The organism is Rothia sp. HMSC071F11 (genome assembly GCF_001809115.1).
In the GTDB taxonomy this organism is placed as follows: Bacteria; Actinomycetota; Actinomycetes; order Actinomycetales; family Micrococcaceae; genus Rothia; species Rothia dentocariosa.
In genome coordinates, this window is the sequence record NZ_KV795741.1 from 2,007 (window position 1) to 53,751 (window position 51,745).

39 protein-coding genes, 1 tRNA gene and 1 pseudogene are annotated in these 51,745 nt (G+C 55.7%); 28 read left to right on the top strand and 13 right to left on the bottom strand.

Annotation, left to right across the window (positions count from 1 at the left end):
• The 6 genes from HMPREF2554_RS03070 to HMPREF2554_RS03095 form a co-directional block, all read right to left on the bottom strand.
• Window positions 1–610, bottom strand: a 610-nt coding sequence (locus HMPREF2554_RS03070) for a hypothetical protein (protein ID WP_070554091.1), incomplete at its 3' end; no start/stop codon positions are given.
• A gap of 15 nt (window positions 611–625) precedes the next feature.
• Window positions 626–7,627, bottom strand: coding sequence for a DUF6531 domain-containing protein (locus HMPREF2554_RS03075; protein ID WP_070553985.1), 7,002 nt, complete (start codon window positions 7,625–7,627; stop codon window positions 626–628).
• A gap of 231 nt (window positions 7,628–7,858) precedes the next feature.
• Window positions 7,859–8,857 carry an NUDIX hydrolase gene (locus tag HMPREF2554_RS03080; protein ID WP_048754787.1) on the bottom strand — a complete coding sequence of 333 codons (999 nt, stop codon included), beginning with the start codon at window positions 8,855–8,857 and terminating at the stop codon, window positions 7,859–7,861.
• A gap of 247 nt (window positions 8,858–9,104) precedes the next feature.
• A complete protein-coding gene (locus HMPREF2554_RS03085; RefSeq protein WP_013397658.1) occupies window positions 9,105–11,357 on the bottom strand; it encodes an RNA degradosome polyphosphate kinase in 2,253 nt (750 codons plus the stop codon).
• Between the two features lie 127 nt (window positions 11,358–11,484).
• Window positions 11,485–12,624, bottom strand: coding sequence for a mycothiol synthase (gene mshD, locus HMPREF2554_RS03090; protein ID WP_070553988.1), 1,140 nt, complete (start codon window positions 12,622–12,624; stop codon window positions 11,485–11,487).
• 124 nt (window positions 12,625–12,748) lie between these two features.
• On the bottom strand, window positions 12,749–13,453 hold the full coding sequence (locus tag HMPREF2554_RS03095; protein WP_004005341.1) for a winged helix-turn-helix transcriptional regulator: 705 nt from the start codon (window positions 13,451–13,453) through the stop codon (window positions 12,749–12,751).
• Window positions 13,454–13,944: 491 nt separating this feature from the next.
• On the opposite strand from HMPREF2554_RS03095, the gene HMPREF2554_RS03100 reads away from it, so the two are divergent.
• Window positions 13,945–14,622: a heme-binding beta-barrel domain-containing protein gene (locus HMPREF2554_RS03100; protein ID WP_013397656.1), complete on the top strand. Its 678-nt coding sequence runs from the start codon at window positions 13,945–13,947 to the stop codon at window positions 14,620–14,622.
• A gap of 110 nt (window positions 14,623–14,732) precedes the next feature.
• The gene (locus tag HMPREF2554_RS03105) at window positions 14,733–15,941 is read left to right on the top strand and encodes a CAF17-like 4Fe-4S cluster assembly/insertion protein YgfZ (protein ID WP_013397655.1); all 1,209 of its coding nucleotides are present in this window, start codon (window positions 14,733–14,735) and stop codon (window positions 15,939–15,941) included.
• A gap of 99 nt (window positions 15,942–16,040) precedes the next feature.
• On the opposite strand, the gene HMPREF2554_RS03110 is transcribed toward HMPREF2554_RS03105, so the two are convergent.
• Together HMPREF2554_RS03110 and HMPREF2554_RS03115 are read right to left on the bottom strand one after the other, a co-directional pair.
• Entirely contained in the window at window positions 16,041–17,072 is a 1,032-nt protein-coding gene (locus HMPREF2554_RS03110; RefSeq protein WP_013397654.1) for a 6-phosphofructokinase, read from the bottom strand.
• A gap of 549 nt (window positions 17,073–17,621) precedes the next feature.
• A complete protein-coding gene (locus HMPREF2554_RS03115) occupies window positions 17,622–18,821 on the bottom strand; it encodes a pyridoxal phosphate-dependent aminotransferase (protein ID WP_070553991.1) in 1,200 nt (399 codons plus the stop codon).
• Between the two features lie 386 nt (window positions 18,822–19,207).
• Here HMPREF2554_RS03115 and HMPREF2554_RS03120 point away from each other — a divergent pair.
• From HMPREF2554_RS03120 to HMPREF2554_RS03180, 13 genes are all read left to right on the top strand, one after another.
• A tRNA-Trp gene (locus HMPREF2554_RS03120) sits at window positions 19,208–19,280 on the top strand.
• 69 nt (window positions 19,281–19,349) lie between these two features.
• Entirely contained in the window at window positions 19,350–19,631 is a 282-nt protein-coding gene (gene secE / locus HMPREF2554_RS03125) for a preprotein translocase subunit SecE (RefSeq protein WP_004005336.1), read from the top strand.
• Window positions 19,632–19,723: 92 nt separating this feature from the next.
• Complete coding sequence (gene nusG / locus HMPREF2554_RS03130; RefSeq protein ID WP_037231160.1) at window positions 19,724–20,452, top strand: transcription termination/antitermination protein NusG; 729 nt, start codon at window positions 19,724–19,726, stop codon at window positions 20,450–20,452.
• A gap of 234 nt (window positions 20,453–20,686) precedes the next feature.
• A complete protein-coding gene (locus HMPREF2554_RS03135; protein ID WP_004005334.1) occupies window positions 20,687–21,232 on the top strand; it encodes a peptidoglycan recognition protein family protein in 546 nt (181 codons plus the stop codon).
• A gap of 397 nt (window positions 21,233–21,629) precedes the next feature.
• The gene (rplK, locus tag HMPREF2554_RS03140; protein WP_004005333.1) at window positions 21,630–22,058 is read left to right on the top strand and encodes a 50S ribosomal protein L11; all 429 of its coding nucleotides are present in this window, start codon (window positions 21,630–21,632) and stop codon (window positions 22,056–22,058) included.
• Between the two features lie 122 nt (window positions 22,059–22,180).
• Window positions 22,181–22,885, top strand: coding sequence for a 50S ribosomal protein L1 (gene rplA, locus HMPREF2554_RS03145; RefSeq protein WP_070522381.1), 705 nt, complete (start codon window positions 22,181–22,183; stop codon window positions 22,883–22,885).
• A 358-nt stretch (window positions 22,886–23,243) separates the two neighbouring features.
• Window positions 23,244–24,227: a dicarboxylate transporter/tellurite-resistance protein TehA gene (gene tehA, locus HMPREF2554_RS03150; protein ID WP_070553994.1), complete on the top strand. Its 984-nt coding sequence runs from the start codon at window positions 23,244–23,246 to the stop codon at window positions 24,225–24,227.
• An 81-nt stretch (window positions 24,228–24,308) separates the two neighbouring features.
• Window positions 24,309–25,436, top strand: a complete 1,128-nt coding sequence (locus HMPREF2554_RS03155; RefSeq protein WP_070553997.1) for an ABC transporter ATP-binding protein — start codon at window positions 24,309–24,311, stop codon at window positions 25,434–25,436.
• A 438-nt stretch (window positions 25,437–25,874) separates the two neighbouring features.
• Window positions 25,875–26,405: a 50S ribosomal protein L10 gene (gene rplJ / locus HMPREF2554_RS03160; RefSeq protein ID WP_004005327.1), complete on the top strand. Its 531-nt coding sequence runs from the start codon at window positions 25,875–25,877 to the stop codon at window positions 26,403–26,405.
• A 116-nt stretch (window positions 26,406–26,521) separates the two neighbouring features.
• Window positions 26,522–26,899, top strand: a complete 378-nt coding sequence (gene rplL / locus HMPREF2554_RS03165) for a 50S ribosomal protein L7/L12 (protein ID WP_004005325.1) — start codon at window positions 26,522–26,524, stop codon at window positions 26,897–26,899.
• A gap of 320 nt (window positions 26,900–27,219) precedes the next feature.
• Window positions 27,220–28,755: a glycoside hydrolase family 32 protein gene (locus HMPREF2554_RS03170; protein ID WP_070553999.1), complete on the top strand. Its 1,536-nt coding sequence runs from the start codon at window positions 27,220–27,222 to the stop codon at window positions 28,753–28,755.
• 189 nt (window positions 28,756–28,944) lie between these two features.
• Entirely contained in the window at window positions 28,945–30,942 is a 1,998-nt protein-coding gene (locus tag HMPREF2554_RS03175) for a sucrose-specific PTS transporter subunit IIBC (RefSeq protein ID WP_070554001.1), read from the top strand.
• Window positions 30,943–31,246: 304 nt separating this feature from the next.
• Complete coding sequence (locus HMPREF2554_RS03180) at window positions 31,247–31,954, top strand: GNAT family N-acetyltransferase (protein ID WP_070449071.1); 708 nt, start codon at window positions 31,247–31,249, stop codon at window positions 31,952–31,954.
• Window positions 31,955–32,115: 161 nt separating this feature from the next.
• On the opposite strand, the gene HMPREF2554_RS03185 is transcribed toward HMPREF2554_RS03180, so the two are convergent.
• From HMPREF2554_RS03185 to moaA, 5 genes are all read right to left on the bottom strand, one after another.
• Entirely contained in the window at window positions 32,116–33,138 is a 1,023-nt protein-coding gene (locus HMPREF2554_RS03185; RefSeq protein WP_070554003.1) for a LacI family DNA-binding transcriptional regulator, read from the bottom strand.
• A gap of 176 nt (window positions 33,139–33,314) precedes the next feature.
• A complete protein-coding gene (locus HMPREF2554_RS03190) occupies window positions 33,315–34,583 on the bottom strand; it encodes a molybdopterin molybdotransferase MoeA (RefSeq protein ID WP_070554004.1) in 1,269 nt (422 codons plus the stop codon).
• A gap of 27 nt (window positions 34,584–34,610) precedes the next feature.
• Window positions 34,611–35,300, bottom strand: a complete 690-nt coding sequence (locus HMPREF2554_RS03195) for a molybdenum cofactor guanylyltransferase (protein ID WP_246825989.1) — start codon at window positions 35,298–35,300, stop codon at window positions 34,611–34,613.
• 105 nt (window positions 35,301–35,405) lie between these two features.
• Window positions 35,406–35,672, bottom strand: coding sequence for a MoaD/ThiS family protein (locus tag HMPREF2554_RS03200; RefSeq protein ID WP_070554006.1), 267 nt, complete (start codon window positions 35,670–35,672; stop codon window positions 35,406–35,408).
• Between the two features lie 3 nt (window positions 35,673–35,675).
• Window positions 35,676–36,899, bottom strand: a complete 1,224-nt coding sequence (moaA, locus tag HMPREF2554_RS03205) for a GTP 3',8-cyclase MoaA (protein WP_070554008.1) — start codon at window positions 36,897–36,899, stop codon at window positions 35,676–35,678.
• A gap of 181 nt (window positions 36,900–37,080) precedes the next feature.
• Here moaA and modA point away from each other — a divergent pair, with 181 nt between their 5' ends.
• The 13 genes and pseudogenes from modA to HMPREF2554_RS03270 all read left to right on the top strand — a co-directional run.
• Entirely contained in the window at window positions 37,081–37,902 is an 822-nt protein-coding gene (gene modA, locus HMPREF2554_RS03210) for a molybdate ABC transporter substrate-binding protein (RefSeq protein ID WP_070554010.1), read from the top strand.
• Window positions 37,903–37,980: 78 nt separating this feature from the next.
• Window positions 37,981–38,847, top strand: coding sequence for a molybdate ABC transporter permease subunit (locus HMPREF2554_RS03215; RefSeq protein ID WP_048754775.1), 867 nt, complete (start codon window positions 37,981–37,983; stop codon window positions 38,845–38,847).
• A gap of 30 nt (window positions 38,848–38,877) precedes the next feature.
• Window positions 38,878–40,257, top strand: coding sequence for a molybdopterin molybdotransferase MoeA (locus HMPREF2554_RS03220; RefSeq protein WP_070554012.1), 1,380 nt, complete (start codon window positions 38,878–38,880; stop codon window positions 40,255–40,257).
• Window positions 40,258–40,301: 44 nt separating this feature from the next.
• A complete protein-coding gene (moaC, locus tag HMPREF2554_RS03225; RefSeq protein WP_070554014.1) occupies window positions 40,302–40,808 on the top strand; it encodes a cyclic pyranopterin monophosphate synthase MoaC in 507 nt (168 codons plus the stop codon).
• Window positions 40,809–40,881: 73 nt separating this feature from the next.
• A complete protein-coding gene (locus HMPREF2554_RS03230) occupies window positions 40,882–41,400 on the top strand; it encodes a MogA/MoaB family molybdenum cofactor biosynthesis protein (protein ID WP_070554016.1) in 519 nt (172 codons plus the stop codon).
• Entirely contained in the window at window positions 41,390–41,878 is a 489-nt protein-coding gene (locus tag HMPREF2554_RS03235) for a molybdenum cofactor biosynthesis protein MoaE (protein ID WP_048751148.1), read from the top strand. The genes HMPREF2554_RS03230 and HMPREF2554_RS03235 overlap by 11 nt, the downstream gene beginning before the upstream one ends.
• 37 nt (window positions 41,879–41,915) lie before the next feature.
• Window positions 41,916–43,124, top strand: a complete 1,209-nt coding sequence (locus tag HMPREF2554_RS03240; protein ID WP_070554018.1) for a ThiF family adenylyltransferase — start codon at window positions 41,916–41,918, stop codon at window positions 43,122–43,124.
• Window positions 43,125–43,203: 79 nt separating this feature from the next.
• A complete protein-coding gene (locus HMPREF2554_RS03245; protein WP_070554020.1) occupies window positions 43,204–46,926 on the top strand; it encodes a nitrate reductase subunit alpha in 3,723 nt (1,240 codons plus the stop codon).
• Window positions 46,926–48,539, top strand: a complete 1,614-nt coding sequence (narH, locus tag HMPREF2554_RS03250; protein ID WP_070554022.1) for a nitrate reductase subunit beta — start codon at window positions 46,926–46,928, stop codon at window positions 48,537–48,539. Before HMPREF2554_RS03245 ends, narH begins: the two co-directional genes overlap by 1 nt.
• Before the next feature lie 3 nt (window positions 48,540–48,542).
• On the top strand, window positions 48,543–49,289 hold the full coding sequence (gene narJ / locus HMPREF2554_RS03255) for a nitrate reductase molybdenum cofactor assembly chaperone (protein WP_070554024.1): 747 nt from the start codon (window positions 48,543–48,545) through the stop codon (window positions 49,287–49,289).
• Between the two features lie 23 nt (window positions 49,290–49,312).
• Window positions 49,313–50,146 (top strand): respiratory nitrate reductase subunit gamma, encoded by an 834-nt coding sequence (gene narI / locus HMPREF2554_RS03260; RefSeq protein WP_070554026.1) that lies wholly within the window; start codon window positions 49,313–49,315, stop codon window positions 50,144–50,146.
• Between the two features lie 35 nt (window positions 50,147–50,181).
• A complete protein-coding gene (locus HMPREF2554_RS03265; protein ID WP_070554028.1) occupies window positions 50,182–51,426 on the top strand; it encodes an MFS transporter in 1,245 nt (414 codons plus the stop codon).
• A gap of 181 nt (window positions 51,427–51,607) precedes the next feature.
• A pseudogene (locus HMPREF2554_RS03270) lies at window positions 51,608–51,745 on the top strand (MFS transporter); the annotation flags it as partial.

Consider the following 51,745-nt stretch of genomic DNA (forward strand, 5'->3'; position numbering starts at 1 on the left):
AAAGCTCCCCATACTTATCGTATAGAGGATCCGGAGCACCGTTCGGAAAATTCCTGCGCTGTTCTTCTTCAAAATCAGACCACGGATACCGCACACCCTCACCGGCAATCATCACGTTCTCAGCACCCATCAGCTCCTCAAGCTGCGGAATATATGAGGTGGGAAGACCAATGCCATACCCTACCACCACAGGATACTGCTCGTAAATATACCCACGAAGATCAGAATAGTGATAGCTCATATTTTCAAGAAGCTTGATCGCATATATTGCTGAAGACTCTGGATCTGCATCATGATGCATAGATAAAAAGTCTCCAAAGTTTTTATAGTAGATAAAAAAACCTTGCCGCATAGATACTCCAGATATTTCCCCGACAAGATTTTCATACCATATCGGACTGATATATTCGTTATCACCAACGCTAAAATTAAGTGCCCGTAGAAGCCTCCTGCCAAAATCTACTATATCTTCCACACCAGCACAATCCACTTCAGCGATATACCACCCCTGCTGCTGCAAACGAGGCTTCATAATTTTCTCCCAGTACCCACTCTCCTGAGTGAACACCGGAACAACGAACTCATCCTTATATTCACATATGTACCTCATATACATACTCTCCTTTTAGACAAGCCTGACAAAAGTTTCATAATGGGTTGATGTGAAGTAGATACTTCCGTCAGAACCAACTACCAGCCGTTCTGTGCCAACATCGTTTACTTGGTTTTGGTTTCGGAATAACCTTCTGACTTTGTACTCCGTGTACTTTATTTCGTTTCCCATCTGGTCATGAGTAGGAAGAATACGAGCATTTGGATTGTCAAAAGGTAGAGGGTGAGGCTTATTCCCAAACCCAGCAGGCTTATGATCTTTATTTTTCCAGTACACTTCTCCCTCTTCAAGAAGAGATTTAGCTGTTGGAACCACATCATCAGGGATCGTCCCAGTATACTCATCCAGATTAGTCACCATAAATTTTCGGGAGCCAACCTGAGCTTCAACCGTATTACCATGTCGGGTAACATTCCTAAAACCAGTCATCGCTGTATCTAGATTAGGCTCACTAACTTCAGGACGCCACAAGGCAAACTCCGGTTTTCCTTTAGAGAGGTCAGCAGGAGAGTTTCCACCATTTAATTTAATGTAATACTCCCGCTCCAACTTTTTAGCTTCTCCAAACCCATACACGTTATATGTTCCAGGTTCTTCGACAGGTATATATCGAGAGTTATTCTTAGCATGGATCAACTCAGGAACATAGGTCTGTTTGAATTCGTCAGCAGAATAATACGTGATTATCTGATCACCATTCTGTACTGTGGAACCAGGAGAGTGCTCTACCTGGGACGGATTTTTATCAGCCGTAGCAGGTTTCTCTAATGATGGAGAATCACCCGCCGCACCTTTTGCCGGAGGCAGGTTCTCAACCTTCGGTTCCTCCACAGGTTTCAGCTGCACATTGGGTTCGTGTACTGTTCCTGATGTCCTGTGATCGAGAGATCCGGTATGGGCTGGTTTGGGTCCGTTGGGTATGTCTATCTGATGTGGGCTATTGTGCGGCGTGGGGTGCACTTTGGGCACTACGTGCTCGATGCCCAGCAGGCTGGTGCGCGTCCATGTGGCAATGCGGTCTTGGATTCCGTTGATGCGGGTTTTGACGGCGTTAACGGTATTTTGGGTTTTAATGACGACAGGGGACGTCTTAACCCGATTAACCGTTTTGGAGATAACGGGGACTTTCATCGCTTGGTTGCCGGTGGCGCGTGCTACGGGCGGCCCGGCTTTGAAGAGCATCCCTATGAGTGCGGCTGTGAGTGCTTCTTTCCCGCCTTCCTGAAGGGCGTAAGCCTGCACTTTATCCCAGTCGATATTGCCGTCGGGGGTGTGGAAATCCATGCCATCAGCGGCACCGTTGGCGGCACCAGAAATAAAACCAACACCGCCAGCCAAGAGGATACTTGTCGGCGCTATGAACAGGGAACCAATAACACCTACAAGAGCCAGAAGGCGCAGACTCTGCTGCATGAAACGTTCGCCTTCTTGGCTCTGATACTTACGGTAATCTGCAACCGTCATGGGGCGCTCACCCCGAGGGTCCACATACTCCAGCGGATTATTGCCTGCATATGCGTAAACGTCAGCAAACCAGGATGAACCAGCTATTGCGGCCTTCGGGTCTGTTGAGAGGAAACGACGTGAAGGGCTGTCATAGACGCGAGCGCCTAGCATATCTAGACCGGCTACGCGTAGCGACCCTGCACCCGTGAACTCGAAACCGGTGGGCAGCCCGGGAACCGGGGTAGCGCTTGTAGAGGGCACGCCCCAGTCTGTCGGCAGTCCGGGTGTGCTACCTAATGCCGAATCGAGGGTGCTGCAGGTCAATCCGGGGACGTTGAGGGTATGCCAAGGTGTCACTCCGCTGGGTATACCCGCCTGCGAAAAGCCGCCGTCAGAGCTGGGTGCGCTCGTCGCCCCAGCACCCAGAAGATGCGGAATATCCGACCTGGCATCCCACATGAGAGGCACTGTAATGCCCTCACCATCAGAAACAGCGGATACCTCACCCACCGCATCAGAAATCAGTGAAGTGTGTGACATACCTACACGTGAGGAAATAGAGTCTGTTACTGATGTCAGACCGCCATAGGTGCCCCAGCTATATTCGCGAGAGTATGAGGTGCCGGTAAGCTTATCGGTCGTGACTTCACCACTACGTTCGCCTGCCAGGTTGTAGGAGTAATCCGTGATGGTATGAGCGGCAAGCTCCCCAGCGTCGCCCCGTGCACCTGCGTATGCGCGAGCCTCAACGGCAACTAACTGGTTCGCTTCGTTATGGGTGAAGATACGCTCACCCTCCAGAACACGAGAGCCTGCAGCCGTGCGTTCAGACCCGTTAGAACTATCGAGAGCAAAGACGCGCTCGCGCATCATGACTCCGGCTGTGTACTCCCACTCCCACACGTGGGATGCTGAACGGGCGCCCACAAGCTGCCCGGCATCGTCATAGGAGTACAGCACAAGACCATCCGGTGAAGTATCAGATCCCGTTGAATCCAACCCAATCACACGGCCGTTATGGTCACGGATCACTTGCGTGCGTTCAAGAACCTTTGATTCTTCAAACCCTCGGACATCGGCGAGTATCTGTTCACGCACATAGTCTGAGATTAGCCTGGTAGTGCGCTCGTGCGTCCAGGAAGATACCATATCTCCCACCTGAATCCGCGTGAGACGTCCCAGAGGATCGTAGGAGAATACTGAAGAGATAACGTCGTGAGCGGGCTGTCCCGTGGCGTGTGTTGTTACAGCTACCGTTCGACCGGCACCATCTACAGTACGTGTAGATTTTGCGTAAGGGGTTACTGACGTGATCAGATAACCATCGGCGTCATACGAGTACGTTAGTGTATATGCGCCGGTTTTGATAAAGGTATTCAAAGCGTGAAGACGCTCGTACATATCGTCGTCTGCATGAGCGTTGCTTTGCTCGTTCAATCTTAGGAATCCTGAACGGCTGCGAGAGATCAGACGGTCGGAGGAATCATAAACAAAACGATGCTCAAGGTACGGCTTTTCGACACCCGCAAAGGCGGAAGAATCGCGGTCCCGGAGTGCAGAAGCAGAGGCGTAGTCACGCACCGTCACAGTTCGATGACCGATAGATGATGCTCCGGGGGAGTACGAATATTCCGCCGCGCACACACCATTGACGCTCAAAGACGCGAGCAAACCGCCACCCTGATAGTCGTAGGAGTATGCACGGGTTCGCTCACCATTATTTTCAGACAGCAGACGACCTGCGGCATCGTAGGTGTATGTAGATGTTATCTCTGCCGTAGAACCCGCGCCCTTAACGGTGCGGATAAGCTGACCTGCGGCGTCATAAATATACGTGGTGACCTGGCCTGTCGCATCTAGGGTGCGCACCATCTGCCCGGCAGCGTCATACTCGAAATGGGTACGATACCCTAAGGCATCTACAGCAGTCACTAGCTGGCCGGCTGCATCATAGATGAATCTGCGGGTACCAGCGCTGTTATCACTCATGCGGATCAGGCGTGAGCACCGGTCGTATGCATACGTTGCCGTGCGAGCCCCATGCTGCACCCGTATAATCCGGCCAAGGGCATCGTACGTCGTATGCTCAGTTGTGCCGTCAGGATAGGTTCGGGCAATAATTCGAGATGCGGCGTCGTAGGTTAGCGTTGTGTACGCCCAAGCGGTAGGCTCTTCCCACTCCACGTTCTCGCCCACCGTCGGCTTCTGCTCGGGCACGCTTAGCCCCACGCCCATGCGCCGCAGCCGCCCAGCTTGATCATAGTCGAATGTTTGGGTACGTCCCGCCGCAGATACCTCGCGTATCAGCCGGTTTGCCGCATCGTAGGTGCGGCGGGTGAGTCCGCCCTGAGCATCAAGAGTTTCAACAGGATTGCCTACGGCATCATAGGATGTAAACTCGGTAATAGTTTCGCTGCTTCTTGGGGATGCACTCGGTGACTTTGAGCTTTGAGATGCACGTCTAACCGGCTGCGAAGAGGCGAAATTTTGGGTATTATTCTCGCCCTCAACAATCACCCGTCCCAGATAATCGACGTGACGGAATGAAGATCCGAGTATTCCGCCGGAGGACGTAGTTTCTTTGCCCGTTCTACGATTTACAGTGCGATGCGTAACAACGCCAGTAGCATCCGTAATCTGGCTGATTTCGCCAGCCAAGTCGTAGTCAAACTCACTCCGGGCACCCAGAGGATCTGTCACCGCAATAAGTTGTGACAAGCCATCGTATTCATAGTTAGTTACGGCACCGAGGGCATTAATAGTCTTGACCATATTGCCCCAGGCATCAAATACTGCGCGGTTGGTACGACCCAGTGGATCCGTGACAGCGGTGGTCTGGTTGCCGTTATTGTACTCAAAGTGCGTGACATGACCGTAAGGATCTGTCAAAGAAACGGGCAGCTGACCTACAGGCCGCGATGTATCGCGTACACGGTGAGTGCCGCTTGACGTAAGGTTTTGGCGCACAAAAGCAGGAACATCCAGCTCTTCGGGAGCAAGCTCAGGGTACGTGAGAGACCAGCGTGAACCGGCAGCATCCGTGACTGAGGCGAGTTGCCCGGCGGAGTTCCAATGAGTAGAGGTTACGTGACCTAGAGCATCCTTAACCTGCACTATTCGACCGTGTTTGTCGTACTCTAGACGGACTGTATCGCCAACACCGTTTGTTATGCTGATCAGTTCTTGACGTGCGTTATAGGTGTATGTGGTACGTACACCGGTGGGGTCAGTAACGCTTAGAAGGTTGCCGTACTCATCCCAGCTATATTCTGTAGTATGCCCATTCCCATCAGTCATAGTGATGGGGTTTGGGTTTGCCCCTGTTGATTCGTAGGTATATGACACTACCACGGGATCACCGGGGTTGAGACGATCACGGAAATCACATACAGAGGTCGTGAGCAGGCGGTTATGTTCGTCCCAGGTGTACTTAGACAGTGCACCCTCGGGGGTAAGCTGTTTCGCTAAACGGCTGTAAGAGTCGTAGGAACGGCTTATCGTAGAGCCATCGCGTTCAGTAATGCTGATGCGGTTGCCGAACTTATCGTAGCGCATGACTTGGCGGCTGCCATCAGCAGCCGTCATAGAGCTAAGACGTCCGCGTTCATCCGAGCGCCAAATATTAGAGCTGTCGCCGGTTATCGCATCAGCAACAATCGTCATAATGCCCGGAGCATAGACGAAAGACACTTCACGGGAATGTTCTGTCAGCTGGTGGACCACACGTCCTTGGCCGTCATAGGTATTAGTGACTTCACGGTGGCCGTTCACATCCCAGACTTCTTCAATAAGGCGCTTAGCGTTATGGGTGTAACGACGAATACCGTCAGGACGGTTAACCGCTGCTAGCAGATCATCATCGTCGTAAATGTAGGTGACGGTATCAAGTATCTGCACATCATGATCTATGAGATAGGTGCTGGCAGATTCAGGGCGAATACGGTTATCACGGGGTGAGCAGCCATAGCGTATCTGAAGACCTCGACCTGAGGCCGGGTGAATGATGTCAGTTAGCTCTAACGCACCCGTTGCGGAATCCGAAGAGTAAAGAGGCAGCGTTAAGGTTGCATAATGCCCCTCCATGACGCCTGTCCAGGCACCAGAAGGATCGTAGAAGTGTCGAACATGCTTGGAATTGTAAACAACCCAATAATATGCGGGTGTAGTAGGTGCGCTGACCTTGCGCCCAGCGTTCTCTGCCGTCTTGATTGCCTTCGTCGTCGCTGTGGAAACATAGCTGTAAAGCTCGTCGCCGGGAACAGTTTTGCTAAGCCAATACGATTCGGAAGGAACACGACCAAAACCGTCACCCATGCGAGGGAACGTGAGAGCCCGACCATCAGGCGTGTGCCATACAGCGCCCGTGTTACTCAACGTAAGCTGAGTATCAAGCGTAGAAGACCAACCGAAACCAAAGATACCCGAAGGAGCTTCTTCAGGATAGGTAACGGCAACGCTATTGTACATACGCTCAAGCTTGATGAGCGATGCCGCAGGAGCATGCTCGAAGGAGAGATCACACTCATGCTCAATGAAATTCCCTGTGGCAACATTTACGGGATCAAGCGCATATCCCGCTGAGTATACAGCGCCGGTTATTGTCGCACGAGAAACATCAATACTCGGACGATCCGTAGAAATTTTCTGTTCCTTCAGATAATTCCGAATATACCCCGTATTAAGGTACTGCGGATAATCCAAAAAATCTGCTTCAGAATAAATAGGTCCTAACATTCCTTGAGAACCAGCTGTCGCGAAAGCTTCCGCAACAGTGAGAATCCAACGAACATCAGATTGGTTAGCATCAACCCATTTTGCTAGCGAGTTAAAAAGGCTTGTAGCATCAAAAAAACCCCATGATGTATGCTCAACAAAAGAGCTATAGCATTTGGTGATATTGGAGTAAAGCTCGGCAATTCTTTGATCTAATGTGGAGTTCTTCTGCGCAAATTTCACGATGTTGCCAGGAATAGCCGATGTAGTCTCGGTAGCATCCTGGGCGGCATCCCGAGCCCTCTTTTCGGCGCGATGCGTACGGTTGCGCCCGATAACCTCTGCATTTCTGCCTGTATTACGGGATTTAATAATCGGGGCGCGTTCGTCGAACTTGGGACCTTCGCTATCTAGATTAGGCTGTGGTCGGGGAGGGTAATAGGCAGCGGGATCTTTCTGAAAACTTATAAATGTATTGCGATTATCATTTTCAATGTTATCTCTAATCTTCTTCTTTTCTTCCTCCCAATGTGCCATAGCCTCACGGAATTTTTTACGATTCTCATTTTCTTGGTGTGCGGCATCAGTATATTTCTGTAGGTCGGCAGCGGCATCGCCTAAGGCTGTAATCAGGTTTTTACATTCAGAGATGGAATATTTACAGTTCTGATCAAAAACTCGTGCGAAATGTCCTTTAAACTCACGTTGGGCTATGCCAATATACCGCTGCCGTTCCGGAAGCTGTATTTCTAACTTTCTTTTTAAATACCTGAATATACTGAGCAGAATATCGGCATGATTAAAATCGAACTCAACATCACGTTCTAGAACGTGCATGTTGTCGTATTCGCCCATAGTTTATGTATCTTCCGTGATGCGTGGCTGGAAACTATGCTGAACCTAAGTGAAAGGTTGAAGCTCAACTTATGTTACCAGATGTGAACCCCCAATATGAGCACAGCCTGTAGGAGCCTGAGGCGTTGCATGAGCCTGTCTAGTCATCTGGAATACTTGAGCCCCTCGAAAGTTTTCGAGGGGCTCAAAACTCTCACACTTCCATGCGCATGAACCGCGAGAGTTCTGGTGCTAATCAATAACCGGGCGGATGGTCTCAACCGAGACGATACCACCGTGCTCGGCGGTTGAGACCTGCAGGACTACCGCATCCCCTGGCTCCATATAGGGATCTTCGGTGGGAAGAATTTTCGCCGAACCCTTCATAAGGTGACCCTTAAGAGCCTTGAAAACCAACGGGAGCACGGGGCGATGCGTGCACAGCAGCGAAGGAACTTCCTTCACGAACAGCGATTCGGTCACTTTTGCCGTGCGTTTAGGATGCCCTGCCGCGCCGCTCTCCGAGAGGGACTTCTTCTCTTTGATCGCGATCGCATGGTCGTTCGCATAGGGCGCCACGGTCTGCATGCACCGCAGCCACGGAGATGAAAGCAAACGGGTGGGGGAGTATGCCTCCAACAGGCGGCTATGCGCAAGCGCCTGGCGTTTACCGGTTCCCGCGAGCGGACGCTCGTCGTCGGCGGCAGTCCAGTTAGACCGCGGTTTGGCCTTGGCATGCCGCATAATGACGACCGGGCGAGTGTGCAGAGTACCGGCTTTATGGTGAGCAACGAGCGCATCCAAAGGCTCGTGGTCGGTGCTGTTGCTCAAGAGCTTGCGTGCCTCTTTGGGGGTTACCCAGCGGATTTCATCAACTTCGCCTTCGTCAGCGCGGGGATGCTCACCCACGGGCAACTGTGCGGCCCAGTAGAACACATCCTTGGGGCGCCCCGAGACCATATAGCTGGTGACCGCCAGCGGCACGCCGAGGGTTATTCTGAGGGTGACTTCTTCGCCTACCTCACGAATGGCGGTTTCAACGAGTGATTCGCCCGCATCCTGTTTGCCTTTGGGCCAAGACCAGTCGTTATAGCGGGGCCGATGAATCATGAGCACTTCAAGTTTTTCGCCGTGCAAGCGCCAGACGAGGGCACCTGCGGCAACGACTGGCGCTGTATTTTCGCGGGTGCGGGTGATGGCGAGTGAATTATCGTATACGTGGGCGGAATAGTACGTTGATTCGGTGGTCACGGGATCCTCTACGAGCTGGTAGTGATGATGCGGTGTACTCCCATTCTAGGGGAAAAATCTTCAGAGGCGTCACCGTCCCGTAACCTTGTGTTCACCTTCGTAGTAAAAATCCGAATGTTACGTGGCTTGGCACCCTGTGGAGCACAATTATGGGCATATAGTGTGGCTTTCAGACCGAAAATTCGCATAGTGCTACTTTTCGGTCTGAAAGCCACCTGCATATGGATTTTACGGAAAGGGGAAAACGCTAAATCTTGTCGTGGTTCTTCCGAGAGCGCGAGCGCAGGTAATAGGACTGCACATCGCGCAGCGGGTTGCCGTCGGCATCGGTATCGAAACGCTTCCACGTGCCGTCACCCGAGAGGTGCCAGGTGCGGGATTCATCGCTCATGTAGACCGTGAACATATCGAGCAGGTACTTGATATGGCGGGGGTCTTTGACCCTTACGAGCGCCTCAATGCGGCGGTCGAGGTTACGGTGCATCATATCGGCAGACCCGATATAAACGATGGGCTCACCCGCGTTCTCAAACGCGAAGACGCGCGAGTGCTCCAGGAAGCGCCCAAGCACCGAACGCACCCGGATATTCTCGCTGAGTCCGGGCACACCGGGGCGCAGGGCGCAAATACCGCGCACGACCACATCGACGGGAACTCCGGCCTGAGAGGCACGGTAGAGAGAGTCGATAATCGCCTCATCCACCATGGAGTTGCACTTGATCTGGATGCGCGCCTCCTTACCCGCCTTATGATTCTCAATTTCGCGGTTAATGCACTCGATGAGCCCGCTGCGCAGCGAACGCGGGGCGACGAGTAGCGATTTGTAGGTGGTTTTTGGCGCGTACCCGGAGAGCTGGTTAAACAGGCGCGAAACGTCCTCACAAATCTGCTCGTCACAGGTGATAATGCCGAGGTCTTCGTAGAACCGCGCGGTGGAAGGGTGATAGTTGCCGGTGCCGATGTGCGCGTAACGGCGCAGCTGGTTGCCTTCGCGGCGCACTACCAAGGAGAGCTTGCAGTGGGTTTTCAGTCCGACCAGACCGTAGACCACGTGCACGCCCGCGCGTTCGAGTTTGCGCGCCCAGGAGATATTAGCTTCCTCGTCGAACCGTGCCTTAATCTCAACGAGTGCGACAACCTGTTTGCCTGCCTCAGCGGCTTCGATCAGCGCATCGACAATGGGGGAGTCGCCGCTGGTACGGTAGAGGGTCTGCTTGATAGCCTGTACCTTCGGGTCGGCCGCCGCTTGCGCAAGAAACGCTTGCACACTGGTGGCGAAGGAATCGTAGGGGTGGTGCAGAAGCACATCGTGATCGCGGGTTGCGGCGAACACATCCGCCTCTTTGGCGGTTTCGGCGGCGTTAAGCCAGCGGGAGGTATGCGCAATATGCTTGGGGTAGTGCAGGGCGGGACGGTTGGCGCGCACGATCGCGCCCATACCGCGCAGATCCAGCGGCGCGGGGAGCTTGTATACTTCGGAGTCGTCGATATTGAGCTCAGAAATGAGCAGGTCGAGGATCGTGGGGTTGATCGTATCTTCAACCTCAAGACGCACGGGCGGACCGAAACGGCGGCGCAGCAGCTCCTTTTCGAGGGCCTGCAGCAGGTTCTCGGCATCGTCCTCTTCAACCTCAAGATCTTCGTTACGGGTTACGCGGAAGACATGGTGCTCAACAACCTCCATGCCGGGGAAGAGCGTGTCAAGGTGTTCGGCAATAATGACCTCTAATGGAATATAGCGGGATTCCTTGCCGGTCGTGTTGGCGGCGCGGGGACCATCCACCGAAATCATGCGGTCAAGCTGATCGGGCACCTTTACACGGGCAAACAATTCCTTGCCGGTCTGCGGGTTGCGCACCAGCACCGCAAGGTTCAGCGAAAGTCCTGAAATATAGGGGAAGGGGTGCGCCGGGTCTACCGCGAGCGGGGTGAGAATCGGGAAAATGTCGCGCAGGAATTCTTGGCGCAAACGGGTTTTAGCGTCTGCATCCAAGTCATCCCAGCCCACAATATGAATGTTCTGTTTTTTCAGTTCGGGAAGTATCTGCTCATGGAATACCTGGGCATGGCGCTTCTGCAGGCTGTGAGCGGCGGTCGAGATCGCCTCCATCTGTTCGTCAGGGCTCAAACCTGCGGCGGAAGGTACCGCCAGCCCGGTAGCGATGCGGCGCTTGAGCCCCGCCACGCGCACCATAAAGAACTCGTCAAGGTTCGAGGCCACGATAGAAAGAAAATTCAGGCGCTCCAGCAGGTACAAATCAGGGTCTTCGGCAAGCTCCAGCACCCGGGAATTAAAATCGAGCCAGCTGCTTTCACGGTCGAGAAAACGCTCGGCACCAAAATCGCCTTCGATATTGGGTAGATCGAGTTTTTCTCCCGCTTCAATGCGGTCGGCACGGGTATCGGCACGCTCAATCTTCGAGATATCGTTTCCGATGTGAATCAACCCGGTCATCGGTGCCGGTTCGGTATTCTTTTTGGTATGCGGGTGGGGTGCCACAGGCTATTCCTTACTATGTTGAGGGACTAAGTTTACGATGCGCCGCTCGTCATCGAGCACAACGCAGAAAGAACGTTCGGTATGGGTGTGAGCCGGTAAAGAACCCGCGTCCCACCCCGAATAAACGCTAGATGCTGCCGGTTGAGATAACCGCCGTGGTAACAGCGGAGAGCACGCCCGCATCCACACCGTTAGACGAACTCTTGCCGGAGCCGCGTTCGGGGGCATACATGCGATCCACGGTCGCAACTGCGAACCCTAACGACTCGTAGAGCTTCAACGCAGGGGCGTTATCGGCGTCCACATACAGTTCGATTGCGTGCAGAGGCTCGCCGTTTTCGTCGGATGCAAGCGCCAAATACGCTAGGGCACGCAGGGTCACGGTGCGCCCCAGACCGCCGCCCTGGGCGTTTGGACTGACCCCCACCACATAAATCTCACCCGCAGGCACCAGATCGTCGAGCGGCTGCCCCGGCTCGGTCTGAGCGGTTGGAATTTTCGTCCACGTAAACGCCGCAATATTATGCGGATCTTCCCGCTCGGAGATGATAAAGAACCCCTCCGGGCGGAACCAGTCGCTGCCGGTGCGCTCGCGTAAATCCGCGAGAGTCAGGCGACCTTGCTCGGGGTGCTCAGCGAAGGCTTCCGCATTAACGCGAAGCCAGGGGTTTTCGTCGGCGGGGGTGAAGGTGCGCAGCTCAAGCGAGTTGGGCAGGGTGCGCGCATCCGAGAGCTCGGCAAGATTCTCACGAGTTTGCTCGTCAAGCGGAAGTACCATTTTGTACAGCACGCGTACCGGGGTGAAACCTGCGGCTTCGGCAAGCTCATTGGCGGGACTCTCAATACCGGTGTCGGTTGCGCTTCCGTGTACCCAGAGATTGTAGTTGGCGGCCTCGCTTCCTAAATCCTGAATAACGCGAGTGAAGAAAGCGGGACCGAGCCCCTGCCCGCGCATCTGCGGGTGAACGGCTGCCTCAAGCACACCGGGCTCGTCAGAGTCTTCGGGGGAAGGAACGGCAACGAGCACAGCCTGTAACTCGCGATTATCGGCGGCCGGAGTGAATGCGAAAACTTGCGGTTTAACCAGACTCTCACCGTGCACCGCTTTCGAGAGCTCCACCAGAGTCTGTTCGGAGAAAGCCGGGGTGCCGTCGTGCTTCTGTACGGCGCGTGCGAACTGCGTGAAATGCTCTAGAAGCTCAGCATTGAGGGGCATATTTTCGTAGTGCCCAGAGTCGAGGGTGAAGTTTTCGGGTGATGCCGCCATTCTCGCCTTCTTTCACATTGCCTACTGTTTAACTTTACCGGGTGAAAGCCTGCGTTTGAACCGGTTTGATGCAATAAGCGCAATCTTCGGCGCACCAGAAAAAGAAAAGTATTTCGCCGCGGCGTTAGTCTTCGGCAGAAGGGTCGTGATGGGTATTCTGCGCGTGGAACGAATACCCCACGTTACGCACCGTGGTAATCATCTGTTCGTGCTCAGAACCGAGCTTTGAACGCAGTCGGCGAACGTGTACATCGACCGTGCGCGTGCCGCCATAGTATGAATCGTAGCCCCAGACCTCCGAGAGTAGCTGTGCTCGCGAAAATACTCGCCCGGGATGCTGAGCCACAAACTTCAAAAGCTCAAATTCCTTGAAGGTCAGGTTGAGTGCTGCCCCGTTCAGATGCGCCGAATAGGTTTGTGCATCAATGACCAGATTGCCGATGCGGATAATCTGCTGGCTGCGATCATCCGTATCTTTGAGCTCGGGTGCCGTAACCAACAGGCGCAGGCGAGCATCCATTTCGGAGGGCGAAGCCTGATCCAGCACAATATCGTCCACCTGCCACGAGGCGGAAACAGCCGCCATTCCGCCCTCGGTCAGGACAATCATGAGCGGGATGGTGATGCCCGCGGTCTTCAAAAGCTGGGCGGTATTGCGTGCTTTGAGCAGGTTTTGGCGCGCATCCAGAATAACAATATCGTGTTCCGTGCCGATAGTACTCAGGGGCGAATCGAGGGGAAGCTCGATCACACGGTGGCTGAGCAGACTGAGGGCAGGAATGAGCTCTTGCGCTCGTGGCGCATCGCTCAGTAACGCAATGCGGTACATACATCCTCCTGAATCTGCAATCCTTACTCGCACGGTTTTGTACTATTTTACTCATGCCTTTGTGTGCTCTTCGGGCACAGTACCTTCAACGGTGCTAAAACACGCAGCAGCGGTGCGTATGAAAGTTATTTTGTCCAGGGGAAAGCGCTGTGATCCGTGCTTTAGTTCAGCTATCTATGGTATTTTTAAGGCATGGACAACATCTTGTACTTAGAGATCTTCTTCATCTGTTTGATGGCTCTCATCTCGGTATGCATCGCCGTTGGTGCATACGCAGTACTTAAGGGTCTCTTCGCAGGGCAGAAGTAGAGCGTAAAATTTTTTGAGCCGAGGAAGGCTCACGGTGCCCCCGGTTAACGCTGAGGCACCCCGGGTGGGGTGTGCAGACAGTGCCGGGGGCTTTTGCATGCCCGGCTCTCGTGCATCCCAGCCTATGGCGAAATAGCCCACGTTTTGAACTGCTGACCGCAGAAAACGCCTAGAATAGGGGAATGGCAATTGAAATCCCAACCAACCTAACCCCTGAGCTCGTTCCCTTCGCGTGGCTTCTGGGTACCTGGGAAGGTACCGGAACCATGTGGTATGAAGGGCAAGAAAATACTCCCTTCGGGCAGATTATTAACTTCACACAAGACGGTCTGCCCTACCTGGAATACCGCGCCGAGTCTTTCCTGCTCGACGATAACGGACAAAAGCTGCGCCCTATCACCATCGAAACCGGCTTCTGGCAGATCGACCGTCCCCTCACGGATGCCGACGGCGGCTTTGGGCTGGTTCCCAAAGATATCGTCCCCGCTTTTGCCGATGCGGAATCGGTTGAAACTCTGCGCAACGAAGACGACGGATTCAATCTGATCGCCACCATCGCGCACCCCGGTGGCATCAGCGAGAACTACGTAGGCATGATTAAGGGCCCGGTTGTGCGCATGCAGACCGGTAACCTGCTGCGCGACGAAATCTCGCACGATTACGCCGGATCCGTGCGTCTGTGGGGGCTTGTGAACGGCAACCTCATGTGGGACTGGGAGATCGCCGATCAGGAAGGCAACCTGCACAAGCACGCCTCGGCGGAACTGCGCAAAACCTCATCCATGACCGGCGATTCGTTGGGCACAGGCATGTTCGGTTCCCTCGACGACGGCGCAGAAGAAGGCTCCGCCGAAAACTAGGACTACTCCACGCAGAGTAAAGCCCGCATACCCGCCGTTCCGCTGCGGTATGCGGGCTTTACAGACCGCCAGACCGCCACTCACGATAAAGACAGCACGAGAGGAACATCATGAGCACCGCCGAGAATACCGCCACCGATGCGCCCGAATACACCCCCACACTCAGCCCCCTCATGCAGGTGCACGGTGCCTTCGCCGCAGACGGCCCGGATGCGGGCATCGCGGCGCATTACGGCAACCCCCTCGCCGAACAGCGTTCCTTAGCCCACGACCGTGGAGCCACTACGGGAGAACCCGTAGTCGTGGACCGTTCCTCCCTCGGCGTCGTGAGGGTCTCCGGCCCCGACCGCGCCAGCTGGCTCACCTCCCTTGCATCCCAGATTTTGACCGACATGAACCCGGGGGACAGCCGCGAATTTTTACTACTCTCCCCGCAGGGACGCATCGAATATGCGCCCGCCACCGTCGAGGACGGGCAAGCGCTCTGGCTTATTGTCGAGGGTGCACAGGCGGAGCCGCTGACCGACTACCTGAACCGCATGAAGTTCATGCTCCGCGTCGATATTGAAAACATGAGCGGCGACTATGCCGTCATCGAGACCGCCCGAAACCCGCGCGGAGAACAGGGCGCTATCCATCCGAGCTTTGCGGATGCACTGATATGGCGCGACCCGTGGACGGCACTCGTCGAAGGCGGCTACCACTACAGCGCAACGCCTGATGCGCATCCCGGCATCGACTACGAACGGTACCTGAGCATTATTCCCCGCGAAAAGCTCGCCACCCTCACGGAAGGCGCTCAGCTGGCGGGCGTCTGGGCGGCGGAGGCACTGCGCATCGAAGCCTGGCGCCCGCGCGCAGGCACCGAGATCGACAATAAGACCATTCCGCAAGAGCTGGACTACACCCGCACTGCCGTGCACTTCGAGAAGGGATGTTACAAAGGACAAGAAACCGTCGCGCGTGTGCACAACCTGGGGCATCCGCCGCGCCGCCTGGTCTTTCTCGACCTTGACGGCTCTGAGCACACCCTACCCGCAGCGGGCAGCGAACTCTTCGTAGAGGGTAAACCCCGTGCAGTGGGGCGCATAACCTCGGTGGCGCTGCATCATGAGGCGGGTCCCATAGCGCTCGCCGTCATCAAGCGGGCCGTGGACCCTGCGGCACCTCTGCGTGCGGTAGATACCAGTGAGGCTTCAACCGATGAAGCCCCAGCTCCTGCGACCGAATATGCCGCAGCACAGACCCTCATCGTCTCTCCCGAGGCTGGCGAAATCGCCCGCAAATCCCTTGCGGGACAAGACTTCCTCAAGCGTTAACGAACCTTCAAGCGTATAAAACACGGGTGCCCGGTCAGAAATGTTCTGATCGGGCACCCGCTGCGTTCTGTCTGTGCTAGGAGAGCTGTCACCGAGCCCTTAGCGGCCGAAGAGAACTGCAGCCTCGTCCCAGCGCTCTCGCGGTACCGACTTGAGGCCGTCCAGAGCCTCTTCAAGAGGTACGTACTTGATTTCGGTGCCCTGAACCGAGACCATCATGCCCCACTTCTTTTCGTGCACCATATCGACGGCGCCCATACCCAGACGGGTCGCCAGCACGCGGTCGTAGCCGGTGGGTGCGCCGCCGCGCTGAATATGGCCCAGAATAGTGTTGCGGGTTTCGATTCCGGTGCGTTCCTCAATCTCCTGGGTGAGGTATTCACCGATACCGCCTAGGCGGGGGCGACCGTCCTTTTCCGTGCCCTTATTCGCCAGAACCTCGTCAAAGCCTTCGGGAATAAAGCCCTCGGCAACCACGACAAGCGGGGAACGGCCACGATCGTGTACTTCTTTCACCCAGTGGCAGATTTCGTCCATTGAAACCTTGACTTCGGGAATCAGAATAGCGTGCGCGCCCGCAGCCATGCCGGAGTGCAGCGCGATCCAACCTACGTGGCGGCCCATCACTTCGGCGACCATGCAGCGGTGATGCGATTCGCCGGTAGTGCGGATGCGGTCCATAGCCTCGGTCGCAATAGAAACAGCGGTGTCAAAACCGAAAGTGTAGTCGGTGGCGCGCAGATCGTTATCAATGGTCTTGGGCACACCGACGACGGGCAAACCCGCATCCGCCAGACGTTTGGCGCCGGCGAGAGTGCCTTCACCGCCGATGGCGATAATGGCGTCAATCCCGTGGCGTTCCATCATAATTTCGATGTTTTCGGGTCCGCCGTTAGGTCCATCAAAGGGGTTGGTGCGCGAGGTGCCGATAATAGTGCCGCCGCGGGACGCCAAACCGCGTACCTTCTGCCGCGGAAGGTCCATGAAATCGCCTTCGACTACGCCACGCCACCCGTCACGAAAACCGACGAATTCGTAGCCGTACTTTTTGACACCGTTGAGAACTGCGCCGCGGATAACGGCGTTGAGACCGGGGCAATCGCCTCCGGAGGTAAGCAGACCGATTTTCATGATGGCTCCTTATGTCTGCGCGTGTTGGGTGTTCTGCGCGTGGGTAAAAATATGGTCTCCGCCAGCGTCGTGCAGTGGATGCGCGAGCTCGGGAGACCATCCTCTTAGATACTATTTTAGCCGCGTTTGGGTTATGTGGGTAGCTGTGGAATTACTTGTGTTTTGCCACGAAACGGCATTAAAGTTCAGGTTTTAAATACTCAAAGCGCGGAAAAGCATCTTATCGGAAGAGAACTGTAGACGAGTTGGTATTTCAAGGCTGCCGAGAGAGTGTGTGGTATCTGGGGTGTAACCCAGAAAAGCAAGACTTTAGGCAAGAAAGCCGTTTCTCTGTTCGCTCCATGGGATAACCAAAGCTCGGGTAATAATCGCGATCATGAGAGAACGTTCAGTAAAAACCTTGAGCTCCTCACTCCGAACCTACAAAGCATATGCGAGGCACCCGCCGGACTTTGCGTACAAGTCAGAACGGGTGCCTCTGCATGAGATGTATGCGGTGCGATCAGAAGTGCTTAACTACTCTCTTGAGGACCGCAAAAACGCCTAGGTTTAGCGTGCGGAACCGAGTAGCTTCTGCAGACGAGAGATACCCTCCATTAGGTCTTCATCGCTCAGTGCGTAGGAGAGGCGCAGATAACCGCTAGGACCGAAAGCCTCACCGGGAACCACCGCAACCTCCGCCTCTTCGAGGATGAGCTCGGCGAGCTCGGCAGAAGTCTGGGGGCGTTTACCCGCAATTTCTTTGCCAAGAAGCCCGCGCACATCCGGGTAGGCGTAGAAGGCACCCTTCGGGCTGGGGCAATGAACCCCGTCGATAGCGTTTAGTCCGTCTACAATTTTGGTGCGGCGGCGGTTGAACGCGGCATGCATTTCCTCAACGTCATTCTGCGATCCGGTGAGAGCCTTTAGAGCCGCACGTTGCGCGATATTGTTCACGTTCGAGGTCAGATGTGACTGAAGGTTAGAAGCCGCCTTGACCACATCTTCGGGCCCGATAAGCCAGCCCACGCGCCAACCGGTCATAGCGTAGGTTTTCGCCACGCCGTTGAGAATAACGCAGGTATCGGCAAGTTCGGGAACAACCTTGAGTATAGAAACGGAATCAATGCCGTCGTAGGTCAGGTGTTCGTAAATTTCATCGGTTAGCACAAAGACGCCTTTTTCAAGCGCCCACTGCCCGATCGCACGAGTTTCCTCCTCGGTGTACACCGCGCCGGTGGGGTTAGAAGGCGAGACAAAGATGAGCGCTTTCGTCGCTGGGGTGTATGCCGCCTCCAGTTGCTCGACGGTGACCTTATAGTCCTGGTCGCTTCCGGCAAAAACCTCGATTGGGTTGCCGCCCGCCAAACGGATGCACTCGGGGTAGGTTGTCCAGTACGGGGCGGGGAGCAGAACATCGTCGCCGTCATCGATCACGGTAGCGAAGGCTTCATAGACCGCTTGCTTACCACCGTTTGTAATAAGTACTTGAGAAGGATCGACCTTAACGCCGGAATCGCGCAGGGTTTTATTCGCGATAGCCTGTTTGAGTTCGGGCAGACCCGAGGCGGGGGAGTAGCGGAAGTTTTTAGGATCATTGAGGGCTTCGCGGGCAGCATCAACAATATGTGCGGGCGTAGGAAAATCGGGCTCACCGGCACCGAAACCAATTACGGGACGTCCGGCTGCCTTGAGTGCTTTAGCTTTGGAATCGACGATAAGGGTTGCTGAGGGTGCGATTGCGCCGATACGGCTGGATATGCGCGCCATATGTGAATGTACTCGCTTTCATAGTTATTCCGCCGTGCGCCTTCGAGAGGGCTCTACGCGGCAGGCGGAATCGTGAAGTATCTCTCCTAAAGTGAAACTCGGCGGTGCGTGTGTGAAGCACGTCGAGCCCTTCTTATAAGCATAGAGAACATTGAGGGGGTGGAGAAAGTGTATGTGCAAGATTTTTTAAGTGCGAAGCCCGAAAAGCACAAAATATTGCCTCCAATACTGTGTAGAAAGTTGCCAAAGACGCGAGGCTTAGGATAGAGTTATCTCAGCACCCCATGAGGGTGTTTTAGTTTGCCTCCTCGTGGGCCCACGGCTACGAGGCATTCGAGGATGTAAACACGTGGAGTAATCCACGACCGACGAAGTTTATGCTTCGAAGGGCGGTGGCTCAATTGGTAGAGCAGCGGTCTCCAAAACCGCAGGTTGCAGGTTCGAGTCCTGTCCGCCCTGCTAGTGCCTCGATGAAGTGTTCTGGCATCGTATAGGATGCGCAACTAGACGTAGAAAGGGGCAGCGAAAATGGCTAAAACTGCCACTGTGAAGACCACAGATACAGATATTTCTGATGACGTTCAACCTGGCGTCTTTGGTCGTATGTTCCGTTTCCTCCGCGAAGTTATCTCGGAGTTGAAAAAGGTTACCACCCCCACTCGCAAAGAACTCGCTATTTACTTCTTTGGCGTTCTCTTCTTTGTCGTTTTCATGATTTTGTTCATTTCGGGGCTTGACTGGGTTTTCGGTCAGGGATCCTTCTGGGTATTCGGTAACGGAACTCTGTCACCTAATCAAGGCGGGCGATAGTCTTCATAAGGCGCATCCGCGCTTATACCCGTACTATTTATTGAGCCCCCGGTGTGGGGTTAGATTCACGATGTAAAGAAAGTAGGAGCGACGTGTCCGAGCAGGAACAGGTACCCGAACTTGAAGAGACTGAGTCAGTCGAGGCTGCGGTTGATACCGAGTCTGTTGAGGCAGAAACCGCCGATGCGCCCGTCGCTGCCGAGAACGCACCCGATGAGAGCACTGTAAGCCCTCTCGAAGAGTTCAAAGCGAAGCTGCGCCGCCAGATCGGTGACTGGTACGTGGTGCACACCTACTCGGGTTACGAGAACAAGGTGAAAACCGGTATCGAGACCCGCATCCAGAACCTTGAGGCCGAGGACGAAATTTTCGAGGTTCAGGTTCCGATGGAGACCGTCGTCGAGTACAAGAACACGGTCAAGAAGACTATTCGCCGTGTGCGTGTTCCCGGTTATGTGCTGGTGCGTATGGATCTGACCGACCACTCGTGGGGCGTGGTGCGCCACACTCCCGGCGTAACCGGTTTCGTAGGTCAGGATGCATACAACCCGGTGCCGCTGCGCATGGATGAAGTTTTCGACATGCTCCTGCCCGTGTTCGAGGAAGACCAGCAGAGCAAGGGACTGCCGACCCCGCAGCCCGTGGTGGAATCCGATTACACGGTGGGCGAGAACGTGCGCGTGAAGTCCGGCCCGTTCGAGGGCATGGATGCTACTATCTCCGAGATCAAGCCGGAGTCGCAGCAGGTCGTAACCCTGATCTCGGTCTTCGAGCGCGATACTCCGGTGACCCTGGAATTCAACCAGATCGAAAAGATCTAATCTTTTGTTTTTCACTATATGAAAGGCTCTTTATATTGAATAAAGAGCCTTTCATTATGTTTAAGAGAACTCTAAAAATTTAGGATACTCACCGAATAAACGTTATATATTAGCATGATAAATTCCTTGCATCTGGAAGGGTGAAATGGCAGGGTGGGTAGTGTCTGCCATAGAGAATACTCCCGCCTTGAAAATCGCTTCGCCATGTGAGCGGACAGAGATAAGGAGAAATAGATGAGTTATGAGCTTTTGACGAACCGTAAAACCGAGAATCGTCATAAAAATTACCGCCAGGTCAACGATATTTTCTTCCTTGTTGTTCACTGGTGGGATGATAAAAAAGGACTGTCTTTTGATAGCAATGTGAATTTTTTGTGCAAAAATAACAATAAAGTTTCCGCACACTATGTTTCGGAGGGCGGTCGCGTAGCGCAGATCGCAGAAAACGAGGATGTAGCGCTTCATGCGGGTAACTGGAATATGAACGTTGCCTCAATCGGAGTCGAGAACCGCCCTGAGGCCGACTCCGATGACTTTGCAACCCTTGCCGAACTTATCGTAGATATTGAAACCAAGATTGGACATACGCTCTATATCATCGGACATCGGGATGTCGTTAGTAGGTTATGTCCCGGCGTGTACTATCCCCGCATTCCAGAGCTGATTAATCGTGTAAATACCATCAAATCTCAGCGCGGAAACGCTCCTGCTCCTTTGACCGAAGAACAACGTGCAGATATGCTTTCTCGACTGCAGAACATTAAAAATAACCCTGGGTAGCTGTTATCGTGAGCAGTAGTGGAAGCCCCATTTTTCCACGCTCACCGTGCTTTAGTCGTAACATCATGCTCATAGATACGAAGGTGTACCGTCGTCCGCAAAAACGGTACACCTTCGAGTTCTGTGATAACCAAGAGTTTTCCTGAACCTGCGTGCACTCCAAGCTAACCAGGTCAGGTGCGCACTTCGTCTCTGCATCCTAGAGAGCAAGCCCTCGGCTAAAAGGCTCGTTGCAAGAAAATCCAGTGGATTAAAAGCGGCTTTAACGCTAGAATATTCGTTTGTGTATGCGCATGCTCACGCTTTCATGCGCCCGCACGGGTGACCGCGCCACGGTCACCGTCTGCTGGCGTACGCTCCTGTACGTCAGTTTCCCAGCTAAGAAAAGGACCTAACATTGGCTCCCAAGAAGAAGGTCACCGGCCTTATTAAGCTGCAGATCCAGGCAGGCGCCGCTAACCCGGCTCCGCCCGTCGGCCCGGCACTGGGCTCGCACGGCGTGAACATCATGGAGTTCTGCAAGGCATACAACGCTGCTACCGAATCGCAGCGCGGTAACGTGATCCCCGTTGAAATTACCGTATACGAGGATCGTTCCTTCACCTTTATCACGAAGACCCCTCCGGCTGCTGAGCTTATCAAGAAGGCTGCTGGCGTTGCTAAGGGCTCGGCTGTTCCCCACACCACGAAGGTTGGTTCTATTACCGAGGCTCAGGCACGCGAAATTGCTGAGACCAAGATGCCCGACCTGAATGCGAACGACCTAGACGCCGCAACTAAGATCGTTGCCGGTACCGCTCGTTCCATGGGTATTACCGTCGAGTAATTAAGCCGTTTTCGGCACCGCGGTTTTCCGCATTTTAACTTGTAAATGCCCACGTTTGAGCGTGGGATGTGGCAGAGTCGAGCGCGGCTCACGAGACCACAACTGCATAAGGAGATAAGCAGATGGCAAAGCGCAGCAAGGCGTACAAGGCGGCTGAAGCCAAGATTGAAGAGGGTAAACTCTACACCCCCGCTGAGGCAGTAGCCTTGGCGAAGGAGACTTCCTCCGCTAAAACTGATGCAACCGTTGAGGTGGCTCTGCGCCTCTCGGTTGACCCCCGTAAAGCCGATCAGATGGTTCGCGGCACCGTGAACCTGCCCCACGGCACCGGTAAGACCGCTCGCGTGGTTGTTATCGCAGCTGGCGATAAGGCTGCCGCAGCTGAGGCAGCGGGCGCTGACTTCGTGGGGTCGGACGAACTGATCGCTAAGATCGCTGGCGGCTGGACCGACTTCGATGCGGCAGTTGCAACCCCCGATATGATGGGCAAAGTTGGTCGCCTAGGTAAGGTTCTGGGTCCCCGTAACCTCATGCCGAACCCCAAGACCGGCACCGTGACCATGGACGTTGAGAAGGCTGTTGCAGACATCAAGGGCGGTAAGATCGACTTCCGCGTTGATCGCAACTCGAACCTGCACTTCATTATCGGCAAGGCTTCCTTCTCTGCTCAGCAGCTGGAAGAGAACTTCAACGCCGCTCTGGAAGAGATCAACCGTTTGAAGCCTTCCTCGGCTAAGGGTCGCTACATCTCGAAGGCTACCGTTGCGACCACCTTCGGCCCCGGTATTCCGGTTGATCCCGCATCCGTAGTTTCGGCTGCAGCCTAAGGCTGGGATTCTAGGAAGCCTGTGGGCTTCTCAGACGTGAAAGAACCCGTCGCCCATGCGTATTGCACGCACGGGCGGCGGGTTTTCTTTATTCTGGCACCGTATCCCACAAGATTTGTAGAAGAACCACCCAGCCTAAAGCAGGCTTAGAGGAACACGCTTCCGATCCATATTTCCGCTCCCATGGTATTTCCCAGCGGTTCTGCCGACATATCTATTCTGGATGAAGCCGCCGGGAATAAACGGAGCTTCTTTCCCCTTATGTTTCGTGGCGTTAAAACGCTGACACACGATCTTCGCATCGCTCTCGAAGGGGCGAGCGCCGCCGTATACTGTGCATATACCCCGGGAGGATTACATGAGTACTGCCGCCGCGCATTCCGTACCTTTGGGTACGCCCACCACCACAAAACCGTTCCCTATTCCGACGAGCTATTTTTCGGTAGCGCTGGGAACGAGTGCGCTGGGGTTGTCGTGGCGGTACGGTGCCACCGCAAATTTGGTACCGTCCTGGGTAGGAGAGAGTATACTGGCGCTCGCCTCGGCAACCTGGCTGGCGCTGATCGCGGCGTTTGCCGTCAAACTTATAACCCGTCGCGATGCGCTCCAGAGCGAACTTCGAGACCTCGTGATGTGCTGCTTCTTGGCGCTGGTTCCGGTCACCACCATTGAGGTCGGGATATCCGCGTACCCCTATGCGGCACCGCTCGGATACGCTTTGATTCTTATCGGTGTGCTGGGGCAGCTGGCATTTTCGATGTATCGCACCGCCGGGCTTTGGCGGGGAACGCACACGGTTGCGGCTACAACCCCGGTCATCTACCTACCAACGGTTGCCGCGAACTTTGCCTCCGCGTCCGGGTTAGGGGCGTTGGGGCACCACGACTGGGCGATGCTGTTCTTCGGTATGGGTCTTCTCTCGTGGTTTAGCGTGGAGGCTGCAATCCTGGGCCGCCTGCGCACCGAACCTGCATTGGATCCTGCAGTACGCGGCATTATAGGGGTTCAGCTTGCCCCTCCGTTTGTGGGCGGTAATGCCTATCTGGCAGCTAATGGCGGGCACGTGGACTGGGTTTTCCTAGTGCTCACGGGTTACGGGGTGCTTCAGCTGCTGTTCCTGCTTCGCTTAGTGCCGTGGGTTCTCAAGGCCGGGTACACCATGAGTCTGTGGGGATTCTCCTTCGGATTGGGCGCTATGGCGGGCACCGGAATGCACCTGGTCGCGGTTTCTCAGCTCGTGCAGCTTGGCTGGGCGCTGTGGATTCTTGGCACCGCACTGATCGCGGTGCTTTGGCTCGGGATGCTGATGCTGGCAATACGCGGCAGGCTTTTAGCGCGGTAGCTTCATCGAACACGGATCCTCAGGAACGTGCGGGCTGTAGCGCTGCTTTTCGGGTAGAACGCCGGAGGTCATAATAGAAGCATGACAACTCAAGGTTCAACACCTCAGCCTTCCTCAACGACGACTCACGGGGGGCTTCAGATTCGTGGTGTCGCGAAGAGTTTTGGGGCGGATACTCATGTTCTGCGTGAGATCGACCTTGAGGTGGAGCCGGGCGAGATGGTGTCGCTGGTGGGTGCATCCGGAACCGGTAAATCTACGCTTTTGCGCATTATTGCCGGGCTTGAGGAAGCCAATGCCGGGCGCATTACCTATGCGGGTCAGCCGTTGAGCGCTGGGCAGGTAGGGTTCGTTTTTCAGCATCCGATTCTGTACCCGCATCTGTCGGTTCGTAAGAATATTCTTTTTCCAACTACCCTGCGCGGCTACCGCCAAAAGGTCGATAAAAATTACTATACGGATCTTATGGATGCGCTCCAGATTGGCGAGCTTCAGCACCGCAACCCCCAGGAACTCTCAGGCGGGCAGGCGCAGCGTGTGGGTATTGCGCGCGCCCTCATCCGCAAAGCACCTGTGGTTCTTTTCGATGAGCCGCTGGCGAGTGTTGACGAGGAGCTAAGCGCAAGTATTCGGGCGGATATTGCGCGTCTGCACGCCGAATACAGGTTCACGGGGCTGTACGTGACGCATGATCAGAATGAGGCGCTGCAGCTTGGGCAGCGCGTGGCGGTCATGGATGCCGGGTACCTGGTGCAGGTCGATACCCCCGAGCATCTGTTGGCAAATCCGCACACGCTGCAGGCGGCGCGGTTGACAGCATCGCCAGCTCTGAACGAACTGACTCTCACGGAGGGGCAGCATCTTCCGGAAGGGGCTTCACTCTATGTGCGTGCAACCTCGCTGCGGCGCATGGAGGTCAAAGCTGAGAATCCCGTGGAGAATACGATACCGGTGCAGGTTCAGGGGGTACTCCCGCAGGTGGGCGGTACACTCTACCGTGCTGTAACGCAGGCAGAGGCGACTTTATATGCCGCGTCGCATAACGGTTCGGCGCGAGTTCCTCTGCAAGTTTCCGGTGGGCAGCCCCTCGAATTTTTTGAGCCGGATGCGCTCGCCCTGCCCGTCCTTGCATCGGGGGAACGGGTACAGGTGCAGGTTCCTCCGCATCACTGTTTTATCTTTGCCGACGATATGCGGCACTATCTGTAAAGCACAAGGTTCTAGAACTTCACCGGCCTCATGGGCATAATGAGCTAAAGCAACCAGAACAGGCCTGGCTAGAAAATCGTTTTTATGAACGACAGGCCAAAGAATGATTTTTCGCATAGGTACGCTTTCTGGGAAGGAAGAACTTGCTTTTGCCGATTTAACCTGTCATGATGATTAGACCAAAGACCGCCGGTCTAGAGCTATGTGCTGTGTAAATTTCGGTATCTTACTGTCACGAAATACAGCATAATCTCTGATAAGAGCAGATTTCCTATCGGGAAATCGCCGCCCGCGCAGGTGCCCGATGTGACAGTTGCATCCTATATGGATGCATTTTCATGCTGTCTGCCTCGTACGTCTGCGCGTCGGGGCATTTTTTATTGCCCCAAATACTGCACTTATTCGGCGACCTTACAAGAATCGGAAGAAGGAACTACCATGGCGACTCAGGAAAAGATCGCTGCAGTATCCGAGCTGAAGGAACTCTTCGAAGCCTCGAACGCAGTCATCCTGACCGAATACCGCGGTCTCACGGTGGCACAGCTCAAGGAGCTGCGCCGCGCACTCGGTGCTGAGACCGAATACGCCGTGGTGAAGAACACGCTTGCTGCTATTGCAGCAAAGGAAGTTGGCATCAACTCGTTTGAGGGTCAGCTTCAGGGTCCTTCCGCGCTGGCATTCATCAAGGGTGACCTCGTTGATGCTGCTAAGGGACTGCGTGACTTTGCCAAGGCAAACCCCCAGCTTATCGTGAAGACCGGTTACTACGAGGGTGAAACCCTGACCGAGGACGATGTGAAGCGCTACGCTGACCTCGAATCTCGCGAGGTTCTGCTGTCCAAGGTTGCCGGTGGCGCAAAGGCTGCTATTGCCCGCGTTGCCCAGGCTGTGGATGCACTGCGCGTCAAGCTGGAAGAGCAGGAAGGCGCAGCCCCCGCTGCAGCCGAGGAGGCTTCGGAGGAAGCATAAGCTCCCCGCACCTCACCGCGTGAAAACGCACCAAAACTTCAACCCGCCCGCCCGGGCAGGGTACTAATAAACCAGACCGCGGGCAAGACCCGCACCTGATAGTGAAGGAGCCACACATGGCTAAGCTGTCCATCGAAGAACTCATTGCAGCTTTCAAGGAACTGTCCCTCGTAGAGGTTTCTGAGTTCGTTAAGGCATTTGAGGAAGAGTTCGACGTTACCGCTGCAGCTCCCGTTGCAGTTGTAGCAGGCGGCGCTGGCGGCGGCGACGCTGCTGAAGAGAAGTCCGAATTCGACGTTATCCTCGAATCCGCTGGCGACAAGAAGATCGCCGTGATTAAGGAAGTTCGTGCCCTGACCTCCCTCGGCCTGAAGGAAGCAAAGGACCTCGTTGACGGCGCACCCAAGCCCATCCTCGAAGGTGCTTCCAAGGAAGACGCTGAGAAGGCTAAGGAGCAGCTTGAGGGCGCAGGCGCAACCGTTACCCTCAAGTAATCGATTTCTTTTCGATTCTTATTACGCTGGGCGGCGCATCCACTACGGATGCGCCGCCCAGCGGCTTTTGAATCCTTAAACACGAAACGTGTTGTTCTTACAATACGCAGGAAGGAATCTAACCCCGGAAAAACCTTTAAGCTGTACGCCAGCTGTGGCGATGCTGAGTCTGCCTGTACATCGGACAATAAAAGGCGCATGACCCTAGGGAAGGCGTTCATAGGCTGGTATGATAAACGCTTGAACCCCCACGCAGAGGTATATTGCCAACAGCCGGGGGAGCAGAGCACAGATATCTGAGAGTTGAAAAGATCGAGACCATGAGCCCGAAGAAAACCAAGACCTCAAAGAACGCATCGAAAGCACGCCCCGAACGAGACCTAGCCCTTGAGGCACAAGACGTTCTGGATACCTTCGGCGCTGCTGTTCGATCTGACCGCGACTATCCGGCGCTGCATTTAGCGCCTCCGGTAGGAAGACTGAATGACCCCAACGGGCTGGTCTATGATGGGCACAACTACCACGCCTTCTACCAGTACTCGCCGCTTCACCCTGAACGCAAAGTGTACTGGCGCCACGCCGTGAGCACCAACCTCGTAGACTGGAAAGACGTGGGGATCGCGCTGGTTCCGAATACCCGCTACGACTCCCACGGATGCTACTCGGGCTCGGGTATTCGCGTGAAGGGCGGTTTCGAGTTCTTCTACACGGGCAACGTCAAAGACTCTAAGAATAAGCGTGAAGCTTACCAGATTCTTGCCACCGCAGGTAAAGATGCGAGCCCCGTTCGCCAGCTTCCGCCGCTTATTTCTGGTCCTCACGATGGTTACACGGCTCATTATCGTGACCCTCACGTATTTGAGCGTGACGGAAAATGGTGGATGGTCATCGGCGCGCAGCGCAAAGATAAGACCGGTGCCGTGGTTGTGTACACCTCGAAAGATCGCCGCGACTGGAAATTCAAAGGCGAGCTGGGCATCAAGGCTAAAGAGCTTGAGAAATGCTACATGTTCGAGTGTCCTTCTCTGCTGCAGCTGCGTGACGAAGTCACCGGCGAGATACGGGATGTGCTCATCTTCAGCCCGCAAGGTTTGAAGCCGATGGGGGAGAAGTACCTCAACATCTACCAGAGCGGTTATATTGTAGGTAAGTTCAACCCTAAAACCCTCAAATTCAAGGTAGAAACCCCCTTTACCGAGCTGGATGCAGGCTTCGAATTCTACGCCCCGCAGACTATCTCGGGCACCGGAATCTCAGCGGCTCAGGATGCGCCCCACGACGAAACTGTGATGATCGCCTGGTTCGGCAATGCCGAGCAGGACGACCAGCCGTCCTGGTCGAAGCGCTGGGTGCATATGATGACCTTCCCCCGCGAACTGCATCTGCGCGATGGTAAGCTCTATCAGCATCCTGTGCCTCAGCTTGACGATGCCATGCCGCTTCAGCCAATCGAGCCAGACGAGAAAGGCAAGCTCAAAGAGCTCAAGGACGCGCGCGTCTTCCGTCTGCGCGGCCGCGTGAACGTTGCCGATGAGCGCGTGAAAATCAAGATTAAGGATACGCACGGCGTGGCGCTGAGTATCGTACTGGATCAGGACTTCGTGCAGATGGATCGCGGCGGAACCCGCTACACCGAGGGAGGCAGCCTGCGCCGCCGCACCCTCAAACGTGCTAAGACCCGCCAGTTCGAGCTGCTCGTCGATGGCTCGGCTGCCGAACTCTTCGTGGGCGGTAAGCTTGCGGCTTCGCTGGGTGCAGAGGTATTTAGTGCCCGCACCTTCTTCAAAGGTGAGAAACGCCGCGTTCGCCTGACCGGCGGGAAGGTTCTTTCGCTGGAGTATGCCCGAAAAAACTAGCCCCATTAGGGAGTTTCATAAGTAGAAAAAATATATTGTGCAGGAGCCTGGGATTTCATGGTCCCAGGCTCCTATCTTCAGGTATACTGCATGCTAACATGTCAAGCGATTGACATATCACGAAACGGTGATTTTTCACCGCCTTTAACACAGACAGCACCTCGGGATGCCAATCCAAAGGAGAGTAGCGTGGACCACAAATCAGTGGCAGAGCGCGTGTTGCAGGATGTCGGGGGCGTGGACAACATCCGCGCGGCGGCTCACTGTGCAACTCGTCTGCGCCTGGTCTTGAAGAACCAGGATTCCGTTGATCAAAGTGCTATTGACAATGACGAAGACCTTAAAGGCAGTTTCCTGAATGCCGGACAGTTCCAGATTATTGTGGGCCCCGGCGATGTTAACGAAGTCTTTAAGCATATGGTGGCATTAGGTGCCCCCGAGGTCAGCAAAGATGCTCTGAAATCTATTGCGGCAAATCAGGGAAATATCTTCTCCCGCTTCATTAAAACCATTGCCGATATTTTTATCCCCCTGATCCCGGTGCTGGTCGGCGGCGGTATGCTGATGGCGCTTGATAACGTCCTTCGCGCCAAGAACATCTTTGGGCCGCAGCCCCTGATTGAAATGTACCCCGCCTGGGAAGGCTTCGCGGATATCGTGAACCTGCTTTCGGCGGCGCCTTTCGCTTTCCTGCCCGTGCTTGTGGGATACTCCGCAACTAAGGTCTTTGGAGGCAACCCCTACCTTGGCTTAACGATGGGTGCGGCTATGGTCTCACCCGCGCTGATGAACGGGTATAAGGTTGCGGCATCGCTCGCCCACACTGAGGGCACAGACCCCATGAAGTACTGGGATCTTTTCGGTCTTCAGGTGCAGCAGGCGGGTTACCAGGGAACCGTGCTTCCTATCCTGCTGGTCTCCTTTATCCTTGCGAATATCGAGAAATTCTTCCATAAGATTCTCAAGGGCACAATCGACTTTATTTTCACCCCCACTCTGACCCTGCTCATTACCGGCTTTGTCACCTTCCTGCTGGTGGGACCGCCTATGTTCCAGCTGGGTACTTGGCTGGGCGAAGGCGTGAACTGGCTATACACTGCCGCCGGTCCCATCGGCGGGCTGATCTTTGGTGTGCTCTACGCACCCATCGTAATAACCGGTCTGCACCAGTCCTTCCCGCCCATCGAAACCTCGCTCTGGGCAAGCGGTGGTTCCTTTATTTTCGTGATTGCCTCGATCTCCAATGTTGCCCAAGGCGCAGCAGCGGCAGGTGTCGCGCTGACGACCAAGAACAAGAAAATCAAAGGTGTTGCCTCGGCGTCGGCTCCTTCGGCATTTTTGGGTATTACCGAACCCGCACTTTTCGGTGTGAACCTGGTATTGCGTTGGCCTTTCTATATCGCGATAGCTTCGGCTGGTCTTGGCGGAGCATTATCAGCAATTTTGGGTGTTAAAGCATCGGCCCTTGGATCTGCCGGATACTTGGGTATTCCCTCCGTTAATCCTCAGGTTGGAGCCGGTTGGCTTGGCTTCACTATCTGCTTGCTGATGACGACCGCTCTTGCCTTCGCCGCCTCATACGTCTGGGGCCTGAAGGTGGCACGCGGTGAGGCTTCCTCACCGGATGCTGCCGTACTCACTGCGGACGGTGCTTCTAAGACTGATACCGTCGCGGCGGCAGCTCAGGAGCCCGAGATTGAGGGTGAGAAGACCGAACTCACCACCCACCTGGTGGGGACCGTCGTGCCGCTAGCCGAGGTGAAGGATGCGACCTTCGCATCCGGTGCGCTCGGCGATGGAACCGCCGTGGAACCCACCGAGGGTAAGCTGCTGGCGCCCGCCAACGGTAAGATTACTGTGGCATTTCCCACCGGTCACGCCTACGGCATGCGTACCGAAGACGGGCTGGATCTGCTCATGCACATCGGTATGGATACCGTCGAGCTGGACGGCAAGCACTTTACCCCCAAGGTTGCCAAGGGCGATACCGTCAAACGCGGCGATATTCTCGCCGAGTTCGATATTCCCGCCATCAAGGATGCCGGGTATGTGCTGGTGACCCCGCTGGTCATCACCAACGCGAAGAAACTCACCACCGCCGTACGTGATGCACAGACTTCGGGTGCCTCGGTTGCTGCCGGTGACAACCTGCTTCAGGTTGGCCTCAAAGAGAAAACTTCGGCATAGATTTCACTGAGCGAGACATAAATTTACGCTCAGAGGTGCATAAAGTGCGTGGCACCCCATCATGAAAATCTCTGATGGGGTGCCACGTTTTTCGTTGTGGTGACAATGGTTTCGCAGAATTCCGCGTTACATTGAACGGGGTGTGACGCTGTGCGGAAATGTGTCGTACCTCCTTGTTCTCCTCTGGTGAGTTAGATAACGTTATATATGTCAGTGTTTTCTGCATAAAAATGCAGAGATTGAGAGGGGATGAGAACCCAGCCCAGCCGATAGCCAGTACCCAACCACATGAAAGGTGATCATCATGAATACCACCCCGTACACCGTCCGCCAAGCTCGTCCAGAAGAAATATCGCAGGTTCTTGATACGCTCACCGAGGCGTTCCTGAACGACCCCTATATGTACAAGGTCTTGGGCGAAAAACCGCAGGAAGATAAACTGCGCGCACGTTTTGAAGTCCAGCTCGAAGGCACCTATATGCCTCGCGGATGTGTAGACGTCGCCGTTGATCTCGACGGAAAGATTTTGGGTACTGCCCTGTGGCTTTCCCCCGAAAATCAGCAGACCGATGTCAAACAAGAGCTTCGAGATAACGCGAAGTTCATGAGGATCTTGGGACCGCGTACTATGCGGCATGTGATGGCTGAGAATCGTGAACTGCACAAGTACCGTCCGAAGTTTAAGCACTGGTATCTGCACACGATTGCGGTACGAAAGGCAGCTCAGGGTCTTGGGGTTGGAACGGAGCTCCTGCGCCACGCGATTGACCGTTTTGACGGTACCGCCGCATATTTGGAGGCATCCACCCCGCGCAGCGCCGCTCTGTACGAGCGTCTTGGGTTCATTCCTATGGGCACCTTCGCCTCGGGAGACCCCTATATGGGCATGCTGTACCCCATGAATCTTGAAACCGCTCAGGATGATGAGCACAGCGTATCTGTCCGTGAAGAAGACTCTCATCACGATGAGGGACATTTCATGATGCGGGAGCTCGTCGGCTCCTCCTCATAGAACGTACCCAATTCATCGCCGCGTGTCTTGAGCACTCGCAATTCTGACGTTGCGAGGGTTCAAGACACGTATTTTTATCTGAAGTATTTGAGAGGAAATACCTTAAAGCTTGAGCGGTCGTTTGGGCATATTAGACACGTGATACGGTGTATGCACAACGCTCAATCTCGTGCAGACCGCACCGTGCCGCCCAACCGCAGGGTTACCGGCAGAATATCCTCACCGCCCCTAGCGTCTGCGGGTTCTGCATCTTCCTCGGTCTCGGCTGCGATCGCCTCCGTTAAACGCCGAACGGCACGCTCGGCAAGAGCATCAATCGGCTGCACCACGCTCGCAAGTTCGGGCAGAAGTGTGTGAACCGTATCCGTGCCGTCAAAACCTATAACCTGAAATTCCTCGGGCACTTGCACCCGGCGGCTCTGAGCCCAAGCCAAGGCGAGCGACGCATAGGTATCATTCGATGCGAAAACCGCCTCAACGGGTTGGGCGCCGCGATGCGCATCAAGGTATTCGTACAGCATGTTGCGCTGATGCTCCGCTGACTCGTGAAATCCAAGCTCCAGAAAATCCGGTGATAGCCCAGCAGCGGTAAGCGCATCCGCATAACCTCTCTGCCGCAAATTCTGTTCACTTAGGGTCGAGGTAATGTGCAGTATACGCCGCGCCCCAGTGCCGATCAGATGCTCGGTCGCTTGCCGTGCGCCCGCATAATTATCGGAACGAATATTGGGGTAAGGACCGGTTTCGGGGCGATCGATAGCCACCAGCGGCGCCTGTACTTGAGGAAGCTGCGCGACGGCCTGCGAATGAGAGCCGGTAATAATTCCGTCCACCTGGTGGGCAAAAAGCATATCTAAATAACGGTGCTCAAGCTCTGGCTGCTCATCGCTATTGCACAGAATCACCCGGTAGCCCGCGTTCGCCAAACGCGACTCCAAACGGTACACCATTTCCCCATAAAAAGGATGCGCCACGGTCGGAAAAATAAGCCCGATAATATGCGAACGCCGTTCCTGAAGCGAACGGGCAATGGCATTAGGGCGATAACCTAGCTCGCGGATAGCCGCAAAAACCTTGTCACGAGTCTTCTGGCTTAAATAGCCGCGGTTATTCAACACTCGCGAGACCGTCGTGGGCGAAACCCCAGCACGGGCGGCAACATCGCCGAGTTTGGGCTGTGCCATAGCGCGTCCTTTCGCGTGTCAGATAATCTCCCAACACTATACAGCCTCTCGGATGCACCGAGAGCTCTTTGCGAACCTGTGCCCAGAGTACGGCATATCTTCCCTCATGCGGCAAGTTTTTACTGAACGGCGGGGTACTTAGGTACCCTGGCCTGTACAGCAGAACGATGTGCGGGCTAGAAAACAGGTACGAGAATCGCGTGCGTGCCTGCCCGCTGGCCGGTCGCATCCACGAGAGCGAAGTGGGTCGCCTGAGCCAGTCCTGAAAGCATATGAGAGGCCAGAGCGTCCAGAGGATACGCCTTACCTTCAGAAACCCGCACCGGCATGAGACGATGCTGAGAACGCTTGCGCAGAGGCGGAATATCTGTAGCGAGTTCGGCCCGATCAAGCGCCGGAATCGGCAGACCGCGCAGCCCCGCCAGGATCACGGGAAGATACGAATATAACGCCGTATACGCGGCTAACGGGTTACCGGGAAGACCCAGCACCAAACGCTCTTGTCCCGCATTCATACCCTCAGTGGGCGCGGGAATCTTTGCCGCCAACGCCGGATGCCCCGGTCGCACCCGTACCGACTCGAAAATATACTCGGCACCAATATCGGTAAGCGTCTGCCGTACCATGTCTACCCCGGACGTGCTCGACCCGCCCGTAAAAATCAGGATGCGCGCGGTCGAAGTCGTCACAAAGGTGTGGAATTCTTCGGCAATATCCGCAAGCCGTGCGGAAGGGCGCACCTCGCACCCGGCGGCGGCGAGAGAGACTTCCAGAAAACCTCCGAACGCATCCCGAACCTGACCAGGAGAGGGCATACCAAAGGTAATAACCTCGTTCCCCGTGAAAGCGCACCGCACCGGAACGTTCTTAAGCACGGGAAGCTCGTCAAAACCATTGACTCCCAAGAATGCCGCGCGCTGCGCCGTAATAAGATCGCCGCGAGAGCTTAGAATCGCGCCGGGAGAAAGCTCCGCGCCCGCATACCGGATATCTGTTCCGGGCTTCGGGGCAGTGTAACCCTCCGCCATGTCAAGATAGTGAATTCCCGAACCGAGCGCACCAGCACCCTCGTACCGGTGGGAATGCTCCTCACGCACAATCGCCTCGGTCCCCTCGGGCAGAAGCCCACCCGTGAGAATCGGGGTTGCCTCCCCAGCGGCAATCGGAACCGCCAGACGGTGAACGTTTGTGCGCGCATCCTCGGGGTAATCCGGCGATACGAGACGCCAGGGCGGTGCACCGGCGACCGCATACCCGTCCATCGCCGAAGAACTATAGTGCGGCACAGGCATGCGCGCCGCCAGATCTTCCGCCACATACCTGCCGATGGTCGCCTGCAGGGGGAGAGCCTCGGTGCTCAGCGTTGGGGTGAGCGCGCTCGCGGCGGCGTGAAGCAGTTCGCGTGCTTCATGCCAGGAAACGGCGGGTGGATGGTGGTGAGACATGGAATCCTCTGCTGAAGTTGATGGTTATTAGTAGTCGAGCCAGCGTGGGGTGCTGTAGCCGAGTTCGTGCGCCTGCTCCCAGGTATCGACGTCGGCAGTATGCGCGGGATCGAGCTCGACGGCGACCGGGGCAAGACGCTTCACAAAAGAGCGCACGGAGGCGTTTGTGCTGCCCTCTGCAAAGACTTCGCGTAGGGGTGCGAACCGGTAGATGCCAACGAGCGGTTGGAAGACTCCCTCCGCTACGCCCCAGTACCCCAGAGTTTCGGTCGGTGCGTCTACTGTGTGCGCGAGAAGTTTCTTCACTGCGGGCGCTATCTGCGGGGTATCTACCCCCAAAATAAGGCACCACGCGGGAGGGGCCTTCTCGCGCGCCGCATAGGCTGCCGCGAGTTTTTCGAGTCCGGCATGAAGCGCCGCCGCAGGACCGGAATAGGGAGGGTCTTCGCGCGTATGCAGTGCATCCGATGGCACCGGCAAGGTTTCGGGGCCTACGACTACGCGCAGCTGTGCCTGCCCGGCGGCATCAAGCGCGCGTTCCAAAAGGGTCTGGGAACCATTGGAAAGCCCGGCCTTCGGGGTGTGATTGAGACGCGAAGATTTACCGCCCGCCACAATAATGGCGCAGAACGCGGGAATCTGGGCGGCGCGGGTCACCGAATGCTGGGTTCGTGTACCGTTATCCGGCGCACGTAATGGGTCATGCGGTGTGTGCACAGAGGTGAGACCTTCCGGGATGATAGCAGCAAGGGTAGCGTGGTGCGCATCCTGGCGGAAAACATGAAGCAACCGTCAAAAGCGAACGACACCGTAAGCCTGAGTTTACCCGCCAGCAAAGGGCGGCAGAACGTCTACGCGCGCATTTTCGGGGAGCACAGTATCGAGCTCGGAGCGGGTGCCGTCGATCAGGAACGAGCACTGGTGCATAACCTGTGCGAGCGTCATGCCGGAGGCAGTTTTTCCGGTAAACGCCTCACCCAGTTTTTCGACGAGCGCATGCAGGGTCGGCTCGGCCAGGTCTGTAAGGCTCACCTGTGTCTCGGCAACGCCGGATGCGGCACGTGCGGCAGCGAAGAAATGTATCTGCACGTTTTAACCTCCGATAGCGCTCATGGAGCGGCTTGCTTGAGCGAACTCTTCAATATCGAAATCAGCGTCTTCTTTGCCGTGAGCGCGCGGTTTGAACCACATACCTTCGCGCCACCGCAAGGCGATATCGCGGTCGCTGGCACCCGAACGCAGCAGGTCGAGCAGGTCGGTTTCGGAATCTGAGAAGAGGCAGGAACGGATTTTGCCGTCGGCGGTCAGACGGGTGCGGGTGCACGCCCCGCAGAATGATTCGGTGACCGAGGCGATAATACCCACGCGCCCAAGCGATGCGGTATCTTCGCGCGGGAACCCGGCACTGTCGAGGGCGGTACCCAGCGGGTAGACCTCCCAAAGCTGGGCGGGGGAATCGCCGCGTTTTTCGGCGACTGTGCCCAGAACGAAGTGTTCGGAGAGCATCGTGCGAATCTGTGCCGCCGTAATCGTTCCTTCACGCGTCCATTTGTGATCGGCATCTAGCGGCATCTGCTCGATAAACCGCAGCTGATAGCCGCCGTCAAGCGCCCATTGCAGAAGTTCGGGAGCCTGAGCGTCGTTGATACCGGGCATGAGCACAGCGTTAATTTTGATGGGTTTTAGACCCGCTGCTGCCGCGCCGTCAATACCTTTAAGAACCGACCCCAGCTTATCGCGGCGGGTCAACTCGGCGAAGGTTTCGGGGCAGATGGTATCGAGCGAGACGTTAATACGGCTCAACCCGGCATCGGCGAGCGCCTGCGCACGTTTTTCAAGTCCTATGCCGTTGGTGGTGATCGCCAGCGGAATCGTGGGGTGTTCGCGGTGAATTCGCCCGATAATATCGACGAGGTCTGCGCGCACCAAGGGCTCCCCGCCGGTAAAACGAATTTCTTCGACTCCAAGTTCACGAATGGCGATGTCGGCAAGGCGTGCAATTTCAGCGGATGTCAGCAGATTATTTTTAGGCAGCCACTCCAAACCTTCGGCAGGCATGCAATAAATGCAACGAAGATTACATTTATCAATCAGTGAAATCCGCAAATCGGTGGCGATGCGCCCCCACCTATCTAAGAGCGGACCGCGGTTTGTAATATATGGGGTCTTGCGTGCGGGTTTATGTAAGGGCTTTTGGGCGTCACCAGAATTTTCGGGCGTAACAAAAGCCGTGTTCGCATCCTGCTCAGAAGCTAAGGTGCGTAACACGGGGCCCGCAATAAGCTGTGTCCGGCCTGAACCGGCGGTGTATGCCATGGAATGACCTCAAAGAAAATTCGTATATTAGAGGTGACAATTAGATTATTCCATGTCTGCGGGTATGGGTGATAGTGTGCGTACCTTAAGTTACATCGAGCGCAAACGTACGGCACATTATTATCGCGGCGGGAATGCACGTTATTGTGCGTCATCACACCACCGGAAAGAGACATACACTATGAAAACTTCGTTGAAGGTTGCCAGTGCCAGCGCGGCACTTTTTGCCTCTGTCGCCATGACCGGATGCGGTTCCAACTCCTCTAACACCGATGCGTCTGCCTCTGCTTCTTCGGCAGCATCTGGATCCGTGTCTGGCAAGGTTGAGGTCTATGCGGCTGCTTCCTTGCGCAATGCGGGTACTGAGCTGAAGGAAGCATTCGAGAAGGAAAACCCCGGCGTTGAGATCACCTACTCCTTCGAAGGTTCCTCCAAGCTGGTGCAGAAAATCGAGCAGGGCGCAAGCCCGGATCTCCTGATTACCGCCGACACCCAGAATATGGATAAGGCGGCTAAACTCGACGAATTCAAGGACGCCAAGCGCGAGGTTATCGCCACCAACAAGTTGGTGCTGGTCACCGCCGAGGGTAACCCCGGCAAGATCAATTCGCTGGACGACTTGAAGAACAGCGAAGGCGTTGTCGCCGTATGCAAGGTGAACGTACCCTGCGGTACCCTGGCAGATGAAGAGCTCAAGAAGCATCATATTGAGCTTAAGAACGCGACCACCGAAGGCAACGTGAGCGAGGTGACCACCAAGGTCACTACCGGTAATGCGGATGCTGGCTTCATCTATACGACCGACCTTGCCGCCGCTAAGAAAGACGGCAAAAACCTGGGTTCGGTAGACCTGCCGGATGTTCCCAGGAACGAGTACCCCGCAGCACTGACCACCAAGGGTTCTTCCTCAGATGCTGCGAAGAAGTTTAACGAATGGCTCTCTTCGGATGAAGCCCAGAAGATTCTGGCGAAGTACGACTTCGAGTCTCCTCAGACAAACTAGAATCTTCAGCGCATAACAGCTGTCACGTAACGGTCGCCTCCTGAAAGAACCTTGCGAGATTCCTTGCAGGAGGTGGCTGTGTCGCCGCAGATTCCGAAAGACGTACCCGTGAAAAAACATACCGCTTTCACTGCCGTTCCCCGTTATTTTGCCGTTCCCGCGCTCCTGGGTTTCCTGCTTATTCTGGGCCCGCTTGTGGGTTTGCTGTACAACATCCCCTGGATGCGCCTGCACGACATTATCGACAAAGAAGTTCTCGACGCCGCGCGTCTCTCGCTCACCACTGCCAGTATTTCGACGCTGATTTGCGGGCTTTTAGGCGCCCCCCTAGCGCTGGTGCTCTCTAAAGTTCTCAGCCGCTCTCGCCTGAAAAAATTTGGGGGAGTACTGTACGCGATTATTTATACGCCCGTGATCCTCTCCCCGGTGGTTTCGGGTTTGGGACTGCTCTTCTTCTGGGGACGTAAGGGCATGATCGGTGAACATCTGTACCACTTGGGCATCATAATTCCTTTTACACCCACCGCGGTTATTCTTGCCCAAACTTTCGTGGCTCTGCCTTTCTTCGTGGCGACCGCCGTAACAACCCTGCAGGCTATTCCTGAAGAATATGAGCAGATAGCTCGGGTGGAAGGGGCAAAATCCTCCGAAATCACCTATAGGGTGCTCCTTCCCTTAGCAGCACCGGGAATTGCCACCGCTTTCCTGCTTTCCTTCGCACGTGCGCTCGGCGAATTCGGCGCCACCGTCACCTTCGCGGGTAATGTGCAGGGCAAAACTGAAACTATTCCGCTCGGTATCGAATTGGCGATTGCCGGCGGAAGCATGAGCTCCGCATTGGGTAACGCCCTCATGCTCATAAGCCTGTACGTGTGCATCTTTGGGCTGCTTGGCCTATTTTCCGTGGTGAAGAAACTGCGTGCCAAAGCCTCTTACAATAGCTAGTAGATAATTCATCACCATTTGGGAGTACAGATGCACAAGCCCCAGTTCGATGGCACCCCCACCACCGAAGAGTATCGCGCCTATCTGGCGCTTTTACTGCGTGATACTTTTATCGGTCGCGCCGAAAACCTGCCGCTGGCGCGTGCTACCGACCGCATCCTTGCACAGGATGTGCTGGCCAGGCTCGATGTACCGAGCTTCGATAACTCCCAGATGGATGGTTACGCCCTAACCGCCGAGGGCGCCAGCCGTGAGAACCGCATCTTTACGGTGGGGCGTGAAATTCCGGCGGGGCGGCCGCTGCAGCGTTCGCGCGCATCCGACGATTTAACCTACCCGATTATGACCGGTGCCCCCATTCCTAAGGGATATGTGGCGGTGGTTCCGGTTGAGCATTCTGAGCGCATTGAATATCCCGACTTACCCGAATCCTTCGGGCGTCCCAGCGAAAAAATTAGGCTCCCTCAGGCGCCCAAAGGGCAGTTTATACGTCGACGTGGCGAAGACGTGGTAGCTGGGCAAATCATGGCGCGCTCTGGCGAGCGCGTGACCCCCGCACTGCTGGGTACACTCGCCGCGCAGGGGTATACCCGCGTGACGGTTGCCTGCGGACCGCGTGTACTGGTGTGCACCGGCGGCGACGAGATTCGCCCCACCCTCACCGAAGACGGCGACGATACGGCTACAGAGCTCGCCTATGGCCAGATTTATGATGCTAACGGTCCCATGCTCACCTCAATGTTGGTCGAGGACGGCGCCGTGGTGCGGCGCATCTCGATCGGAGACGATCCGGAGCTTCTGATCGAGCACTTGCGGGAAGAATATGAGACTTTCGCACCGGATATTATTATCACCTCCGGCGGGATCAGCCACGGCAAATACGAGGTAGTGCGCAATGCCATCGCTATGGCACCGTCTTTGGGACTGCCAATTCCGCTTAGTTGGTTCGGACATGTGAGCCAGCAGCCCGGCGGACCGCAGGGCGTGAACGTGCTGGATTTCAACGGGCATCGCCTGCCCATGATTTCTTTCCCTGGCAACCCCGTCAGTACCCTTATTTCCTATGTGCTGATGCTTCGCCCCTACCTGCGTGCGGGCGGACCTTACGGCACCCCGCACGAGGTGGCCTCGCGCATGGCGACTCTCGAAAATGCCCCGCGCGGCGTGCTCGTCATTGATAAACCGCTGACGGCACCGGCCAATAAACGCCAATTTTTGCGCGGTAACCTGGCGATGGTTGAATCCGAACCGGGAACCTATCGGGTGGAGCTATACCCCGATGTTTTGCCCGGATCGCATCTGCTTCATCACGCTGCGACCGCCGATGTTCTCATCGAGCTGGCACCGGGCACCACGTACACTGGGGGAGAAGCGGTGCGGTACCACCGCATCCGGCTTACGGATAACTGAACGTGGCTGAACCCTCACCCCAACACAGATCTTAAGGACATATCGTGACTGAGAAGAATCTTCACCCCGATGCGGCACAGCCAGCCCAAGACTTGACTCATGTGCGCGCCGACGGGTCTGCCCATATGGTTGATGTGACTTTGAAAGACATTACCACACGCACGGCGCTCGCTGAGGGAACCGTGCACACTCGCGCCGATGTGATCGCCAAGATTTTTGATGCCGATCTGCCTAAGGGCGATGCCCTGCCGGTTGCGCGTGTAGCGGGTATTATGGGTGCTAAACGCACCCCGGATATTATTCCGCTGTGCCACCCGCTGCCGCTGGGTAAAATTACTCTGGATTTTGAGCGTGGCGAGGACTTTGTACGCATTGTGGCGTCGGTGAAAACCCGGGGCGTTACCGGGGTTGAGATGGAGGCGCTGACCGCGGTCTCGACCGCAGCGCTGACGATTTTCGACATGATTAAGGCGGTCGATAAATACGCCGTGATCAGCAATATTCGGGTACTAGAGAAATCTGGCGGAAAATCCGGTGACTGGGCTGTTTAGCGTTTCGCACTTTGCTATTTTGTGAAGCCCCAGAAGGAAAACCTATGAACAACAGCATGAGAGGGAGCACATCGTGAGTGCAGAAGAAATCCAGCTTCCCGAGAATCTGACCGGGCTTGTTATCGTGGCGTCTACTCGCGCCGCCCGCGGTATCTATGAGGATAAATCGGGGCCTATCGCGGTTGAATGGCTGCGTTCGCGCGGGTTCAAGACCCCGGATGCCGTCGTGGTCGAAGACCGGCAGATTATCGACTACTTCAACTCCCTCATTGCCGATGGGAAGAAGAATAATAACCTGCCCACATTTATTCTCACCAGCGGCGGTACCGGGCTGAACACGGACGATCAGACCGTAGAGGCGGTACGCCCGCATCTGGATAAGGAAATCCCCGGAATTATGCACGCTTTCTGGGCGAACGGCCTGCAGAACGTATCTTCCGCAGTGCTCTCACGTGGGGTTGCGGGCGTGATCGATAAAACCTTCGTGATGACTCTGCCCGGGTCGCGCGGCGGCGTTAAAGATGGAGTGAAAACCCTAGACCCACTCGTGGAACATATTTGCCGCCAGATGGAGGACTACCATGACCACTAAGCCGCAGGGGCTCGACCACAGCGGGGCGCACGGTGCTGAGCCCACCGGTTCGGTTGTCATGTTCACCGATATTACCGAGGAAGCCCTAGAGCCGCTTGCCAACGCCGCGAAGGCTCAGGTCATGACAGAGGCCATGGGCGCCCTTGTTGTATTCGACGGCATTGTACGCAACCATGATCACGGCAGTGCGGTGCGCGGGCTTTCCTATAGTGCGCATCCGCAGGCAAAAGAATATATCGCGCGTGTTGTGCAGTCTGTAGCGGATGAGCTGGAGGGGGTTCGTCTGTGGGCAGTTCACCGCGTCGGTCCTATCGCTATAGGAGAGTCCGCGCTGACCGTGCTTGCCGCTGCAGCACATCGTGGACGGGCCTTCGAGGCCTGCGAGGCGGTGGCTGACCGTGTGAAAGCCCAGGTTCCCATTTGGAAAGAACAGGAGCTGACGGACGGCAGCACCGAATGGGTGGGCATAGACACCTAGAGACTCAACACGTATTCCCGCGAAAGATACCATCAGGATGAGCTTTATCCCAGACCCCGAGACCGCGCCGGATCCCGTAACTCAGCTGAGCGCGGCCGAACGTGCCTTCTATGCGCGCCAGCTGATTCTGCCCGAGATCGGCATGGCGGGGCAGCTGAAGCTGAAGGCGGCGCGGGTTGCGGTGCTCGGTGCCGGCGGGCTTGGTGCCCCCGCCTTGCTCTATCTTGCGGGAGCCGGGGTAGGCGAGATTATCATTATCGACGATGATTCCATTGAGATCTCAAACCTGCACCGGCAGGTAATTCACAGCTACGCACGGGAGGGAAACTCGAAGGCAGAGTCGGCTGCCGAATCGATGCGCGCGCTCAACCCTTTCATCACGGTGACCGTTATCCGCGAACGTCTCACCGACAGTAATGCTTCGACTCTCCTCACTGGCACGGATGCGGTGCTTGACGGCAGCGATAACTTTGAGGCCCGCTACGCGGTTTCGGCTGCGGCACAACAGTTGGGTATCCCGCATATTTGGGCGGCAATTCTAGGGTTTGACGCACAGCTGAGCGTATTCTGGGCGGGCCGCGGTCCGGTCTACGAAGACCTCTACCCGCAGTCCCCCGCACCGGGAAGCGTTCCTTCGTGCAGTACCGCCGGGATTATTGGGGCGCTCGCCGGGATCGTGGGCTCGGCGATGGCAATGGAGGCTATTAAGGTCATCACGGGTTCCGGAAAGCCGCTGCTAGGTGAGGTTGGGCTATACTCCGCGTTAACAGGAAAATGGGAATATATACCTCTCTTAGCTTCGATGCAAGCAAAACCTAAGAAATCGGCAGAAACTCACCCTCAAGAGAGCCAAGACACTAAAAATCGCTTAATATTTCGTCATAATTCAGGAAAATTGACGGGTAACCATCACACGCAAAAGTTAGAAGACATAACCCCTGTTCAAGTCCGGCAGCTTTTACAGCACGAAAAAATGACCCTTATAGATGTTCGTGAAGCTATCGAGTTTTCTTCTTTTGCGATCGAGGGGGCGATTAATCTGCCGCTGACAGAAATTTTGGATGCTGACCGCGAAGGCAGTCTTGCCGCGAAAATCCGCGAAAAAATTGACCCCGCATCGAAATATCTTGTGGTCTACTGCACGGGATATACACGGGCGTTGGAGGCAGCACGGGATATTGCTGCCGCTACAGATACTCCCGTGCGTGTTTTAGTAGGTGGAATTTCCGGATGGCTTACAGTCTGAATAACCCTATGAATTTCCTGGATTAGAGAATATTTTTATATCGTATTTGGCATACCAATTTTTGCGATATATTGGCTGTATGGAACAAGCATCACAGACCAAAGGTCCGGATGGACCCCTTACCGATCAGCTGATCAAATTCGGTAAGTTCTTCTCTCGCTGGGACGAGACTGATGACGGTCGTGCGGTTTTCCGTGAAGGCGGTCGCAAAGGCGATACCTTCTACCGCGACCGCTGGAGCCATGATAAAGAAGTTCGCTCAACCCACGGTGTGAACTGTACCGGCTCCTGCTCATGGAAGGTGTATGTCAAAGACGGCATTATCACCTGGGAAGCACAGCAGACCGACTATCCCACAGTCGGTCCCGACCGCCCCGAATACGAACCGCGCGGATGCCCCCGTGGCGCTGCATTCTCGTGGTATACCTACTCGCCGACCCGCGTGAAATACCCTTATGTACGCGGTCTGCTCCTCGAAATGTACCGCGAAGCAAAAGCCCTGCACAGCGACCCGGTTGAAGCATTCCACTCCATCGTCTCCGACCCCGTCAAACGCAACCGCTACATCAGCGCGCGCGGTAAAGGCGGATTGGTGCGCTCCACCTGGGCGGAAGCGCTCGAAATCGTAGCCGCCGCCCACGTGCACACCATTAAGTACTACGGACCCGACCGCTGCACCGGCTTCACCCCGATTCCCGCAATGTCGATGGTCTCCTTCAGTGCCGGTGTGCGCTTTATCCAGCTCATCGGCGGTGTGATGACCAGCTTCTACGACTGGTACGCCGACCTTCCCGTGGCCTCCCCGCAGGTCTTTGGCGATCAGACCGACGTGCCTGAATCCGGTGACTGGTGGGATGCTTCCTATCTGATCATGTGGGGTTCGAACATTCCCGTGACCCGTACCCCGGATGCCCACTGGGTTGCCGAGGTGCGCTACCGCGGCACCAAGGTTGTCTCGGTCAGCCCTGACTATGCCGACAACACCAAATTCGCCGACGAATGGTTGCCCGCACAGGCAGGTACCGACGCTGCGCTCGCAATGGCTATGGGGCACGTGATTCTCAAGGAAAATTACGTGGATCAGCGCGTGGAGTTCTTCGAGGACTTTGCCCTGACCTACACCGACCTGCCCTTCTTGGTTACCCTCGAAACTCGTGAAGACGGCACGAAGGTTCCCTCGAAGTTCCTGACCGCCGCATCCCTGGCGGGGGAGCAGCACCAGGAAAACGCCGATTTCAAGACCGCCATGATGGATCGCGAAACCGGCGAGGTCTTTGTTCCCAACGGTACGATGGGTCACCGCTACTCCGAATCCGATCAGGGTAAATGGAACCTTGAATTGGACGGGCGCAAACCCATTCTCTCGATTCGCGATCTGCCGCAGGGCGAGTCCGCCGCTGTCGAGATTAAGATGCCGACCTTCGATAACCCCAAGGGTCACGGCGACATCATGACCCGCGGCGTGCCCGTCACCTACGTTGAGGGTCAGGAAGTTACCACCGTCTTCGACTTGATGCTTGCTACCTACGGTATCGGTCGCCCCGGACTGCCCGGCGACTGGGCCAAGGATTACGAAGACTGGTCGATTCAGAACACCCCGGCATGGCAGGAGCAGATTACTTCGGTTCCGCCGGAGGCTGTTATTCGCGTGGCGCGCGAATTTGCGCAGAACGCTATTGACTCTCACGGTCGTTCTATGATTATCTTCGGTGCCGGTATTTGCCAGTGGTACCACGCGGATACAACCTACCGCGCTATCTTGGCTCTGCTGAACCTGACCGGCTGCCAGGGCCGCAACGGCGGCGGCTGGGCTCACTATGTGGGTCAGGAGAAGGCACGTCCGCTCACCGGTTTGACCAATATGGCAAACGCTTTGGACTGGAGCCGCCCGCCGCGTCATATGATCGGCACCGGTTTCTGGTACATGCATACCGACCAGTTCCGCCAGGACGGTTACTCCACCGATTACCTGCAGTCCCCGCTGGGTACCGGCGAGCTCAAAGGCGTACACACTGCGGATGTTGTCGCGCGGTCCACCCGTATGGGCTGGATGCCGTTCTACCCGCAGTTCCCCGAGAACTCGCTCGACCTCGCCGATAAGGCAGAGGCGGCGGTAGCACGCGGAGAAGCTAAGGATAATGCCGATTATGTGGCACAGCGCCTGAACTCCGGCGACCTTGAATTCTCTGTCGAAGACGTCGATAACCCCGTGAACTGGCCGCGTACCCTGATGCTGTGGCGCTCGAACCTCTTTGGCTCCTCCGCTAAGGGTGAGAGCTACTTCCTCAAGCACCTTGTCGGCAGCATGGACAACGTGCAGGGCGCCGATCATGAGGAATCCATTCCGCGTGAGGTCACCTGGTACCAGGAAGCACCGCAAGGCAAGCTCGATCTGCTGGTCACCTCGGACTTCCGTATGACCACCACGACCCTGCTTTCGGATGTTGTGCTCCCCACCGCTACCTGGTACGAGAAGCACGATATTTCCTCGACCGATATGCACCCCTTCCTGCACGCGTTCTCGCCTGCTATCGACCCGCCGTGGGAAGCACGAACCGATCACGATACCTTCAAAGCTCTCTCATACGAGTTCACACGCCAGGCCAAGAAACACCTGGGCACCCGCAAGGATATTGTTTCGGTTCCGCTCCTGCACGATACCCCCGGTCAGATCAAGCAGCCCGGCGGTCATGCACCCGACTGGAAGAGCACTCCCGGCATGTCAGGTGTTCCCGGTAAGAACATGCCGAACTTCATGACCGTCGAACGCGACTACAGCGCGGTGTACGATATGTACACCTCTGTAGGCCCGCTCTTCGACAAGGTTGGTGCCACCACCAAATACGTGACGTACGATCTGAAGGACGAAGTCGCTCAGATGGCGAAGGAATTTGGTGTGATGGACTCCGGTAAGGGCGCGGGCCGTCCTGCACTGGATACCGACACCAAGCTCGCCGAGTCGATTCTGCGCATCTCTGGTACTTCCAACGGTGAGGTGGCCCTTAAGGGCTTCAAAGAACTTGAGAAGCAGACCGGTCTGCACCTGATAGATCTTGCCGAGGGTAACGAGGAACGTAAGATTACCTTCCCCATGACCCAGGCAGCCCCGCAGCCCGTGATGACCTCTCCCGAATGGTCCGGTTCGGAAACCGGCGGCCGCCGTTACGCGCCGTTCACCGTGAACATTGAAAAGAAGAAGCCGTTCCATACCCTAACCGGTCGTATGCACTTCTTCTTGGATCACGACTGGATGCACGAAATGGGCGAGGCGCTGCCGATTTACCGTCCCCCGCTGGATATGACCGGGCTCTTCAAGGAACCCGAAATCGGTACTACCGACGGCGTTTCGGTTGCAGTGCGTTACCTAACCCCGCACAACAAGTGGGCTATTCACTCCCAGTACTTCGACAACCAGCATATGCTGACCCTCTTCCGCGGTGGTCAGACTGCCTGGATGAGCCCCCAGGATGCCGAGAAGATCGGCGTCAAGGACGGCGAATGGATCGAATGTGTGAATACCAATGGTGTGTTCGTGGGTCGTGCGGTTGTCTCGCACCGTATGCCTGAGGGCGTGTGCTACGTGCACCACGCTCAGGAGCGTATGATGACGCCGAAGACCGAAACCACCGGCAAACGCGGCGGTATTCACAACTCGATGACCCGCATCCTACTCAAGCCGACCCATATGATTGGCGGCTACGCACACCAGGCATTCGCCTTCAACTATCTCGGACCGACCGGCAACCAGCGTGACATTGTCTCGTACATTCGCCGTCGCAAGTCGCAGGAGGTTACATTCTAATGCGTGTTATGGCACAAGTTGCAATGGTGATGGCGCTTGATAAGTGCATTGGCTGCCACACCTGCTCCGTGACCTGTAAACAGGCATGGACAAACCGTTCCGGTACCGAGTATGTGTGGTTCAACAACGTTGAGACCCGCCCCGGTCAGGGCTACCCGCGCCGCTACGAGGACCAAGAAAAGTGGAAGGGCGGCTGGGTGCTGAACAAGCGCGGTCGTCTGGAGCTCAAGAGCGGTAACCGCTTCCAGAAGCTCTTCTCCATTTTCGCCTCGCCGATTCAGCCCGAGCTCAGCGACTACTATGAGCCCTGGACTTACGACTACCAGAATCTCACCACCGCACCTCTAGGCGATGACTTCCCTGCGGCTAAGCCGGTATCGATGATTACCGGTCAGGAGACCAAGATTCAATGGGGCCTGAACTGGGACGATAACCTGGGCGGCGCCCCCGAGCACGGTCACCTCGACCCCCTTGTGGAGAAGGTGCGCAAGAAGGCTGAGGACAAGATTAAATTCGAGTTCGAGCAGACCTTCATGTTCTACCTGCCGCGTATTTGTGAGCACTGCCTGAACCCGTCCTGTATGGCGGCATGCCCCTCCGGCGCTATCTACAAGCGAGCCGAGGACGGCATCGTGCTGGTCGATCAGGATCGCTGCCGTGGCTGGCGTCAGTGCATCACCGGCTGCCCCTACAAGAAGGTGTACTTCAACCACAAGACGGGTAAGGCAGAGAAATGTACGTTCTGCTACCCCCGTATCGAGGCCGGCATTCCGACTGTGTGTGCCGAGACCTGCGTGGGTCGTATGCGCTACATCGGTATCTTCCTCTACGATGCAGACCGTGTGACTGAGGCAGCATCCGTTGCCGATGAGAAAGACCTGTACGAGTCGCAGCTTTCGCTCATGCTCGATCCTTCGGACCCCGAGATTATTCGTTTGGCACGCGAGAACGATATTCCCGAGGCATGGATTACCGCAGCCCAGAAGTCGCCCGTGTACAAGCTGGCAAAGGAATGGAAGGTTGCACTTCCGCTGCACCCCGAATACCGCACCATGCCGATGGTCTGGTACGTTCCGCCGCTGTCGCCGATTGTGGATCTGCTCAAGGACCAGGGACACGATGCTGAGAACAGCCAGAACCTGTTCGGCGCGATCGAGGCGCTGCGCATCCCCGTTGAATACCTTGCTGAGCTGTTTACCGCTGGCGATACCGAGGTCGTGACCTTCGTGCTCAAGCGCCTAGCCGCAATGCGCGCCTATATGCGTGACATTAATTTGGGCGGCGAAGGCAATGAAGAGATCGCAAACTCGGTGGGTATGACCGGTGCGCAGATGTACGAAATGTACCGTCTGATGGCGATTGCTAAGTATAACGAGCGTTATGTGATTCCTCCGGCTCATATGGAAGATGCGCACAACCTCGAAGAGATGGGATGCTCGCTAAGCGTTGATGGTGGTCCCGGCATGTACGGTGACGCATTCAACGACATGGAAGGTCGCCCGACCCCCGTCTCAACTGGCGTATATGAGAGCTCTAACAAGGTGAGCCTCTTTAGCTGGGATGGGAACTCGCGTCCGGATGGTCTGTTCCCGAATACCACCGGAAAGAAGTAAGTAGTGGCTGGATTCTTTTCCAAGCTTATGGGCAAAGCCGATTCCGGGAACACCCCGGAATCGGCGCAAGCCGCGCACGACGACATTGATCCGTTTGATCGTGACTATGGTGCAGGTGAAGACCGCGACTCGGTGATTTACCAGGTCAGCGGCATGCTGTTGAGCTACCCGACGGAAGAAACTCTTGATCTTCTGCCGGAGTTTACGCGCTTGGCGCAAGCAACTGAGGATCCCGATTTCGCGCAGGCCGTGCAAACCGTTGCGGATTGGCTCACGGCTCGCGAGCTTGAAGAAGTTCAGAGCGACTACGTGCAGGAATACGACCTCTCCCGCAGGCACGCTCTGCACCTCTCTTACTGGACGGATGGCGATACTCGCCGTCGCGGCGAAACCCTTCTTCGATTTAAGAAAATGTATCGCGATTCGGGGATGCTCACCCGCCTTAACGGGGAACTTCCCGACTATTTACCTCTCGTCTTGGAGTTTGCGGCGCTGGTGGATCGTCGCCAGGGTCGCGCAGCGCTTCAAGCATACCGTCCCTCATTAGAGCTGCTTCGTTTAGCGCTTCGGGACGGAGACCTCCCACACTACGGGTTATTACAGAGTATCTGCAATACCCTCCCCGGTGTCTCTCCCGAGACTCAGGAACAGGTGCAGCAGATGGCGGGTTATGGCCCGCCCGTTGAGACCGTTGGTCTGAGCGGGTATGCCGATCCGCGGCTGACCCAAGTTAACCCTAATAATATTTAGACCCCTCAAATTAGGAGTACATCGTGTACGCACTCGCATCCGAGCACGCAGCACATGCGGTGCCTGTCGGCGAGCCGGGGATTGTAGACACCCTCCTGTGGGGCGTGCTTCCCTATGTCACTATTCTTGTTCTGATCGGCGGCACTATTTGGCGTTACCGTACCGATCAGTTTAGCTGGACCACTCGATCATCACAGATTTATGAATCCAAGATGCTGCGTCTGGGATCGCCTCTATTCCACTATGGTCTAGCCGCTGTGTTTATGGGACACGTGGGCGGCCTAGTGGTGCCTAAGATGCTCACAGACCTCGTGGTGGACGACCACACTTATCACATTGTCGCTTTGTTGGGCGGTTCCGCAGCCGCTGCAGCAACTATTCTTGGTTTGTTCCTGCTTCTGTGGCGTCGTCGTCGTAACGCACAGGTTTTCTCTGCAACGACGATGAACGATAAGTTTATGTACTTTGTGCTGGTCGCCGTCATTCTGGCGGGTACCGCCGCAACTTTGATTTCTGCTTTTGACCCCTCGGGCGGTCTGCCCCCGGTTAACGGGCATGAGGTGGAGTTCAACTACCGCACCTCCATTGCGGTGTGGTTCCGTTCTATCTTCTACTTCCACCCGGAGGTAGCGTTGATGGTGAATGTGCCTGTTGCCTTCAAGATTCACATCATTGTGGCTATGGTGCTGTTCATTATCTGGCCTTTCACTCGTTTGGTGCATGCACTGACTGTGCCGCTGCACTACCTGTTCCGTCCCTACACCATCTACCGTTCTCGCGGCAATGAGCGCGTGGGCGCACGTCGTGGTTGGGACAACCCGCAAGAGGCGCTCCCACGTGAGCGCGTCAATCGCTAACAATATACACACAACACATAACACAAAGAGGAATCATGAGTGCTCCCACTGCTGAGAGTTACGACCTAAAAAAGGGGCAGCTTTTTAACCTGCTGCTGGTTACCTTCGCCTCGACCGTTGGGTTCTGGGCGTGGACGATTGTCGGTCCGCTTGCGAAGTACTACGCCAAGCCGGATCAGATGCATTTGAACCCGGGAACCACGAGTTTGCTGGTTGCTATGCCTATCTTTATTGGTGCGATTGGGCGTATTCCGGTTGGTGGTCTAACCGATAAGTACGGTGGGCGCATCATGATGAGTCTGGTGCTTGCCGTCAGCACTCCGCTGGTGCTCCTGGTCGGTGTTGCCGGCTCGATGAAGTCGTTCCCCCTGATGTTGGTATTCTCGTTCCTGCTGGGCATCGCCGGTACCGTGTTCGCGGTGGGTATTCCCTTCAGCTCTGCTTGGTACCCGCCCGCTCGTAAGGGCTTTGCAACCGGTGTTTTCGGTGCTGGTATGGTCGGTACCGCTCTGTCGGCATTCTTTACTCCGCGCCTGATGAACCTCGTGGGTTACATGAATACCCACTACATCATTGCGGCTCTGTGCGCGGTAACCGCCACCATCTCATTCTTGTTCCTGCGCGATTCACCGGCTACCGCTAACCGCGAGGTTACCCCGCTGATGCCGAAGATCATTCGGGCGTTCAAGGTGAAGTCAACCTGGCAGCTGTGCTTCCTGTACTCGGTAGTATTCGGTGGCTTCGTGGCATTCTCGAATTACCTGCCGACCTACCTGAACAATATCTACGATTTCAACGCTGAAGCCGCTGGTGCTCGTGCCGCAGGCTTCGCGGCGGCTGCCGTGATCGCTCGTCCCTTCGGCGGTATCTTGGCTGATAAGTTTGGTCCGAAGATCATTACCTTCATTGCACTGGGTGGCGTATCGGCTTTGGCTCTGGTTACCGCATTCCAACCGGATGCTGAGCATGTTTATGGTCCTATCTTCTTGGCGATGGCAGCTCTGCTGGGCTTGGGTTCCGGCTCGGTCTTCGGTTGGGTTGGCCGCGCGGCTGACCCGAAGAACGTGGGTGCGGTCTCCGGCGTGATCGCTGCTGCCGGCGCTCTTGGCGGCTTCTTCCCGCCGCTGGTGATGGGTGCAACCTACGATGCCGCACATCGTAACTACTTTATCGGTCTAACTCTGTTGGCTGTAACTGCAGCTGTGGCCTTTGCCCCGGCATTTTTGGTCAAGCATGGCGGTAAGCCGGAACATCATAAGGCTGATGCCGCAGCGAAGTAGTAGCTGAGTTTTTCACTCAATTGCTTGTTTCCATGGCTCTGGCCGTTCCCTACTCTGGGGGAGCGGTCAGAGCTTTTTACGTGAGTTTCGTACCCTAAAACCAAATTATGGGGTGGGGGTCATAATTTTGGAACAGATGGCTCTGAATGTAGATACCTCTAATTTATTGATTGCGATGCAGGTTTTGGCTGCCGCCGGTGGTCTGGGCGGGTTCTTCCCGCCGCTGGTAATGGGTGCAGCCTATGACGCTGCCGCAAACAGCTACTTTAACGGGCAGATGCTCTTGTCTGTGACGGCTGCCGCCAGAGTGGGGGGGGGG

Bases quoted from the DNA above. Each gene is read 5' to 3' on its own strand.
- HMPREF2554_RS03075 (WP_070553985.1), bottom strand. From the start codon at position 7,627: ATGGGCGAATACGACAACATGCACGTTCTAGAACGTGATGTTGAGTTC.
- mshD (WP_070553988.1), bottom strand. From the start codon at position 12,624: ATGGCGGCATCACCCGAAAACTTCACCCTCGACTCTGGGCACTACGAA.
- HMPREF2554_RS03095 (WP_004005341.1), bottom strand. From the start codon at position 13,453: ATGTACCGCATTGCGTTACTGAGCGATGCGCCACGAGCGCAAGAGCTC.
- HMPREF2554_RS03100 (WP_013397656.1), top strand. From the start codon at position 13,945: ATGGCAATTGAAATCCCAACCAACCTAACCCCTGAGCTCGTTCCCTTC.
- HMPREF2554_RS03105 (WP_013397655.1), top strand. From the start codon at position 14,733: ATGAGCACCGCCGAGAATACCGCCACCGATGCGCCCGAATACACCCCC.
- HMPREF2554_RS03110 (WP_013397654.1), bottom strand. From the start codon at position 17,072: ATGAAAATCGGTCTGCTTACCTCCGGAGGCGATTGCCCCGGTCTCAAC.
- HMPREF2554_RS03115 (WP_070553991.1), bottom strand. From the start codon at position 18,821: ATGGCGCGCATATCCAGCCGTATCGGCGCAATCGCACCCTCAGCAACC.
- secE (WP_004005336.1), top strand. From the start codon at position 19,350: ATGGCTAAAACTGCCACTGTGAAGACCACAGATACAGATATTTCTGAT.
- HMPREF2554_RS03135 (WP_004005334.1), top strand. From the start codon at position 20,687: ATGAGTTATGAGCTTTTGACGAACCGTAAAACCGAGAATCGTCATAAA.
- rplA (WP_070522381.1), top strand. From the start codon at position 22,181: ATGGCAAAGCGCAGCAAGGCGTACAAGGCGGCTGAAGCCAAGATTGAA.
- tehA (WP_070553994.1), top strand. From the start codon at position 23,244: ATGAGTACTGCCGCCGCGCATTCCGTACCTTTGGGTACGCCCACCACC.
- HMPREF2554_RS03155 (WP_070553997.1), top strand. From the start codon at position 24,309: ATGACAACTCAAGGTTCAACACCTCAGCCTTCCTCAACGACGACTCAC.
- rplJ (WP_004005327.1), top strand. From the start codon at position 25,875: ATGGCGACTCAGGAAAAGATCGCTGCAGTATCCGAGCTGAAGGAACTC.
- rplL (WP_004005325.1), top strand. From the start codon at position 26,522: ATGGCTAAGCTGTCCATCGAAGAACTCATTGCAGCTTTCAAGGAACTG.
- HMPREF2554_RS03170 (WP_070553999.1), top strand. From the start codon at position 27,220: ATGAGCCCGAAGAAAACCAAGACCTCAAAGAACGCATCGAAAGCACGC.
- HMPREF2554_RS03180 (WP_070449071.1), top strand. From the start codon at position 31,247: ATGAATACCACCCCGTACACCGTCCGCCAAGCTCGTCCAGAAGAAATA.
- HMPREF2554_RS03185 (WP_070554003.1), bottom strand. From the start codon at position 33,138: ATGGCACAGCCCAAACTCGGCGATGTTGCCGCCCGTGCTGGGGTTTCG.
- HMPREF2554_RS03190 (WP_070554004.1), bottom strand. From the start codon at position 34,583: ATGTCTCACCACCATCCACCCGCCGTTTCCTGGCATGAAGCACGCGAA.
- moaA (WP_070554008.1), bottom strand. From the start codon at position 36,899: ATGGCATACACCGCCGGTTCAGGCCGGACACAGCTTATTGCGGGCCCC.
- modA (WP_070554010.1), top strand. From the start codon at position 37,081: ATGAAAACTTCGTTGAAGGTTGCCAGTGCCAGCGCGGCACTTTTTGCC.
- HMPREF2554_RS03220 (WP_070554012.1), top strand. From the start codon at position 38,878: ATGCACAAGCCCCAGTTCGATGGCACCCCCACCACCGAAGAGTATCGC.
- HMPREF2554_RS03235 (WP_048751148.1), top strand. From the start codon at position 41,390: ATGACCACTAAGCCGCAGGGGCTCGACCACAGCGGGGCGCACGGTGCT.
- HMPREF2554_RS03240 (WP_070554018.1), top strand. From the start codon at position 41,916: ATGAGCTTTATCCCAGACCCCGAGACCGCGCCGGATCCCGTAACTCAG.
- HMPREF2554_RS03245 (WP_070554020.1), top strand. From the start codon at position 43,204: ATGGAACAAGCATCACAGACCAAAGGTCCGGATGGACCCCTTACCGAT.
- narH (WP_070554022.1), top strand. From the start codon at position 46,926: ATGCGTGTTATGGCACAAGTTGCAATGGTGATGGCGCTTGATAAGTGC.
- HMPREF2554_RS03265 (WP_070554028.1), top strand. From the start codon at position 50,182: ATGAGTGCTCCCACTGCTGAGAGTTACGACCTAAAAAAGGGGCAGCTT.